This window comes from Burkholderia sp. AU45274 (genome assembly GCF_030482505.1).
In the GTDB taxonomy this organism is placed as follows: domain Bacteria; phylum Pseudomonadota; class Gammaproteobacteria; order Burkholderiales; family Burkholderiaceae; genus Burkholderia.
In genome coordinates, this window is sequence record NZ_JAUJQE010000015.1 from 56,212 (window position 1) to 113,285 (window position 57,074).

At 68.9% G+C, this 57,074-nt stretch carries 51 protein-coding genes (2 of these 51 only partly in view); 24 read left to right on the forward strand and 27 right to left on the reverse strand.

Annotation, left to right across the window (positions count from 1 at the left end; genetic code table 11):
- A protein-coding gene (locus QZM35_RS34035; protein ID WP_301777577.1) for a glycosyltransferase family 39 protein crosses the window boundary here: on the forward strand, window positions 1-1,663 show its 3' portion. It extends 230 nt beyond the left edge of the window; 1,663 of the gene's 1,893 nt are visible here — the last part of the coding sequence; the start codon falls outside the window, past its left edge; it ends in the stop codon at window positions 1,661-1,663.
- A gap of 189 nt (window positions 1,664-1,852) precedes the next feature.
- On the opposite strand, the gene QZM35_RS34040 is transcribed toward QZM35_RS34035, so the two are convergent.
- From QZM35_RS34040 to QZM35_RS34110, 15 genes are all read right to left on the reverse strand, one after another.
- Window positions 1,853-2,470 carry a DUF924 family protein gene (locus QZM35_RS34040; protein ID WP_301777578.1) on the reverse strand — a complete coding sequence of 206 codons (618 nt, stop codon included), beginning with the start codon at window positions 2,468-2,470 and terminating at the stop codon, window positions 1,853-1,855.
- Window positions 2,467-3,198 (reverse strand): alanyl-tRNA editing protein, encoded by a 732-nt coding sequence (locus QZM35_RS34045; RefSeq protein ID WP_089431501.1) that lies wholly within the window; start codon window positions 3,196-3,198, stop codon window positions 2,467-2,469. The genes QZM35_RS34040 and QZM35_RS34045 overlap by 4 nt, the downstream gene beginning before the upstream one ends.
- Window positions 3,199-3,303: 105 nt before the next feature.
- Entirely contained in the window at window positions 3,304-3,714 is a 411-nt protein-coding gene (locus tag QZM35_RS34050; protein WP_069248490.1) for a group II truncated hemoglobin, read from the reverse strand.
- A 43-nt stretch (window positions 3,715-3,757) separates the two neighbouring features.
- A complete protein-coding gene (locus QZM35_RS34055; protein WP_367620803.1) occupies window positions 3,758-6,262 on the reverse strand; it encodes an ABC transporter permease in 2,505 nt (834 codons plus the stop codon).
- A gap of 107 nt (window positions 6,263-6,369) precedes the next feature.
- Window positions 6,370-6,987, reverse strand: a complete 618-nt coding sequence (locus QZM35_RS34060) for a DUF4126 domain-containing protein (RefSeq protein ID WP_011352729.1) — start codon at window positions 6,985-6,987, stop codon at window positions 6,370-6,372.
- A 210-nt stretch (window positions 6,988-7,197) separates the two neighbouring features.
- The gene (gene sugE, locus QZM35_RS34065) at window positions 7,198-7,518 is read right to left on the reverse strand and encodes a quaternary ammonium compound efflux SMR transporter SugE (RefSeq protein ID WP_089425993.1); all 321 of its coding nucleotides are present in this window, start codon (window positions 7,516-7,518) and stop codon (window positions 7,198-7,200) included.
- 145 nt (window positions 7,519-7,663) lie between these two features.
- Window positions 7,664-7,948 (reverse strand): DUF333 domain-containing protein, encoded by a 285-nt coding sequence (locus QZM35_RS34070; protein WP_089431503.1) that lies wholly within the window; start codon window positions 7,946-7,948, stop codon window positions 7,664-7,666.
- Between the two features lie 158 nt (window positions 7,949-8,106).
- On the reverse strand, window positions 8,107-8,805 hold the full coding sequence (gene kdpE, locus QZM35_RS34075; protein ID WP_039370506.1) for a two-component system response regulator KdpE: 699 nt from the start codon (window positions 8,803-8,805) through the stop codon (window positions 8,107-8,109).
- Window positions 8,798-11,641: a DUF4118 domain-containing protein gene (locus QZM35_RS34080; RefSeq protein WP_089431505.1), complete on the reverse strand. Its 2,844-nt coding sequence runs from the start codon at window positions 11,639-11,641 to the stop codon at window positions 8,798-8,800. The genes kdpE and QZM35_RS34080 overlap by 8 nt, the downstream gene beginning before the upstream one ends.
- A 162-nt stretch (window positions 11,642-11,803) precedes the next feature.
- Window positions 11,804-12,385, reverse strand: coding sequence for a potassium-transporting ATPase subunit KdpC (gene kdpC / locus QZM35_RS34085; RefSeq protein WP_089431507.1), 582 nt, complete (start codon window positions 12,383-12,385; stop codon window positions 11,804-11,806).
- 25 nt (window positions 12,386-12,410) lie between these two features.
- The gene (gene kdpB, locus QZM35_RS34090; protein ID WP_089431508.1) at window positions 12,411-14,495 is read right to left on the reverse strand and encodes a potassium-transporting ATPase subunit KdpB; all 2,085 of its coding nucleotides are present in this window, start codon (window positions 14,493-14,495) and stop codon (window positions 12,411-12,413) included.
- 54 nt (window positions 14,496-14,549) lie between these two features.
- A complete protein-coding gene (gene kdpA, locus QZM35_RS34095; RefSeq protein ID WP_089425998.1) occupies window positions 14,550-16,355 on the reverse strand; it encodes a potassium-transporting ATPase subunit KdpA in 1,806 nt (601 codons plus the stop codon).
- Window positions 16,352-16,444 carry a K(+)-transporting ATPase subunit F gene (gene kdpF / locus QZM35_RS34100; protein ID WP_006752209.1) on the reverse strand — a complete coding sequence of 31 codons (93 nt, stop codon included), beginning with the start codon at window positions 16,442-16,444 and terminating at the stop codon, window positions 16,352-16,354. Before kdpF ends, kdpA begins: the two co-directional genes overlap by 4 nt.
- Window positions 16,441-16,563: a hypothetical protein gene (locus QZM35_RS34105; protein WP_256976802.1), complete on the reverse strand. Its 123-nt coding sequence runs from the start codon at window positions 16,561-16,563 to the stop codon at window positions 16,441-16,443. Before QZM35_RS34105 ends, kdpF begins: the two co-directional genes overlap by 4 nt.
- Window positions 16,564-16,757: 194 nt before the next feature.
- Window positions 16,758-17,732 (reverse strand): quinone oxidoreductase, encoded by a 975-nt coding sequence (locus QZM35_RS34110; protein ID WP_089426627.1) that lies wholly within the window; start codon window positions 17,730-17,732, stop codon window positions 16,758-16,760.
- Window positions 17,733-18,251: 519 nt separating this feature from the next.
- Here QZM35_RS34110 and QZM35_RS34115 point away from each other — a divergent pair.
- Both QZM35_RS34115 and QZM35_RS34120 read left to right on the forward strand, forming a co-directional pair.
- Entirely contained in the window at window positions 18,252-18,605 is a 354-nt protein-coding gene (locus QZM35_RS34115) for a Rap1a/Tai family immunity protein (RefSeq protein WP_143329842.1), read from the forward strand.
- A gap of 16 nt (window positions 18,606-18,621) precedes the next feature.
- Entirely contained in the window at window positions 18,622-18,984 is a 363-nt protein-coding gene (locus QZM35_RS34120; RefSeq protein ID WP_301777580.1) for a T6SS effector amidase Tae4 family protein, read from the forward strand.
- A gap of 228 nt (window positions 18,985-19,212) precedes the next feature.
- Here QZM35_RS34120 and QZM35_RS34125 read toward each other — a convergent pair whose 3' ends face one another.
- Together QZM35_RS34125 and QZM35_RS34130 are read right to left on the reverse strand one after the other, a co-directional pair.
- A complete protein-coding gene (locus QZM35_RS34125; protein WP_089431514.1) occupies window positions 19,213-19,605 on the reverse strand; it encodes a methylglyoxal synthase in 393 nt (130 codons plus the stop codon).
- Between the two features lie 52 nt (window positions 19,606-19,657).
- On the reverse strand, window positions 19,658-20,437 hold the full coding sequence (locus QZM35_RS34130; RefSeq protein WP_089426002.1) for an SDR family oxidoreductase: 780 nt from the start codon (window positions 20,435-20,437) through the stop codon (window positions 19,658-19,660).
- Between the two features lie 229 nt (window positions 20,438-20,666).
- Here QZM35_RS34130 and upp point away from each other — a divergent pair, with 229 nt between their 5' ends.
- The 14 genes from upp (at window position 20,667) to QZM35_RS34200 (ending at window position 33,767) form a co-directional block, all read left to right on the forward strand.
- The gene (gene upp / locus QZM35_RS34135) at window positions 20,667-21,317 is read left to right on the forward strand and encodes a uracil phosphoribosyltransferase (RefSeq protein ID WP_011352740.1); all 651 of its coding nucleotides are present in this window, start codon (window positions 20,667-20,669) and stop codon (window positions 21,315-21,317) included.
- A gap of 218 nt (window positions 21,318-21,535) precedes the next feature.
- A complete protein-coding gene (locus tag QZM35_RS34140; protein WP_011352741.1) occupies window positions 21,536-22,264 on the forward strand; it encodes a YebC/PmpR family DNA-binding transcriptional regulator in 729 nt (242 codons plus the stop codon).
- Between the two features lie 104 nt (window positions 22,265-22,368).
- Window positions 22,369-23,646, forward strand: coding sequence for a phosphoribosylamine--glycine ligase (purD, locus tag QZM35_RS34145; RefSeq protein ID WP_301777581.1), 1,278 nt, complete (start codon window positions 22,369-22,371; stop codon window positions 23,644-23,646).
- Between the two features lie 118 nt (window positions 23,647-23,764).
- Window positions 23,765-24,688: an oxygen-dependent coproporphyrinogen oxidase gene (hemF, locus tag QZM35_RS34150; RefSeq protein WP_089426004.1), complete on the forward strand. Its 924-nt coding sequence runs from the start codon at window positions 23,765-23,767 to the stop codon at window positions 24,686-24,688.
- Window positions 24,685-25,416, forward strand: a complete 732-nt coding sequence (locus tag QZM35_RS34155; RefSeq protein ID WP_089431516.1) for a nicotinate-nucleotide adenylyltransferase — start codon at window positions 24,685-24,687, stop codon at window positions 25,414-25,416. Before hemF ends, QZM35_RS34155 begins: the two co-directional genes overlap by 4 nt.
- Window positions 25,417-25,420: 4 nt before the next feature.
- Entirely contained in the window at window positions 25,421-25,867 is a 447-nt protein-coding gene (rsfS, locus tag QZM35_RS34160; RefSeq protein WP_089426006.1) for a ribosome silencing factor, read from the forward strand.
- Window positions 25,868-25,892: 25 nt separating this feature from the next.
- Window positions 25,893-26,363 (forward strand): 23S rRNA (pseudouridine(1915)-N(3))-methyltransferase RlmH, encoded by a 471-nt coding sequence (gene rlmH, locus QZM35_RS34165; RefSeq protein WP_011352746.1) that lies wholly within the window; start codon window positions 25,893-25,895, stop codon window positions 26,361-26,363.
- Window positions 26,364-26,414: 51 nt separating this feature from the next.
- Window positions 26,415-27,047: a nucleoside triphosphate pyrophosphatase gene (locus QZM35_RS34170; RefSeq protein WP_089431520.1), complete on the forward strand. Its 633-nt coding sequence runs from the start codon at window positions 26,415-26,417 to the stop codon at window positions 27,045-27,047.
- 7 nt (window positions 27,048-27,054) lie between these two features.
- A complete protein-coding gene (gene rng, locus QZM35_RS34175; RefSeq protein WP_069248507.1) occupies window positions 27,055-28,524 on the forward strand; it encodes a ribonuclease G in 1,470 nt (489 codons plus the stop codon).
- A gap of 127 nt (window positions 28,525-28,651) precedes the next feature.
- The gene (locus QZM35_RS34180; protein WP_039370464.1) at window positions 28,652-28,987 is read left to right on the forward strand and encodes a YggL family protein; all 336 of its coding nucleotides are present in this window, start codon (window positions 28,652-28,654) and stop codon (window positions 28,985-28,987) included.
- Between the two features lie 478 nt (window positions 28,988-29,465).
- Window positions 29,466-30,668, forward strand: a complete 1,203-nt coding sequence (locus QZM35_RS34185) for a collagen-like triple helix repeat-containing protein (RefSeq protein WP_301777582.1) — start codon at window positions 29,466-29,468, stop codon at window positions 30,666-30,668.
- Window positions 30,669-30,934: 266 nt separating this feature from the next.
- Window positions 30,935-31,903, forward strand: a complete 969-nt coding sequence (locus tag QZM35_RS34190; protein ID WP_089431522.1) for a PRC-barrel domain-containing protein — start codon at window positions 30,935-30,937, stop codon at window positions 31,901-31,903.
- Window positions 31,900-33,159: an MFS transporter gene (locus QZM35_RS34195; protein WP_039370460.1), complete on the forward strand. Its 1,260-nt coding sequence runs from the start codon at window positions 31,900-31,902 to the stop codon at window positions 33,157-33,159. Before QZM35_RS34190 ends, QZM35_RS34195 begins: the two co-directional genes overlap by 4 nt.
- A gap of 41 nt (window positions 33,160-33,200) precedes the next feature.
- Window positions 33,201-33,767, forward strand: a complete 567-nt coding sequence (locus tag QZM35_RS34200; protein ID WP_089426010.1) for an aromatic acid exporter family protein — start codon at window positions 33,201-33,203, stop codon at window positions 33,765-33,767.
- Window positions 33,768-33,833: 66 nt separating this feature from the next.
- Here the strand turns inward: QZM35_RS34200 and QZM35_RS34205 are convergent, their stop codons facing one another.
- Window positions 33,834-34,214, reverse strand: a complete 381-nt coding sequence (locus QZM35_RS34205) for an RcnB family protein (protein WP_089473314.1) — start codon at window positions 34,212-34,214, stop codon at window positions 33,834-33,836.
- 106 nt (window positions 34,215-34,320) lie between these two features.
- On the reverse strand, window positions 34,321-36,072 hold the full coding sequence (msbA, locus tag QZM35_RS34210) for a lipid A export permease/ATP-binding protein MsbA (RefSeq protein ID WP_069248513.1): 1,752 nt from the start codon (window positions 36,070-36,072) through the stop codon (window positions 34,321-34,323).
- A gap of 224 nt (window positions 36,073-36,296) precedes the next feature.
- On the opposite strand from msbA, the gene QZM35_RS34215 reads away from it, so the two are divergent.
- From QZM35_RS34215 to QZM35_RS34225, 3 genes are all read left to right on the forward strand, one after another.
- Entirely contained in the window at window positions 36,297-37,049 is a 753-nt protein-coding gene (locus QZM35_RS34215) for a glycosyltransferase family 2 protein (protein WP_174976202.1), read from the forward strand.
- Between the two features lie 120 nt (window positions 37,050-37,169).
- On the forward strand, window positions 37,170-38,012 hold the full coding sequence (locus QZM35_RS34220; protein ID WP_089431526.1) for a glycosyltransferase family 2 protein: 843 nt from the start codon (window positions 37,170-37,172) through the stop codon (window positions 38,010-38,012).
- Between the two features lie 135 nt (window positions 38,013-38,147).
- Window positions 38,148-39,428, forward strand: a complete 1,281-nt coding sequence (locus QZM35_RS34225; protein WP_089431527.1) for an O-antigen ligase — start codon at window positions 38,148-38,150, stop codon at window positions 39,426-39,428.
- A gap of 146 nt (window positions 39,429-39,574) precedes the next feature.
- Here the strand turns inward: QZM35_RS34225 and QZM35_RS34230 are convergent, their stop codons facing one another.
- The 3 genes from QZM35_RS34230 to dnaE form a co-directional block, all read right to left on the reverse strand.
- A complete protein-coding gene (locus QZM35_RS34230; RefSeq protein ID WP_089426016.1) occupies window positions 39,575-40,753 on the reverse strand; it encodes a glycosyltransferase family 9 protein in 1,179 nt (392 codons plus the stop codon).
- Window positions 40,754-40,928: 175 nt separating this feature from the next.
- Window positions 40,929-42,020, reverse strand: coding sequence for a glycosyltransferase family 9 protein (locus tag QZM35_RS34235; protein WP_089426017.1), 1,092 nt, complete (start codon window positions 42,018-42,020; stop codon window positions 40,929-40,931).
- A gap of 307 nt (window positions 42,021-42,327) precedes the next feature.
- Entirely contained in the window at window positions 42,328-45,858 is a 3,531-nt protein-coding gene (gene dnaE, locus QZM35_RS34240) for a DNA polymerase III subunit alpha (RefSeq protein WP_301777583.1), read from the reverse strand.
- Between the two features lie 216 nt (window positions 45,859-46,074).
- Between dnaE and QZM35_RS34245 the strand changes: the two genes are divergently transcribed.
- Window positions 46,075-46,929 (forward strand): sulfurtransferase, encoded by an 855-nt coding sequence (locus QZM35_RS34245; protein WP_089426019.1) that lies wholly within the window; start codon window positions 46,075-46,077, stop codon window positions 46,927-46,929.
- A 22-nt stretch (window positions 46,930-46,951) separates the two neighbouring features.
- Window positions 46,952-47,845 carry a tRNA glutamyl-Q(34) synthetase GluQRS gene (gluQRS, locus tag QZM35_RS34250; protein ID WP_089426020.1) on the forward strand — a complete coding sequence of 298 codons (894 nt, stop codon included), beginning with the start codon at window positions 46,952-46,954 and terminating at the stop codon, window positions 47,843-47,845.
- A 184-nt stretch (window positions 47,846-48,029) separates the two neighbouring features.
- Here gluQRS and QZM35_RS34255 read toward each other — a convergent pair whose 3' ends face one another.
- The 4 genes from QZM35_RS34255 to purT form a co-directional block, all read right to left on the reverse strand.
- Entirely contained in the window at window positions 48,030-49,586 is a 1,557-nt protein-coding gene (locus QZM35_RS34255; protein WP_301777584.1) for a DEAD/DEAH box helicase, read from the reverse strand.
- A gap of 381 nt (window positions 49,587-49,967) precedes the next feature.
- Complete coding sequence (locus QZM35_RS34260; RefSeq protein WP_011352779.1) at window positions 49,968-50,348, reverse strand: MliC family protein; 381 nt, start codon at window positions 50,346-50,348, stop codon at window positions 49,968-49,970.
- Between the two features lie 81 nt (window positions 50,349-50,429).
- Window positions 50,430-50,615, reverse strand: coding sequence for a DUF6726 family protein (locus QZM35_RS34265; RefSeq protein ID WP_069248523.1), 186 nt, complete (start codon window positions 50,613-50,615; stop codon window positions 50,430-50,432).
- 18 nt (window positions 50,616-50,633) lie between these two features.
- The gene (purT, locus tag QZM35_RS34270) at window positions 50,634-51,848 is read right to left on the reverse strand and encodes a formate-dependent phosphoribosylglycinamide formyltransferase (RefSeq protein ID WP_089426023.1); all 1,215 of its coding nucleotides are present in this window, start codon (window positions 51,846-51,848) and stop codon (window positions 50,634-50,636) included.
- Between the two features lie 213 nt (window positions 51,849-52,061).
- Here purT and QZM35_RS34275 point away from each other — a divergent pair, with 213 nt between their 5' ends.
- Window positions 52,062-52,607: an META domain-containing protein gene (locus QZM35_RS34275; RefSeq protein WP_089440712.1), complete on the forward strand. Its 546-nt coding sequence runs from the start codon at window positions 52,062-52,064 to the stop codon at window positions 52,605-52,607.
- A gap of 169 nt (window positions 52,608-52,776) precedes the next feature.
- On the opposite strand, the gene QZM35_RS34280 is transcribed toward QZM35_RS34275, so the two are convergent.
- Window positions 52,777-53,475, reverse strand: a complete 699-nt coding sequence (locus QZM35_RS34280) for a hypothetical protein (protein ID WP_301777587.1) — start codon at window positions 53,473-53,475, stop codon at window positions 52,777-52,779.
- On the opposite strand from QZM35_RS34280, the gene QZM35_RS34285 reads away from it, so the two are divergent.
- A protein-coding gene (locus QZM35_RS34285) for a DNA translocase FtsK (protein WP_301777586.1) crosses the window boundary here: on the forward strand, window positions 53,450-57,074 show its 5' portion. The gene runs 491 nt beyond the window's last position; 3,625 of the gene's 4,116 nt are visible here — the first part of the coding sequence; the start codon lies at window positions 53,450-53,452; its stop codon lies off the right edge, out of view. The genes QZM35_RS34280 and QZM35_RS34285 overlap by 26 nt on opposite strands.

Below are 57,074 nucleotides of genomic sequence, written 5' to 3' on the forward strand. Positions count from 1 at the left end.
GCTCGGCCACGATCCGTGGAAGCAGGACGAAACCTACACGTTCGGCATCATCCAGCACATGCTCGAGACCGGCGACTTCGTCGTGCCGACCAATGCCGGCCTGCCGTTCATGGAAAAGCCGCCGCTTTACGCGTGGGTCGCGACCAGCCTCGCCTGGCTGCTGCAGCGCGTCATGCCGCTGCACGACGCGGCCCGGCTCGCGAGCGCGCTGTTCGCCGCGCTGGCATTCGGCTTCATCGCGCGCGCGGCGCGCGTCGCCAGCCGCGCGGACGCCTGGCTCGACCTGCGCGTGATCGGTCCCGTCGTGCTGAGCGCCGGCACGCTCGTCGTCATCAAGCACGTGCACGACATGATGACCGACGTCGCGCTGTTCGCCGGCACGGCAATCGCGTTCTGCGGGCTGCTCGAACTCGTGATGCAGCACGTCACGCGCGCGCAGCAGATGCGGCACGGGCTGCCGGTCCGGCCGTCGGGCCGCTGGGCCGCGCCGATCTTCGGCGCGGGCGTCGGCATCGCGCTGATGACGAAGGGGCTGTTCGTGCCGCTCGTGTTTGCCGCCACGCTCGTCGGCGCGATGGTGCTCTATCCGGCCTGCCGCACCCGCGCGTTCGCGCGCTCGCTCGGCATCGCCGCACTCGTGTTCGCGCCGTTCGCGCTCGTCTGGCCGACCGCACTGTTCCTGCGCTCCGAGACGCTGTTCATGACGTGGTTCTGGGATAACAACGTCGGCCGCTTCTTCGGTTTCTCCGTCCCCCAACTGGGCGCGGAAAACGACAAGCCGTTCTTCATCCTGCGTGCGTTCCTGCTCGTCGGCTTCCCGGTCGCGCCGCTCGCGATCGTCGCGCTCGCGCGGGGCGCATGGCGCGACTGGCGCACGCCGCGCATCGCGCTGCCGGTGATGTTCACGGTCGTCGGGCTCGCCGTGCTGCAAGTGTCCGCGACGTCGCGCCAGCTCTACATCCTGCCGTTCTTCGCCCCGCTCGCACTGGTCGCCGCACAGGCCATCGACCGCCTGCCGCGCCAGCTGCATCTCGCGTGGGACTACCTGAGCCGCATCCTGTTCGGCACGGCCGCCGCGCTCGCCTGGGCCATCTGGGCGGTGATGGCCGATCCGGCCGCGTCGCGCAAGGATCTGACGCTGCTCGGCCGCTGGCTGCCGCTCGACTGGACGATGCCGATCGAACCCGCGCTCGTGATCGGTGCGCTCGCGCTGACGGTCGGCTGGCTGACGCTGCTGCCGAAGCTGCGTACGACCGGCGTCTGGCGCGGCGCGCTGTCGTGGGGCGCCGGCGCACTCGTTGCGTGGGGGCTCATTTACACGCTGCTGCTGCCGTGGCTCGATGTCGCGAAGAGCTACCGCTCGGTGTTCGACGACCTGAACGCGCACCTCGCGCTCGAATGGAACGACGGCGACTGCATGGCGAGCCTGCACGGGCTCGGCGAATCGGAAGCGCCGATGCTGTACTACTTCTCCGGCATCCAGCACACGCCGATCGCCGACGCGAAGACGACGCGCTGCACCTGGATGATCGTGCAGGGCGTGCGGGCCGTCGATCCGGCGCCCGGCGACGAATGGAAACTGTTCTGGACGGGCGCCCGCCCGGGCGACAACGAGGAACTGCTGCGCGTGTACGTGCGCACGCCTGAACAGCACGTCGAGTAATGCGGGGAGGCACGGCAGACGCGCCGCCGTGCTTGCCGTCGTAGCGGGCGTGGCATGGTGAGCACCACCGCCCGAGCAGCGAACAGCCATCGGGAAATGCGCGCCGCCGACCGGCGTGCCCTGCCGCCACCGTGCCCGCGTGACCCCGTGGGCCTCCCCTCTTCCCGCGTCACACCGCCGCCCGAATCCTCAGAACGACGAACCAGGCTCGCGAAGAAACGCCGTCTCCTCGTCGCTCGATGCCCGACCGAGAATCGCGTTCCGGTGCGGAAAGCGGCCGAAGCGCTCGACGACGGCCGCATGCAGCAACGCGAAGCGATGATAGCTCTCGCACCCTGCTTCGTCGCGAATGCCCGCGCACAGGCGCACGGCTTCGCGCTGGCTCTCGACCGACTCGTCATGCTCGAACGGCAGATACGCAAACGCGCGGTGATGGCCGCTCGGCAACTGCGCGTCCCAGCCGGCCGCGACGACGCGGCGCGCGAGCGCGAGCGCCTTCGGATCGGCGGCAAACGCGCGCGGCGTGCCGCGATGGATGTTGCGCGAGAACTGGTCGAGCACGACGATCAACGCCAGTGCCCCCGACGGCGAGCCCGCCCAGTGATCGCAAGCGCCGTCGCACGCGGCGTCGAGCAACGCGCCGTAGCGCGTGCGCAGCACGTCGTCGAATGCCGCTCCGCCGTTGAACCAGACCTTGCGGTTCTGCCCGAACTCGGCCGAGCCCGGCTCGCCGAACCAGAAATCGAGAATTTCCCGCGCTTGCGGATCGAGCGCCGCCGCGCCCGCGTGGGGGGTGTCAATCGTCATGCAAACTCCAGTACGAGGCGCCGGGTGCGCGCGCTCTTCTTTTCCAGTTTCGCGACCCGCAGCTCGCCGATTTCGGACGTATTGCGCACATGCGTGCCGCCGCACGGCTGCAGGTCGACCTGCTCGATGCGCAGCAGCCGCACACGGCCGAGGCCCATCGGCGGCTTCACGCTCATCGTGCGCACGAGGTCCGGCCGCGCGGCCATCTCGTCGTCGGTGATCCATTCGGTCGTGACCGGATGCGCGCCGCCCACCAGGCCGGCGAGGCGCCGCTCGACGTCATCGCGGTCGATCGCGTCGGACGTCGCGAAATCCAGCCGCACGTAGTCGGCCGTCACGCTGCAACCATCGACTGCGTACGGCAGCACCGCGCACATCAGGTGCGCCGCGGTATGCAGCCGCATGTGGCGATAGCGGCGCAGCCAGTCGATCTCCGCGATCACGCGCGTGCCGGGCTCGAGCGCCGCGACGCTTACCTCCTGCCCCGGTGCGGGCACGTGCACGGCGTCGTCGGGCGTCGCGCCGTCGAACTTGGCCTTGCGCGTATCGGCAATCGCGATCGTGCTGCCGTCGGGCAGCGTCAGCGTGCCGGTGTCGCCGGCCTGGCCACCGCCGAGCGGATAGAACACGGTGCGGTCGAGCCGGATGCCGTCGTCGCCGACGGCCAGCACGACCGCGTCGCATTGCGTGAGGTACGCGTCTTCGCGAAACAGCGCTTGTGTCGTCATCGGGCGAGCCTCGTATCGATTGGGGGAAGCGGCCAGTGTCGCGCCGCGCGGCGCGCGCGCCCAGACGCAGATCGTCCCGCGCGCGGGCGGCGGCGTACCGGTCGATCAACCGGGCCGGTTGCGCATCCAGTCGGCCGTGTCGTAGAACGAATGCATGAGCCGCTCGCGCAGCGGCTCGGGCAGCCCGATGTCCTCCATCGCCCACGCCATGCAGCGCAGCCACTGGTCGCGCTCGACCGACGCGATCGGGAACGGCAGGTGCCGCGCGCGCAGCCGCGGATGGCCGAACCGGCTGATGTAGTGGTCGGGGCCGCCGAGCCACCCGCACAGGAACCAGAAAAACTTGTCGCGCGAACCGTCGAGCGAATCCGGGTGCAGCGCGCGAATCTGCGCGAACTCGGGCTCGAGATCCATCAGGTCGTAAAAGCGGTCCACCATTTCGCGCACGCGGGCTTCACCGCCCACGAGCTCGAACGCCGTCGGCTGCGACGGCGCATCGTCATTCACATCGGTCATACGGATAGTCGGAAAACAGGATCTTCGGGGCCGCCGGCGACGCTCATGCGTCGCGCAGCGACTGCAGCGCGGGGCGCCGCAGCACATTATGCAGGCTCAGCCAGCCGGCCGCACCGGCGCACGCGACGCCGGCCGCGATGCCGGCCGGCACGAGCCACGGATCGACGGCGAGCTGGAAATCGAACACGCGCGACGCGAGCACCCAGCCGACCGCGATCGCGCCCGCCGACGCCAGTGCACCGGCCAGCGCGCCGACCACGACGAACTCCGCGCGCTGCACCGCGTTGACCTGCGCGCGCGACGCGCCGAGCGCGCGCAGCAGCGCGGCCTCGCGCACCCGCTCGTCGCGCGTGCCGGCGAGCGCCGTGTACAGCACGAGCACGCCGGCCGCGAGCGTGAACATGAACAGGAACTGCACCGCGCCGACCACCTGCAGCATCATCCGCTGCAACTGCGCGAGGATCGGCGCGACGTCGATTGCGGTCAGGTTCGGATAGCGCGCGATCAGCGGATCGAGCAGCGCGGCATTCGATGCCGGCAAATGGAAGCTCGTCAGGTACACGGCCGGGAAATCCTTCAGCACCGGCGGCGGCATCAGCACGAAGAAATTGACACGGAACGAACCCCAGTCGAGCTTGCGCACGCTCGTGATCGGCGCGTCGACCGTCAGCCCCGTCACGTCGAAGCGCAGCACGTCGCCCGGCTTCACGTTCAGCGTCTTCGCGAGGCCCGCCTCGATCGAGATCTGCGGCGTCGCCGCGGTGCCGAACCAGTCGCCTTCGACGATCCGGTTGTCGGACGGCAACCGGGTCGTATAGGACAGGTTGAACTCGCGGTCGACGAGCCGGCGCGCCTCCTCGGACGGGTAGGCCTCCGGATTCACCGGCTTGCCGTTGATCGCGACGAGGCGGCCGCGCACCATCGGCTCGGGCACCGCGTCGCGCACGCCGTGCGCGGCCAGATAGGCCGCGACGTCGGCGCGCTGGTCGGGCTGGATGTCGATCAGGAACTGGTTCGGCGCATCGGGCGGCGTCGACTGCTGCCAGCCCGCGACGAGGTCGTTGCGCGTGATCGCGATCAGCAGCAGGCACATCAGGCCGAGCGCGAGCGCGGTGATCTGCAGCGCGCTCGCCGTGCCGCGCCGGTGCAGCGACGCCAGCGCGTAACGCCAGCCGACGCCCGCGGCCACGCGCGCGTTGCGCACCGCACGCGCGGCGGCGAACAGCACGAGCCGCGCGATCAGCGCGAAACCGACCAGCGCGCCGGCGAAACCGCCCGCGACGATCAGCCCGAGTTTCAGGTTGCCGGCGGCCGCGATCAGCAGCCCCGCGAACAGCACGACGCCGACCGCATACGCGACCCACGCCGTGCGCGACGCGTCGCCCCACTCGCGCCGCAGCACGCGTACCGGCGGCACGCGCGTGAGCGGCACGAGCGGCGGCAGCGCGAAACCGAGCAGCAACACGAGCGCGGCGCCCATGCCGATCAGCGCCGGCCACAGCGTGGGGGGCGGCAGCACCACGTCGATCAGGCTGCCGAGCGCGGCCAGCAATGCCCAGTGGCCGCCATAGCCGAGCACCGCGCCTGCAGCGCCGGACACGATCCCGATGCCAGCGAATTCGAGTGCGAACAGCGCGCCGAGCGTGCGGCGGCTCACGCCGAGGCAGCGCATCGTCGCGCAGCCGTCGAGATGGCGCCGCATGTAGCGCTGCGCGGCCATCGCGATCGCGACCGCCGCGAGCAGCGCGGTGAGCAGCGCGACAAGCGTCAGGAAGTGGCGTGCGCGATCCAGCGTCTGCCGCACCTGCGGCTGGCCTTCCTGCAACGACTCGAGACCGACGCCGCGCAGCTTCCCGCCGTCGACACGTGCGTGCGCATACGCCTCGAAGCGTGCGACGGCCTGCTGGTCACCGGCAACCAGCAGCCGGTACGTGACACGGCTGCCATAGCCCGTGAGCCCCGTCGCGGCCAGCTCGTCCGCGCGCATCATCAGCCGCGGCGAGAAATTGACGAAGGAAAACCCGCGATCGAGCTCGCGGGAGATCGACGCGGCGACCTTGAACGTGCGCAGCCCGACGCGCACCGTATCGCCGGCCTTCAGGTGCAGCGCATCGAGCAGCGCCGGATCGGCCCAAACGGTGCCGGGCGCGGGAATCGCGGCCGCCTTCTGCGCGGTGGCCGCGCCGGCCGGCAGGATCTCGACCGCGCCGCGTAACGGATAGCCGGGCGACACGGCCTTCACGGCCGCGAGGCGCGACGGCGCCGCGTCGGTCGCCTGCCCGCCCGTGGCGGACGCGATCATGCTCGGGAAGATGGCGGTCGTCGCAGTACGCAGGCCGAGCGCGCGGGCCTGCTGATCGAACGACGGATCGACGGGACGATCGGCCCGCACGACGAAATCGGCGCCGAGCATCTGGCGCGCGTCGCGCTCGAGCCCCTGGCGCAGGCGGTCGGCGAGGAAGCCGACGCTCGTCAGCGCCGCGACCGCGAGCACCAGTGCAAGGACGAGCAGCGTCAACTCGCCCGCGCGCCAGTCGCGCGCGGTCATGCGGGCGGCCTGGCGGATCAGGTCGCGCAGGCCGAAGCGGCCGGCATGCGCGTTCACCTCATGGCCGGGGTGCCCGGCCGGCGGCTGCGCCGCGGGTTGCCGCCCCTTCAATCGCGCTTCCCCCCGATCGAGTTGAGCCGCGACACCATGTGGTTCGCCATGCCGCGAAAGCCGCCCGAGACACCGCGCCACAGGCGCGGGAGCGCCCACGCGGACGCCGCGATGAAGGCGGCAAGCAGCACGAGGAACGCGAGCGGAACGAAGAACGCGAGCACGAGCCCGCCGACCACGAGGCCGTCCTCGGTCGACGACGCGATCCAGTTCGAAATCGGTTCGGGCGACAGGTTGATCATCGCGCGCGTGCCGGCCTTCGCCACGTGCGCGGCACCGGCGAGCGAGCCGCCGGCGAGCCCTGCGACCGCGAGCACGGTCGGATCGGCATGGCCGAGCGCGCCGGCTGCGAGCACGGCGCCGGCCGGAATGCGGATGAAGGTGTGCACGGCATCCCACAGCGAGTCGAACGCGGGGATCTTGTCGGCAAGGAATTCGGTGACGGTGAGCACGGCCGCGGCGCCGATGACCCACGGCGACATCAGGACGGCCAGCGTGTCGGGCAGGTGGAGCCAGCCGAACCGCGCCAGCACGCCGGCGATCAGCACGGTCAGGTACAGGCGCAGGCCGCTCGCCCACGCGAGCCCCGCGCCGAGCGAAATGGCTTCGATCATGGCCCTCTCCTTGCACTTTCCGTGCGATTTGCCGATTGATCGGATCGGGTCGGACAGACCGGCCGCGCGGCGCGTGGCGACCGGCACCGCGTGCCGCGAGAAGCACGACGGTATTCAGGCCCGAATGCGTTCCATTATAGACAGGCTAGATGGGCGGCCGGCGCAAATCCGCAGTGCGGCACCGGGCGCGCACGCGCCCGGGTGCCGTCGTCACGCAGCCGACGACAGCTTCAGGCCGATCAGCCCCGCGACGATCAGCACGGCGCTCGCGACGCGCGCGACGGTCAGCGCCTCGCCCATCATCACGATGCCGAACACGAACGCACCGACCGCGCCGATGCCCGTCCACACCGCGTACGCGGTGCCGAGCGGCAGCTGGCGCATCGCGACCGCGAGCAGCCCGAAGCTGGCCAGCGCCGTCACGATCGTAAACACCGACGGACCGAGCTTCGTGAAGCCGTCCGACGATTTCATGCCGGCCGCCCAGGCCACTTCCAGCAAACCGGCAATGAACAACAATACCCACGCCATCTCGACGTACTCCGTATCGGATGGGGCCGTCCCCGTTGAAACGAATGACCCGGGGTCGTCCCCAGGCGGCGCCGAGTATAACAAGATGCTTACGGACGCGGCGCGCGGCCGGCGGCCGATCGGGGGCACGATCGGCCAGGCCCGGTCAGTTCGACACGCGCTTCGGCGTGACGCCGGCGACGCAGCGGTCGTCGCGGTACAGCGCCCACTCCTCGCACACGCGGCCATCCTTGAACACGCACATGCCGACCTGCCCGCTCGACAGGTTGCGGGTCGTGTGGCGGCCGCCGAGCTTGGCGCAATTGACCGACGCGGGATTGGCCATCGCCTGCTGCTGCGACGACGGTTGCTGCCCGGGCGGCAGCGGTTGGGCGAACGCGCCAGACGCGGCAAGCGCCAGCGCACAGATGACGACCAGACGGACGGACATTGCACGCTCCTCGTTTTCGCTCGCGGAACGGTCAGGATAACGGGGAATGAGCGCCGGGTGTGCAACGCGCGCGCCGGCCGCGAGACTGTCGCGCCGGCGCAACCCTGCCGGCATGCGACGTCACGCGCACGGGTGCAGCTGCGACCCGGCGACGCCCGTCATGCGGCGCCGACCAGCCGGTAACCGACGCCCGTCTCGGTCACGATGTACTCGGGCTGCGCCGGGTCGCGCTCGAGCTTCTGGCGCAGGTGCGCCATGTAGATGCGCAGATAGTGGTGGCTTTCGACGTGCGACGGCCCCCACACGTCGCGCAGCAGCTGGCGGTGCGTGAGCACGCGCCCCGCGTGCCGCACGAGCGTCGCGAGCAGCCGGTATTCGAGCGGCGTCAGGTGCACGATTTCGTTGTCGCGCCACACCTGGCGCAGCGCGAGATCGACGGTCACGGTGCCGAAGGTCACCTTTGGCGACTCGTTCGCGCCGCCCTGGTTACGCCGGCGCAGTTGCGCGCGGATCCGCGCGCGCAGTTCGGACACGCCGAACGGCTTGGTCAGGTAGTCGTCGGCGCCCGCATCGAGCGCCGCGACCTTCTCTTCTTCCTGCGTGCGCGCGGACAGCACGATCACCGGCACCTCGGACCAGCCGCGCAATTCCCGGATCACGTCGAGGCCGTCGGTATCGGGCAGGCCGAGGTCGACGATCACGAGATCGGGCTTGCGCGTCGCCGCGTCGATCAGCCCCTGCTTGCCCGTCTCGGCCTCGAACACCGCGATGTCCTCCTCCTCGAGCGCGGCGCGCACGAAACGGCGGATCTGCTTTTCGTCCTCGATCAGGACGACGGTCAGGCTGGGTTCACTCATGATCTGGCAATGATTCGGATGGGGACGACGCACCCGGCACTTCGGGTTCGTCGTCGGGTACGGCAGGCGCGGCCGGCGGCGTCTCGACCGGCAGCGTGAACCAGAAACGCGCGCCCGTCACGTGGCCGTCGGGTGCCGTCCGGTTGAACGCGCCGATTTTACCGCCGTGCGCTTCGACGATCGCGCGGCAGATCGCGAGGCCGAGGCCAATGCCCGGCGTCGCCGATTCCTTCTCGCCGCGCGTGAACTTGTCGAAGATCCGCGTTTCCATCCCGGCCGGCAGGCCGGGACCGTAATCGTCGACGAGCACGCGCACGAACGGCAGCCCGTCGTCGGTCACGCGCTCGGCGCCGATGTCGAGCGGCGTATCGGCCGGCGTGTACTTCGCCGCGTTCTCGAACAGGTTGGTGAACAGGCGCTCCATCAGCACCGCGTCCATCTGCAGGAGCGGCAGATCGGCCGGCAACACGACGCGCGCGGGATGGTGCGCAAGCACGCGCTTGCAGGCGGCGAGCGCGGCGCCGACGGTTTCCTCGAGCAGCGACCACTGGCGCTTCAACTGCAGGCTGCCGGCCTGCAGCCGCGCCATGTCGAGCAGGTTCGTGACGATGCCCGTCATCCGCAGCGCCTCGTCGTGGATCGCATCGACGAGTTCGCCCTCGCGCTGCGCGAAGCGTTCGGCCGCCGCGGCGTCGCCGCCCTGCGCGGCTGCGCGCCCGTTCGCGAGCATCGACGAGAAGCCGACGATCGTCGTGAGCGGCGTGCGCAGGTCGTGCGAGATCGCCGATAGCAGCGAGTTGCGCAGCCGCTCGGACTCCATGTTGACGAGCGCGTCGCGCGCGATCTCCACGTAGTGCACGCGCTCGAGCGCGAGCGCGATCTGCGCGGCGAACGCGTCGAGCATCCGCTGCTGCTCCGGCACCTCGAGTTCGCGCGGCTCGCGCGATGCGACCGCGAGCACGCCGCGCGTGCGCATCGGCGCCTTCAGCGGCAGGTACAGCGCGGCCGTCGCGGGCAACGTATCGGTGCCGCGGCCGGCCGGCTTCTGCTGGTCGTACACCCACTGGCCGACGTCGCTGTCGAGGTCGGTGCCCGTCAGCGTGACGGCCGCATCGGGCTCCTCGATCTTCTGGCGCACCTTGTCCGCACTGTCGGGCAGCAGGAACGCGACGCGCGCGCGGAACACCTCGCCCACGTGACGGCTGCCGATCTCGACGATCTGCTCGGTCGTCAGCGCCGCGCCCAGCTCGCGCGCCATCGCGTAGATCGCGCCGGTGCGGCGCTCGCGGCGCTGCGCGACGCTCGCCTGGCGCGTCAGCGTCGACGTCAGGTGGCTGATCACGAGCGACGTCAGCAGCATCCCGAAGAAGGTCAGCAGGTATTGCGTGTCGCTGACCGAGAACGACATGCGCGGCGGCACGAAGAAGTAATCGAACGCGGCCACCGACAGGAACGACTGCAGCACGCCCGGGCCGCGCCCGAGCCGCACGGCCGAGAACACGACGCCGAGCAGGTACAGCATCACGAGGTTCGTGAGGTCGAGCCGCTCGGACACGAGGCTCGCGACCACCGTGATCGCCGCGCAGATCGCGGCCGCATATACGTAATGCCGCGGCGGCGAACGGTGCGTGCCGAACTGCGCGAATGCATCGCGCCAGTCGCGCGCACGTGCGTCGAGGGGGGCTGCGCGCGCCTCGTCGCTCGCGGACGCCCGGATCAGCATCAGGTCGACGTCGCCCGCGCGTTCGGCCAGCTTCTCGCCGAACGGCCGCACGAAGCGGCGCACGAGCCCGACCTTCGGCGAGCCGCCCGCGACGATCTTCGACACGTTGCGCACCTTCGCATAGCCGATCAGCGCGGCAACCGCGTCGGCGCCGGCGAGCGTGGCCGTCTCCGCGCCGAGCTCGGCCGCGAGCTTCAGCGCATCGAGCGTGCGCTGCCGTCGCGCATCGGGCAGCCGCTGCAGGCGCGGCGTCTCCACATAGACGGCGATCCAGTCGGCCTTCAGGCTCGCGGCGAGCCGCGCGGCCGCGCGCACGAGCGTCGGCGCTTCAGGGCCGGGCCCGACGCACACGAGCAGCCGCTCGCGTGCCTGCCAGATGCGCTGGATCGAGCGGTCGGCGCGATACTCGCGCATCTGCGCGTCGACGCGATCGGCCGTGCGCCGCAGCGCCAGTTCGCGCAGCGCGATCAGGTTGCCCTTGCGGAAGAAGTTGCGCACCGCGCGCTCGGCCTGCTGCGCGAGATAGACCTTGCCGTCGCGCATCCGCTCGAGCAGCTCCTCGGCCGGCAGGTCGACGAGCGTGACTTCGTCGGCCGCATCGAACACACGGTCGGGCACCGTCTCCCACACGCGGATGCCGGTGATCGCGCCGACCACGTCGTTCAGGCTTTCGAGGTGCTGGACGTTGACGGTCGTGTAGACGTCGATGCCCGCGTCGAGCAGTTCGTACACATCCTGCCAGCGCTTCAGGTGCCGCGCGCCCTGCACGTTCGAATGCGCGAGTTCGTCGACGAGGATCAGTTGCGGCTCACGCGCGAGCGCGCCGTCGAGATCGAATTCGGCGAGCGTGCGGCCGCGATAGTCGATGCGCGCAAGCGGCAGCACGTCGAGGCCGTCGAGCAGCGCGGCGGTTTCGCTGCGCCCGTGGGTCTCGACGATGCCGACGACGACGTCGACGCCTTCCTGCAGGCGCTGGCGCGCGGCCTGCAGCATCGCGTAGGTCTTGCCGACACCGGCCGATGCGCCGAAGAAGATCTTGAGCTGGCCGCGCCGCTGCTTTTCTTCGTCACGCTGCAGCTTGTCGAGGAGTTGGTCTGGATCGGGACGATTCATGCGTCAGAAAGGCGGAGCGCCCGGATGCGCGCGAGTACGAGCATTGTTGTTCCAAATCGCCGCAAAAGGCAAAGACGGCGCATGCGCCGTCGGGAAAAGGCGCGCCCGGCGCGGATCGTGCCGCGCCGGACGCCGGTTGCCGTCGGAAGCCCGGACGCGCGCTCAGTGCGCGGCCTGCGCCGCATCGAGCGCGAGGTTCAGCTTCAGCACGTTCACGCGCGGTTCGCCGAGCACGCCGAACTGGCGGCCCGTCGTATTCGCGGCGACGAGCTGCGCGACCGCGTCGGGCGCCAGGTTGCGCGCCTTCGCGACGCGCTCGACCTGGTACGCGGCGGCGGCCGGCGTGATCTCCGGATCGAGGCCGCTGGCCGACGCCGTCACGAGGTCGACCGGCACGGGTTTCGACATGTCGGTGCCCGCGTCGCGCAGCGCTGCGATGCGCCCCTTCACCTGGTCGGCGAGCGACGGGTTCAACGGGCCCAGGTTCGAGCCGCCGGAGCCGGTCGCGTTGTACGGCATCGGCGAGGTCGCCGACAACCGGCCCCAGAAGTACTTCGGCGCATCGAACGGCTGGCCGATCAGGGCGGAGCCCACCGCCTTGCCGTCCTTGTCGATCAGGCTGCCGTTCGCCTGCGACGGGAACACGGCCTGGCCGAACACGGTCATCACGGCCGGATAGGCGAGCCCCGTCACGGCAGTCAGGACGACAAAGAGCACGACGAGCGGACGAATCAACGTTTTCATGATGTTTCCTTCAAATACGGCCGGCTCAGGCCCAGCCGAGTGCAGCGAGCGTCATGTCGATCAGCTTGATGAACGGGAACGGCAGCAGCACGCCGCCGAGGCCGTACACCAGCAGGTTGCGGCGCAGGAGCGACGCGGCGCCGAGCGGCCGGTACGTGACGCCCTTCAGCGCCAGCGGAATCAGCGCGACGATGATCAGCGCGTTGAAGATCACCGCCGACAGGATCGCCGACGCCGGCGACGTCAGGTGCATGATGTCGAGCACGCGCAGCTGCGGATACGTCGTCACGAATGCGGCCGGGATGATCGCGAAATACTTCGCGATGTCGTTCGCGATCGAGAACGTCGTCAGCGATCCGCGCGTCATCAGCATCTGCTTGCCGATCTCGACGATCTCGATCAGCTTCGTCGGGTTCGAGTCGAGGTCGACCATGTTGCCGGCTTCCTTCGCCGCCTGCGTGCCGGTGTTCATCGCCACGGCGACGTCGGCCTGCGCGAGCGCCGGTGCGTCGTTGGTGCCGTCACCGGTCATCGCGACGAGGCGCCCTGCGGCCTGGTGTTCGCGGATCGTCGCGAGCTTGGTTTCCGGCGTCGCTTCGGCAAGGAAATCGTCGACACCCGCTTCCGCCGCGATCGCCGCGGCCGTCAGCCGGTTGTCGCCCGTCACCATCACGGTCTTGATGCCCATCTTGCGCAGTTCCGCGAAGCGCTCCTTGATGCCGCCCTTCACGATGTCCTTCAGCTCGATCACGCCGAGTACGCGCGCCGCGCCTTCATGCAGGTCGGCCACGACGAGCGGCGTGCTGCCGCGGCGCGCGACTTCGTCGACCGCGCGGCGCACTTCTTCCGGGAAGCGGCTGCCGTGCGTCTCGACGTAGTGGCGGATCGCGTCGGCCGCGCCCTTGCGGATTTCACGGCCCGGCAGGTCGACGCCGCTCATCCGCGTCTGCGCGGAGAAGCCGATGAACGTCGCGTGCAGCTGCCCCATGTCGCGCTGGCGAATGTTGAAGCGCTCCTTCGCGAGCACGACGATGCTGCGGCCTTCCGGCGTTTCGTCGGCGAGCGACGACAGTTGCGCGGCATCGGCCAGCGCTTCCTCGGTCACGCCCGGCGCCGGCACGAACGTCGATGCCTGGCGGTTGCCGAGCGTGATCGTGCCGGTCTTGTCGAGGAGCAGCACGTCCACGTCGCCGGCGGCTTCCACCGCACGGCCCGACGTCGCGATCACGTTGGCCTGCATCATCCGGCTCATCCCGGCCACGCCGATCGCGGACAACAGGCCGCCGATCGTCGTCGGGATCAGGCACACGAGCAGCGCGACGAGCGCGGTGATCGTCACCACGTGGCCGGCCTTCATCGCTTCGACCGAGAACATCGAGAACGGCAGCAGCGTGGCGGTGGCGAGCAGCATCACGATCGTCAGCGCGACGAGCAGGATCGTCAGCGCGATCTCGTTCGGCGTCTTCTTGCGCTTCGCGCCTTCGACCATCGCGATCATCCGGTCGAGGAACGCCTCGCCCGGGTTCGCGGTGACCTTGACGACGATCCAGTCCGACAGCACGCGGGTGCCGCCCGTCACCGACGAGAAGTCGCCGCCCGATTCGCGGATCACCGGCGCGGATTCGCCGGTGATCGCCGATTCGTCGACCGACGCAACGCCATCGATCACCTCGCCGTCGGCCGGGATCACGTCGCCGGCCTCGACCAGCACGACGTCGCCACGGCGCAGCTCGGTCGCGGTCGTGATGCGGATCGGCGACTTCGGATGCGGCTCGTTGAGCTTCTTCGCCATCACGTCTTTCTTCGCGCTGCGCAGCGACGCGGCCTGCGCCTTTGAGCGCCCTTCGGCGAGCGCTTCGGCGAAGTTCGCGAACAGCACGGTGAACCACAGCCACAGCGCGATCGCGAGGATGAAGCCCGCGGGCGCCTCGGCCTGGCCGGCGAGCGCCGCGATCCACAGGATCGTGGTCAGGATGCTGCCGACGTACACGCAGAACATCACCGGATTGCGGAACTGCGTGCGCGGCGTGAGTTTCTTGAACGAGTCCACGATCGCCGGGCGCAGCAGCGCCGGATCGAACATGGACCGTGTTGCGGAATGTTGAGTCATTGCGATCTCTTCAATCTCTTCAGTCTTTTCAAGGTGTCGCCATGCGGGCGCGCATCACGCGCCCAGCCACATCATCAGGTGCTCGACGCCCGGGCCGAGCGCGAGCGCCGGCACGTAGGTCAGCGCGCCCACCAGCAGCACGGTGCCGAGCAGCAGCACGACGAACAGCGGACCGTGCGTCGGCAGCGTGCCGCTCGTCACCGCGATGCGCTTCTTCGCGGCGAGCGAGCCGGCGATTGCCAGCACCGGCACGATCGTGCCGAAGCGGCCGAACCACATCGCGATCGCGGTCATCCAGTTGTAGAACGGCGTGCCGACCGTCAGGCCCGCGAACGCGCTGCCGTTGTTGTTGGCGGCCGAGCTGAACGCGTACAGGATTTCCGAGAAGCCGTGCGGCCCCGGGTTCGCGATGCCGGCCTTGCCCGCATCGGCGAGCACGGCGATCGACGTGCCCACCAGCACCAGCAGCGGCGTGAGCAGCACGACGATCGACACCATCTTCATCTCGTACGCTTCGATCTTCTTGCCGACGTATTCCGGCGTGCGGCCGATCATCAGGCCGGCGACGAACACCGCGAGCAGCGCGAACACGAGCATCCCGTAGAGACCCGAGCCGACCCCGCCGTAGATCACTTCGCCCAGCTGCATCAGCAGCATCGGCACGAGGCCGCCGAGCGGCGTCAGCGAATCGTGCATCGTGTCGACGGCGCCGCACGACGCGGCCGTGGTCGCGACCGTGAAGATGCCGGTCTGCGCGATGCCGAAGCGCGTTTCCTTGCCTTCCATGTTGCCGCCCGGCTGCAGCGCGCTCGCCGACTGGTCGACGTGCAGCGCGGCGAGCGTCGGGTTGCCGGCCTGCTCGGCGCTCACCTCGAAGCCGATCGCGATCACGAACGCGACCGTCATCGCCGCGAGCACGGCGATGCCCTGCCGGCGGTCGCCGATCATGCGGCCGAACACGAGACACAGCGCGGCCGGGATGATCAGGATCGCGAAGATCTGCAGGACGTTCGCGAACGGCGTCGGGTTCTCGTACGGGTGCGCGGAGTTCGCGTTGAAGAAGCCGCCACCGTTGGTGCCGAGCATCTTGATCGCTTCCTGCGATGCAACCGGGCCCATCGCGAGCGTCTGCTTCGTGAGCGGGGTCGGCACCGTGACCGCGTTGCCCTTGTCGTCCTTCACCGGATTGCCCTGCGCGTCGAGCTTCGGCGCGGCGTAGGTGCTCGCCTGCAGCACCGGCACGTCCTGGTACGACTTCATGTTCTGGATCACGCCCTGGCTCATCAGCAGCGCGGCGATGACCATCGACATCGGCACGAGCACGTACATCGTCACGCGCGTGAGGTCGACCCAGAAGTTGCCGATCGTCTGCGCGGTATGACGCGCGAAGCCGCGGATCAGCGCGATCACGACGACGATCCCGGTTGCCGCCGACAGGAAGTTCTGCACGGTCAGGCCGAGCATCTGCGTCAGGTAGCTGACGGTCTGCTCGGGCGTGTAGTCCTGCCAGTTCGTGTTGGTGACGAAGCTGACGGCCGTGTTGAACGCGCCGTCGACCGTCATCGCACCGAACTGCTGCGGGTTGCCGGGCAGGAAGCCCTGCAGGCGCAGCAGGCCGTAGAGGAACAGCGCGCCGAGCGCGTTGAACGCGATCGTCGCGATCGCGTACTGCTTCCAGTTCATCTCGCTGCCGGCGTCGACGCCGGCGACGCGGTACAGCGCGCGCTCGAGCGGCCCGAACACGCGCACGACGCGCGAGCTGCCGTCCATCACCGCGGACAGATAGCGCGCGACCGGCACGGCCGCCGCCAGCAGCACGACGATGAAGAGCAGCGTCTGAAAGAGATTGTTCGCGTTCATTCAATGTCCTCCGCGCGCAGCAGCGCAAAGACGAGATACGCGAACAGCAGGGCCGTCGACGCGCCCGCCAGCCAAAGCATCCAGGTCATGCTCGCCCCCCGCGACCGTATTGCACGAGCTTGTCGCAACCGGCGACCAAACCGAGGATCAGCGCGGTGAAGAGCACCAGTGCGCCGATGAAAACCCCATCCATTTTTCTGTTCTCCATCGTCGAAATCAGACGACTAGAACCTTATGGGAACGCACGTAAAGGACGGGTCAAAGGTATCGGGGCGCGTATAAAAAACACGTAAACGTGGCATTCGGGGAGGACGACGGCGGGGACCGGGAGGCGGGACGGACGGCGCCGTGGCGCCGCCCGGACAAGCGCGTGCCGACGTGGCGCCGGCACGGGGAGGCAGGTCAGGGAACGAGGATCGTCGAGCCGGTGGTCTTGCGCGCTTCGAGATCTTCATGCGCGCGGCCGACTTCCGCGAGCGGATAGCGCTGGTTGATGCTGGTCTTCACCTTGCCCGACAGCAGCACGTCGAACAGCTCGGCGGCCGCGGCTTCGAGATCGGCGCGCTTCGCGATGTACGAGAACAGCGTGGGGCGCGTAAAGAACAGCGAGCCGCGCGACGAGAATTCCTTCGAGTCGATCGGCGGCAGCGGGCCCGACGCGTTGCCGAAGCTGACAAACAGCCCGAGCGGCGCGAGGCTGTCGAGCGAGCCGATGTAGGTGTCCTTGCCGATCGAGTCGTAGACGACCGGCACGCCGGCGCCGTTCGTGATCTCCTTCACGCGCTGCGTGAAGTTCTCACGCGTGTAGACGATCGGATGGTCGCAACCGTGCGACTTCGCGAGCGCGGCCTTCTCGTCGGAGCCGACCGTCCCGATCACGGTCGCGCCGAGCGCCTTCGCCCACTGGCACACGAGCAGGCCGACACCGCCGGCCGCCGCGTGGATCAGGATCGTGTCGCCGGCCTTCACCGGATACGTGCGGCGCAGCAGGTAGTGCGCGGTCAGGCCCTGCAGCATCACCGACGCCGCGTCGTCGTAGCTGATGCCGTCCGGCAGCTTCACGAGCCGGTCGACCGGCATCACGCGCTCCTGCGCGTATGCGCCCGGCGGTTGCCCGACGTACGCGACGCGGTCCCCCGCCTTGAGCGTGGTCACGCCTTCGCCGACGGCCGTCACCTCGCCCGCCGCCTCCATCCCGAGACCGCCGGGCAGCGCTTGCGGGTACAGACCGGTGCGGAAATAGACGTCGATGTAGTTGAGGCCGACCGCGTGCTGCCGGATGCGGACTTCACCCGCCTTCGGTTCGCCGACCTCGACATCGACCCACTTCATCACGTCCGGGCCGCCCGGCTGGTCGTATCGGATTGCTTTCGGCATCGTTTCGCTCCTCGTTTGTCTGGGAATCGTGTTCGGCGAATGCGTCGACATCGCCCCTGCGGTGATGCGTGCGAACACCGGTCATAAAATTTGATTCTCGCGCGTCCTGTGCCGTCATGCACCGCGCCATCGCAATCCCTTCACGTCTTTAGGGTTTTCGCCGGAAACGAATTGCAAGGGCCATGCATGCCGGAGGACGGCACGGCTTTGAACGAGTCGCAGCAGTGTGTTCGTCGCGCTTTCGAATCGATGACGGTCGTCACACTTCGACACCTTCAAATCATCGCTTTTGGGTCGAATGAATCTCCATTCCGTCCGCGATGGCCATGCCCGACCGCCCCTGCGCATCTTCGGCTTGCCGTTGGTACGCGACGAATCTGCCGCGCCTCGTCGTCGTACTCACCCCGGAATCGGCGACCTTGATACAGGTCGGCCTGGTTGCTCAACTTCTTGCCTCGCACATTTACGAGATGACGGTCGTGCTATTTTGCCGTTTGCCAAATTCGCCAAGCCTACGCCATGAAACTCTTGCTTATCCGGAATGTGGTCATTCTCGCGTCGTTGTCGGCAAGTATCGGCACCGCCACGGCGGCCGCAGTATCGCGCGTCGACGGCGTCCGGCTGCTCGACGACATGAACCGCTCCGACAACAGTCCGTACGCCGACGCCCAGCGCCACGCGATGGCCGGGTATCTGGCTGGCGTCGCCGATGCCACCGAGGGCAAGGAATGGTGCGACCACGGTCGCGTCAAACCGGGAGAAATCGATTCGGAAGTGATTGGCGATCTCCGGAAGCTACCAAGAGACGCGCTGAAGGCAAGCGCAGCAAGATTGGTTACCCATGTCTTGCAACAAAAATATCCTTGCCGTTAATCGAGGGAAAACCTGTTTGAAACCGCCGTTCTCTTTACTGAGCAGCCACTATCCAGGCAACAAGACTGTTTCGAGGGAAGCGCTTTACCAAGAACTGGGCTGGCAAGATCTGATTCAGAATCCGTCGTATGCAAATACCTGCGCCATTCGGATCAGTGTGGCTCTTGTCAAATGCGGAATAACGTTGCGTGGTGGACTGGTCATTCAGAAAGGGCCGCATCGTGGACGCCGTGTCGAGGCAGGCCAAGCCAGGCTAGCCAGGATGCTGGCGGAGCCGGCGTATTTCGGCAAAGCCGAAGCGTTTCGACGAGACGACGCGGTGCTCGGCATTGCCGCCAGAAAGGGCGTGGTCGCTTTCTGGAACATACCGGGTACATGAACGGTCGTGGCGGACATATCGACCTGATCGACGGTGCCCGAGCCCTCTGTGGCTCCGATTGCTAATGGGCGGCATCGGAAGTGTGGTTTTGGCCATTGCGATAATCGGCAGTACCCCGGCCCGGCGCAACCCATGCCGATATCGCCATCCTCGACGCACAGCGCCGCCATGCGGCAGAGAGACAGACATGGCGACGCCGGACAAGGATATTCGTGCCGCAGCCTGCGCCTAGCAGCGGTCCTGCATGTTGCGCGCCAGATCGTCGAGCAGCATCCGCGCGGTCGCGACATTGGTCGCGACCGGCACGTCGTGCACGTCGCACGCGCGCACCAGCGCGGTGATGTCCGGATCGTGCGGCTGCGCGGTCATCGGGTCGCGCAGGAACACGACGATGTCGACACGGCCGTCGACCAGTTCCGCGCCGATCTGCAGGTCGCCGCCGCACGGCCCCGACAGCTTGCGCTCGACGTCGAGCCCGTGCACGGCGGCGATACGGCCGCCCGTCGTGCCGGTCGCGACCAGCCGACATTGCGCGAGCGTCTCGCGGTACTGGCCCGCGAGCGCGACGATATCGTCCTTCTTCGCGTCGTGCGCAATCAGTGCGATGCGGGGTTTGCTCATCTCCGTTTCCTTCGTGGTTCGATTAGTGTCGTCGTGAAAGGCGGTGCGTGCGTCAGAACGTGCCCGGATACGCGCCGCCGTCGAGCAGCCAGTTCTGCCCGGTGATGTAGCCGGCATGCACGCTGCACAGGAATGCGCACGCCGCGCCGAACTCTTCGCGCGTGCCGAGGCGGCCGGCCGGGATGTCCTTCGTGCGCCGCGCGCGCAGCTCGTCGACCGTCACGCCCTGCGCCTTCGCCGACGCGGCGAGCGTGGTCGCGATCCGGTCGGTGTCGAACAGGCCCGGCAGCAGGTTGTTGATCGTCACGCCCTGCCCCGCGACCTTGCGCGACAGCCCCGCGACGAAGCCGGTCAGCCCCGAGCGCGCGCCGTTCGACAGCGCGAGCACGTCGATCGGCGCCTTCACGGCCGAGCTCGTGATGTTGACGATCCGGCCGAAGCCGCGCGCGATCATCCCGTCGACGGTCGCGCGGATCAGCTCGATCGGCGTCAGCATGTTCGATTCGAGCGCGCGGATCCAGTCGTCGTGCGAGAAGTCGCGGAAGTCGCCGGGCGGCGGGCCGCCGGCATTCGTCACGAGAATGTCCGGCTGCGGGCACGCGGCGAGCGCGGCCGCGCGCCCGTCCGGCGTCGTGATGTCGCAGGCGACCGCGGTCACCGACACGTTCGCGCCGGCGCGGATCTCCTCCGCGGTTTCCTCCAGCGTGTCGCGCGTGCGCGCGACGATCACGAGGTTCACGCCCTCGGCGGCCAGCGCTTCCGCGCAGCCGCGACCGAGCCCCTTGCTGGCCGCGCACACCAGCGCGGTCTTTCCTTCGATGCCGAGATCCATCGTCGATTCCTTGGTGGCGACACGCGCCGGCTCGGCCCGATCACGCCGGCGCACGAACCCCGGACGGGTCAGGCGGGCAATCGGGCGGGCGCGGGCGCGCGGATTGTCGTGAGACGTCGATATTATCCGGATCATGCGGCGCGCCTTGGTAAAATTGCGGGCATAAGCGCGCGGCCGGCTTGCGCCCGCCACCGCCCCCGATCCTCTTTTGCCGCCAAGGCGCCCCGTCATGAAACAGGACAGCCGTTTCCCGAATCTCTTCATCACCGATCACCCGCTGATCCAGCACAAGCTCACGCACATGCGCGACAAGGACACGTCCACGCGCACGTTCCGCGAGCTGCTGCGCGAAATCACGCTGCTGATGGGCTATGAGATCACCCGCAACCTGCCGATCACGACCAAGCGGGTCGAAACCCCGCTCGTCGAGGTCGACGCGCCGGTGATCGCGGGCAAGAAGCTGGCGATCGTGCCGGTGCTGCGCGCGGGCATCGGGATGTCGGACGGCCTGCTCGACCTGGTTCCGTCCGCCCGCGTCGGCCACATCGGCGTGTACCGCGCCGACGACCACCGCCCGGTCGAATACCTGGTGCGCCTGCCGGATCTGGAAGACCGCATCTTCATCCTGTGCGACCCGATGGTCGCGACCGGCTACTCGGCCGTGCACGCGGTCGACGTGCTGAAGCGCCGCAACGTGCCGGCCGCGAACATCATGTTCGTCGCGCTGGTCGCGGCGCCCGAAGGCGTGCAGGTGTTCCAGGACGCGCACCCGGACGTGAAGCTGTTCGTCGCGTCGCTCGATTCGCACCTGAACGAGCACGCGTACATCGTGCCGGGCCTCGGCGACGCGGGCGACCGCCTGTTCGGCACCAAGAACTGACGCACCGGCACGGCCGCGCGACGCGCGGCCCGGCCCGCGACGGCCTGCCCGGCCGTCCGGCCATGCGCGGCGGCCCCGATCCGGCGGTCGCCGCGTGATAAAATCTCGATCCACTCGACACGCGCGGCCCCGCGGCTTCATGCCCGCCGAAACGGCCGCCGATTCAACGACACATTGAAACAATCGCCCGCGCTGTGCGCCCGGGCACGGAGAAAGGTATGGCTGGTCATTCGAAATGGGCCAACATCAAGCATAAGAAGGCAGCGGCCGACGCGAAGCGCGGCAAGATCTGGACCCGCCTGATCAAGGAAATCCAGGTCGCGGCGCGCCTCGGCGGCGGCGACGTCAACTCGAACCCGCGCCTGCGTCTCGCGGTCGACAAGGCGGCCGACGCGAACATGCCGAAGGACAACGTCAAGCGCGCGATCGATCGCGGCGTCGGCGGCGCGGATGGCGCGAACTACGAGGAAATCCGTTACGAAGGCTACGGCATCAGCGGCGCGGCGATCATCGTCGACACGCTGACCGACAACCGCACCCGCACGGTCGCGGAAGTCCGCCACGCGTTCTCGAAGTTCGGCGGCAACATGGGCACCGACGGCTCGGTCGCGTTCATGTTCGATCACGTCGGCCAGTTCCTGTTCGCACCGGGCACGTCGGAAGACGCGCTGATGGAAGCCGCGCTCGAAGCCGGCGCGAACGACGTGAACACGAACGACGACGGCTCGATCGAAGTGCTGTGCGACTGGCAGGCATTCTCGGCGGTGAAGGACGCGCTCGAAGCCGGCGGCTTCAAGGCCGAGCTCGCCGAAGTGACGATGAAGCCGCAGAACGAAGTCGAATTCACCGGCGACGACGCGGCGAAGATGCAGAAGCTCCTCGACGCGCTCGAGAACCTCGACGACGTGCAGGACGTGTATACGAACGCCGTCATCGTCGAGGAATGAGGTGCCGGCCGCCGTGTTCCTGTCGCGGCGGCGGCCCGACCGAATCCGCGGCCGGCGCGCCTGAGCGTGCCGGCCGCCCTGTTTTCTAGTCTGCGGGGAATCCCATGAAACTACTCGTCGTCGGTTCCGGCGGCCGCGAACATGCGCTGGCGTGGAAGCTCGCGCAGTCGCCGCGCGTCCAGATGGTCTACGTCGCGCCCGGCAATGGCGGCACGGCGCAGGACGAGCGTCTGAAGAACGTCGACATCACGGCGCTCGACGAACTCGCCGATTTCGCGGAACGCGAAGGCGTCGCGTTCACGCTCGTCGGGCCGGAAGCGCCGCTCGCGGCCGGCATCGTCAACCTGTTCCGCGCACGCGGCCTGAAGGTCTTCGGCCCGACCCGCGAAGCCGCGCAGCTCGAGAGCTCGAAGGATTTCGCGAAGGCGTTCATGAAGCGCCACGGCATCCCGACCGCCGAGTACGAAACGTTCTCCGACGTGGCCGCCGCGCACGCGTACATCGACGCGAAGGGTGCGCCGATCGTCGTGAAGGCCGACGGCCTCGCGGCCGGCAAGGGCGTCGTCGTCGCGATGACGCTCGAAGAAGCGCACGAAGCCGTCGACATGATGCTGTCGGGCAACAAGCTCGGCGACGCCGGCGCGCGTGTCGTGATCGAGGAATTCCTCGATGGCGAGGAAGCGAGCTTCATCGTGATGGTCGACGGCAAGCACGCGCTGGCGCTGGCGTCCAGCCAGGACCACAAGCGCCTGCTCGACGAGGATCGCGGCCCGAACACCGGCGGCATGGGGGCGTATTCGCCCGCGCCGATCGTCACGCCGCAGATGCACGCACGCGTGATGCGCGAGATCATCATGCCGACCGTGCGCGGGATGGAGAAGGACGGCATCCGCTTCACGGGCTTCCTGTATGCGGGCCTGATGATCGACAAGGAAGGCAATCCGCGCACGCTCGAGTTCAACTGCCGGATGGGCGACCCGGAAACGCAGCCGATCTTGGCGCGCCTGAAGAGCGATTTCTCGAAGGTCGTCGAGCAGGCGATCGCAGGCACGCTCGACACGGTCGAGCTCGACTGGGACCGCCGCACCGCGCTGGGCGTCGTGCTGGCCGCGCACGGTTATCCGGACGCGCCGCGCAAGGGCGACCGCATCAACGGGATCCCGGCCGAGACCGAACAGGCCGTCACGTTCCACGCAGGCACGTCGCTCGACGGCGACAAGCTGACGACGTCCGGCGGCCGCGTGCTGTGCGTGGTCGGCCTCGCCGATTCGGTGCGCGAAGCGCAGCAGCATGCGTACGACACGATCAACCAGATCAATTTCGAAGGCATGCAGTACCGCCGCGACATCGGCTTTCGCGCGCTCAACCGCAAGAGCGCCTGACGCTGCAATTGCCGCCCCGCCCGCGCGCGGCGGCGGCTCGTCTGCCGGGGTTCGATAGAATGCCCGGCAGAAGCCTTTTTTACGGCCTCCGCTTCGGGCGGGGGCACCCAGTCCAGACATGACCGATTCGACCTACGACGTGGCGCGCGTGCGCACGTACCTCCAGGGCCTGCAGACACGCATCGCCGACGCGCTCGGCGCGCTCGACGGTACGCCGCTCGCGACCGACGCATGGCAACGCGGGCCGGCCGAACGCCTGCGCGGCGGCGGCTGCACGCGGATTCTCGAAGGCGGCCGCGTGTTCGAACGCGCGGGGATCGGCTTTTCCGACGTCGCGGGCGATGCGCTGCCGCCGTCGGCGAGCGCGGCGCGCCCGCAGCTTGCCGGCCGAGGCTTCGAGGCGCTCGGTGTGTCGCTGGTGCTGCACCCGCGCAATCCTTACTGCCCGACCGTCCACATGAACGTGCGGATGCTGATCGCGACGAAACCGGGCGAGGAGCCCGTGTTCTGGTTCGGCGGCGGCATGGATCTGACACCGGTGTACGGTTTCGAGGACGACGCCCGGCATTTCCACCAGACCTGCAAGGATGCGCTCGATCCGTTCGGCGTCGAGCTCTACCCGCGCTTCAAGAAGTGGTGCGACGAGTATTTCTTCCTGAAGCACCGCAACGAGATGCGCGGCATCGGCGGGATCTTCTTCGACGATTTCTCGGAGCCCGGTTTCGAACGCTCGTTTGACCTGATGCAAAGCGTCGGCGACGCGTTCCTGCAGGCCTACCTGCCGATCGTCGAGCGGCGCGCCGAGCTGCCGTACGGCGAGCGCGAGCGCGACTTCCAGGCGTACCGCCGCGGCCGCTACGTCGAATTCAACCTCGTGTTCGACCGCGGCACGCTGTTCGGCCTGCAAAGCGGCGGCCGGACCGAGTCGATCCTGATGTCGATGCCGCCGGTCGCGAACTGGCGCTACAACTGGCAGCCCGAGCCGGGTTCGCCGGAAGCGCGCCTGTACAGCGACTTCATCGTGCCGCGCGACTGGGTCTGACCCTGCCTCAAGCAAAGGACGCGTTTCTGGACACCACCGCCCGCCCCGCCCCGCTGCCGCGTCGTATCGGCTTGCTGGGCGGCACTTTCGACCCGATCCACGACGGCCATCTCGCGCTCGCGCGCCGGTTCGCCGAACTGCTCGGCCTGACCGAACTCGTGCTGCTGCCCGCCGGGCAGCCGTACCAGAAGCGCGACGTGTCGGCCGCCGAGCATCGGCTCGCGATGACGCGCGCGGCCGCCGGCTCGCTGTCCGTGCCGGGCGTGACCGTGACCGTCGCCACCGACGAGATCGAGCACGCCGGCCCGACCTATACGGTCGAGACGCTCGCGCGCTGGCGCGAGCGGATCGGCCCGGACGCGTCGCTGTCGCTGCTGATCGGCGCCGACCAGCTCGTGCGCCTCGACACGTGGCGCGACTGGCGCAAGCTGTTCGACTACGCGCACATCTGCGTGTCGACGCGCCCGGGGTTCGACCTCGGCGCGGCGCCACCGGACGTCGCGCAGCAAATCACCGCGCGGCAAGCCGGCGCCGGCGTGCTCAAGGCCACGCCGGCAGGCCACCTGCTGATCGATACGACCCTTTCGTTCGACATAGCCGCGACCGACATCCGCGCCCACCTGCGCGAATGCATCGCGCGCCATGCGCAAATGCCCGACGCATCGGCCGAGCATGTGCCGGCCGCCGTATGGGCCTATATTCTTCAACATCGCCTCTACCATTCCTGAATCCATGGATATTCGCAAACTGCAGCGCGTGATCGTCGACGCCCTCGAAGACGTCAAGGCGCAAGACATCAAGGTGTTCAACACCAGCCACCTGACCGAACTGTTCGACCGCGTGGTCGTCGCTTCGGGCACCTCCAACCGCCAGACCAAGGCGCTCGCGTCGAGCGTGCGTGACAAGGTCAAGGAAGCCGGCGGCGACATCGTCAGCTCCGAAGGCGAAGACACCGGCGAATGGGTGCTCGTCGACTGCGGCGACGCAATCGTGCACATCCTGCAACCGGCCCTGCGCCAGTACTACAACCTCGAGGAAATCTGGGGCGACAAGCCCGTGCGGATGAAGCTCGGCGGCGGCAAGGGCAACGGCTTCGCCCAGGCCAGCGAAGGCGACGACGAAGAAGAGGAAGCCGCGCCCGCCCGCCCGGCGCGCAAGACGGCCGCTCGCCGCCGTTGAGCCCCGATTCGTCAAGCGTCTTCCGATGAAGCTTTTCATCCTTGCGGTCGGCCACAAGATGCCGGGCTGGATCGCATCCGGCTTCGACGAATACACGAAGCGGATGCCGCCCGAGCTGCGCATCGAGTTGCGCGAGATCAAGCCCGAACTGCGTTCGGGCGGCCGCAGCGCCGAAAGCGTGATGGCGGCCGAGCGGCAGAAGATCGAGGCCGCGCTGCCGAAGGGCGCGCGCCTCGTCGCGCTCGACGAGCGCGGCCGCGACTGGACCACGATGCAGCTCGCCCAGGCGCTGCCCGGCTGGCAGCAGGACGGCCGCGACGTCGCGTTCGTGATCGGCGGCGCCGACGGGCTCGATCCCGAACTGAAAGCGCGTGCCGACACGCTGCTGCGCATCTCGAGCATGACGCTGCCGCACGGGATGGTGCGCGTGCTGCTCGCCGAACAGCTTTACCGGGCGTGGAGCATCACGCAGAATCACCCCTACCACCGCGCATGACGTGTCGTCCTCGAGACGCGCGCCACGCGCGCACACCGAGATAACGACACCATGCCGTCCAGCACGCCCCCCGCGCTTTTCCCGACCCTTTACCTCGCTTCGCAAAGCCCGCGCCGCCAGGAGCTCCTGCAACAGATCGGCGTACGCTTCGAGCTGCTGCTGCCGCGCCCCGACGAGGACGCCGAGGCGCTCGAGGCCGAACTGCCCGGCGAAGCCGCCGATGCCTACGTGCGGCGCGTGACCATCGCCAAGGCCGAGGCTGCGCGTGCACGCCTCGTCGCGAGCGGCAAGCCGGCGTCGCCGGTGCTGGTCGCCGATACGACCGTCACGATCGACGGCGCGATCCTCGGCAAGCCGGCCGACGCCGACGACGCGCTCGCGATGCTGACGCGCCTCGCCGGCCGCGAACACGCGGTGCTGACCGCCGTCGCCGTGATCGATGCCGACGGCGAACTGCTGCCGCCCGCGCTGTCGCGCTCGACGGTGCGCTTCGCGGCCGCGTCGCGCGACGCGTACGCGCGCTACGTCGAATCGGGCGAGCCGTTCGGCAAGGCCGGCGCGTACGCGATCCAGGGGCGCGCCGCCGAGTTCATCGAGCGAATCGACGGTTCCCATTCAGGTATCATGGGTCTGCCCCTTTTTGAGACTGCCGCGCTGCTGCGTGTCGCGCGCGTCGCCTTCTGAACCCACCATGAACGAAGAAATCCTGATCAACCTCACGCCGCAGGAAACGCGGGTCGCACTCGTCCAGCAAGGCGCGGTGCAGGAGCTTCACGTCGAGCGCACGCTGTCGCGCGGGCGGGTCGGCAACATCTATCTCGGCAAGGTCGTGCGCGTGCTGCCCGGCATGCAGTCGGCGTTCATCGACATCGGCCTCGAACGCGCGGCGTTCCTGCACGTCGCCGACATCTGGCATCCGCGCCTCGCGGGCGAGCCGCAGTCGGGCACGCCGCACCAGCCGATCGAGAAGATCGTGTTCGAAGGCCAGACGCTGATGGTCCAGGTGATCAAGGATCCGATCGGCACGAAGGGCGCGCGGCTGTCGACGCAGGTCAGCATCGCGGGCCGCACGCTCGTCTACCTGCCGCAGGAGCCGCATATCGGCATCTCGCAGAAGATCGAGAGCGAGGCCGAACGCGAGGCCGTGCGCGCGCGCCTGACGGCCGTGATCCCGCCGGACGAGAAAGGCGGCTACATCGTGCGCACGATCGCCGAGGATGCCACCTCCGACGAGCTCGCCGGCGACGTCACGTACCTGCGCAAGACGTGGGCGACGATCGTCGCCCAGGCACAGCGGCTGCCGGCGACGAGCCTGCTGTACCAGGATCTCGATCTCGCGCAGCGCGTGCTGCGCGATTTCGCGAACGACGACACGACGCGTATCCAGGTCGATTCGCGCGAGACGTACCAGCGCCTGTCGGAATTCGCGGGCGAATTCACGCCGGCCGTGAGCCCGAAGCTGCACCACTACACGGGCGAGCGTCCGCTGTTCGACCTGTACAACATCGAGACGGAGATCCAGCGCGCGCTGTCGCGCCGCGTCGACCTGAAGTCGGGCGGTTACCTGATGATCGACCAGACCGAGGCGATGACGACGATCGACGTGAACACGGGCGGCTACGTCGGCGCACGCAACTTCGACGACACGATCTTCAAGACCAACCTCGAGGCCGCGCATACGATCGCGCGGCAGCTGCGGCTGCGCAACCTCGGCGGGATCATCATCATCGACTTCATCGACATGGAAAACGCCGAGCATCGCGACGCGGTGCTGTCCGAGTTGAAGAAGGCGCTGTCGCGCGACCGCACGCGCGTGACGGTCAACGGCTTCTCGCAGCTCGGGCTCGTCGAGATGACGCGCAAGCGCACGCGCGAATCGCTCGCGCACGTGCTGTGCGAGCCGTGCCCGACCTGCCAGGGCAAGGGCCAGGTGAAGACGTCGCGCACCGTGTGCTACGACATCCTGCGCGAGATCCTGCGCGAGTCGCGGCAGTTCAACCCGCGCGAATTCCGCGTGATCGCCGCGCAGCAGGTGATCGACCTGTTCCTCGACGAGGAGTCGCAGCATCTCGCGATGCTGATCGACTTCATCGGCAAGCCGGTGTCGCTGCAGGTCGAATCGAACCTGAGCCAGGAGCAGTACGATATCGTGCTGATGTAACGTTCCGTCCATCCGCCGCCGGCATCGCCGCGCGGCGCTTCGATGCGGCGCCCGGGCCGCCCGCGCATGTCGCGCCGGCACCCGCCGCCGCCCTTTCACCCTACCCTTTTCGCATTCACCACACACCATGAGCCAAGGCCACAACCGCCGCCAGCGCAAGAAACTCCACATCGGCGAATTCCAGGAACTCGCGTTCAACGCCACCGCGCATTACCGCAACGAAATGACCGACCTCGAGCGCGGCGAACTGATCGACGCGTTCATCGACTTCGTCGAAGCGAACGGGCTGCTGACCGTCGCGTCGGCGGACGAAGGCATCGGCGCTTACGTGATTTCCGGCGCGCCGCGCGGCACGACGACCGACGCCGACCGCGAGCTCGTGCGCGGCTGGCTGGCCGCACGGCCGGAACTGTCCGACGTCAAGGTCAGCGAATTCACCGACGCGTGGTACCCGGAAGCCTGAGTTTCCGGCTTCACGCCCGTCGCGCAGCGCCCGCGCCTGCCCGCCGCCACGGCGGGTGAGGCCGGCGCCGCCCCGCTCCCTCCGCCTCGCCTCCCCATCCTCTCCCGCCATCGCGCGACATCCGCGCCACCGGCACCGACTCACACGATTTCCGCCGCGTCGACGGTGATTACCCCGATTTCGGCAGTGAATCGGACGCTTACTTCAATTTAACGTTGCTTAAAAGACGGCTCGCGCCGGCAGACCTACTCTGATCGCCAGGAATCCGATGTTTTCCGGTGCGATCGGCAAGCAAGACGAAAGAATGCAAACCGCTCGCCCGACCGATGTTCCGGATTCCGGTACGGGCGAAAACGCGACACGGCGACAGGCCAATCAGGGAGACAACCAACAATGCGCCAGCCGCTTCCCATCGCAGCGACACATTGACGCACGCGAAGGCCGCCTGACACCACTCTCCAACGAATACGAGGACGACATGGATACGCCTACCACCCATCAAGCAGGACTCCGAATGATCATGATCGCGGCTGGCGTCGCAGCGCTGGTGTCGCTGTCCGCGTGCGGCGGCTCCGGCTCGCTGAGCCAGGGCACCGGTGGCGCAGGATCGGGTTCGGGCGATACGACGGCCACGACCGGCGGCACGAGCAACGGCTCGGGCAGCGGCTCGACCGTCGGCAGCACGGGCAGCGGCAGCGGCTCGGCGGGCAGCGGCGCATCCGCCAATGCCCTCGGCCAGACGATCGACTCGTCGAGCAACATCGTGACGGCCGCGGGCGGCGCGGTATCGAGCGTCGGCACGACGATCGCCGGCCAGTCGCTGCCCGGCACCCATGCGTCGACCACGCAAGGTCTCGGCACGGTCGTCCAGGATGCCGGCGCGGCCGTCACGACGCTCGGCACCGGCCTCGGCTCGGGGCTCGGCCAGCTCGGCGCATCGTCGAACCCGGTCGGCACGACGGTCGCGAGCACCGGCGGCGTGGTCACGAACCTCGGCGACGCGGTCGCCGCGACCGGCGGCGTCGTGTCGAGTCTCGGCGCCAGCGGTTCGGCGCTGGCGCCGCTCGCGCCCGTCACATCGCCGGTCGGCGGCGCGGTCACGATGCTCGGCAATACGATCGCAGGCGGCGGCGCGACGCTCGGCACGCAGTTGTCGACCGGCCCCGTCGCGCAGGTCACGGGCGCCGCCAGCTCGGCGATCACGCCGATCACGGCGCAGGTCGGGTCGGTCACGCAGACCGTCGCGTCGAGCACGCCGCTCGGCGCACCGCTCACGAACCTCGTGACGACGGTCGGCAACGGCGTCGCGAACGCCGGCACGACGATCGCGAAAACCGGCGGGAATCCGGTGACGACCGGCGTCGGCAACGTCGTCACCGCGACCGGCAACACGGTGGCCACCGCCGGCACGGCGCTGCTGGGCGGTGGCGGCGCCGCGACGAGCCCGCTCGCACCGGTCACGGGGCTCTTGTCGACCGGCGCACTCGGCGGCGCGACGGGCGGCAGCAACCCGGCCGGTGCGCTCACGTCGGCGGTCGGCACCGTGACGGGAGCGGTGTCGGGCGCAGCCGGCGGCTCGCCCGTCGCGGGGCTGACGGGCGGCAGCGGCACCGGTGCGCTCTCGAAAACGGGCGGCGTGCTCGCCCCCGTGACGACGACGCTCGGCGCGCTGGTCAAGTAAGCGGCAGGCCGGCACGGCGCCCGCATCGTCGCAGACGATCGGGCGCCTTCGACTTGGCCTGAGCCTTAGCCTTCGCCTTCATTCACCCCCTTCCCCACCCCGCGATCCCTTCCTTTTCCCGACAGTCCGCCTCCAGCCAGCCATCGAAATCGGACCTGAAAGCAAGACACGTTAAAATCTCACCTCGCGTGGTGCGCCGCCCGCACCCGCCATCCATCGCCAGCCGCGTGCCTCCGGGCCGCCCCCGACCCATGGAGTGAGTGTCAATGAGCGGCGGACCTCCGTTTCCCGCATCCCGCAGCAAGTCGTTGCCGTCCTCGACGGTTTTCCTGATCCTCGCCGCCGCCGCGCTGCTGTCCGGCTGCGGGCTGCTGCCGGTGCAGAATCCGCCCGCGCCGATCAGCGAGGCGCTCGTCGAGCCCGTCGAGGAAACCGCCGGCGAACCGCTGACGATGCCGCCCGTGCCCGCGCCGACGCACCCGGAGGAACCGGAAGCGCCGAAGAAGCCGCACCGCGAAGCCACGCGGCCGAAGCCCGTGCAGCGCCCCGAATCGCCGACACCGCCGCCGCCGCCTCCGCCGCCGATCGTCGCGACGCGCCCGCTCGACCGCACCCAGATCCATGCGCTGCTCGACAGCGAAGTCGCGCGCCGCAACGGCAAGGTGATCGGCCGCGCGGTCGACATGGTGACCGACGCGAGCGGCAAGCCGCGCGAGATGATCGTGAACCTGCAGGGCTTCATGGGCGTGGGCGACCGCAAGGTCATCTTCCCGTGGAACGTGTTCCGCTTCACGCCCGGTGGCAAACAGGAGCCGATCGTGCTCGACGTGCCGTCGGGCGACCTCCCGCCGGCCGCGCGGCCCAAGGCCGTGCCGCTGTCCGGTTCGGCCGCCGCCTCGCCTGCGACGCGGCTGCCGATGCTCGACAGCGACGTCGAGCGCCCGAACGGCACGAAGATCGGCCGCATCGTCGACGTGCTGATCGACCGCGCATCGCAGCCGCAGGCGGTCGTGCTCGACCTCGGCGGCCTCGTCAATACCGACCGCCGTTCGATCGCCGCGAGCTGGGGCGCGCTGCGCTTCGTCACGCGCGACAAGGCGCTGCATCCGCAGCTCGACCTGAACGACGCACAGATCAAGGCGTCGCCGCCCTACGCGGCCGACAAGCCGATCGTCGCGGTTTTCCCCCCGCCCGTTGCCCCGGCACCGGCTTCGTCTGCGAGCGCGACCCGATGACGATCAAGCATTCCGTCAGCGCACGCAGTCTCCGGTCCCTCGACTGGCTCAACTTCTTCGTTGCAAACGTTCAAACAGGGTTCGGTCCGTTCATCGCGTCCTACCTCGCGTCGCACAAGTGGACGCAGGGCGAGATCGGCATGGTGCTGTCGATCGGCACGATCAGCGCGATGGTCAGCCAGGTGCCCGGCGGCGCGGCCGTCGATGCGCTGAAGAACAAGAAAGGCGCGGCCGCGTGGGCGATCGCGGCCATCATCCTGTCCGCGGTGCTGCTCGCGTCGAGCCCGACGATCGTGCCGGTGATCGCCGCCGAGGTGTTCCACGGCTTCGCGAGCTGCATGCTCGTGCCGGCCATGGCCGCGATCTCGTTCTCGCTCGTCGGCCGCGCCGACCTCGGCGACCGGCTCGGCCGCAACGCGCGCTGGGCGTCGATCGGCAGCGCGGTCGCGGCGGGCCTGATGGGGCTCACCGGCGAATATTTCTCCGCCCGCGCGGTGTTCTGGCTGACCGCCGTGCTCGCGCTGCCCGCGCTGTTCGCGCTCGCGATGATCCAGCCGACCCACGAGGTGATCCCGCAGTCGTCGAAGCCCGACGATCGCGACGAAGCCGGCGAACGCGAAACGCTGCTCGAGCTGCTGCGCGACCGCCGGATGCTGATCTTCGCGGCGTGCGTCGTGCTGTTCCACCTGTCGAACGCGGCGATGCTGAACCTCGCGGCCGGTGAAGTCACGGCCGGGATGGGCGAGAACGTGCAGCTCGTGATCGCCGCGTGCATCATCGTGCCGCAGGCCATTGTCGCGATGCTGTCGCCGTGGGTCGGCCGCTCCGCGCAACGCTGGGGGCGCCGGCCGATCCTGTTGCTCGGCTTCTCGGCGCTGCCGGTGCGCGCGCTGCTGTTCGCCGGCGTGAGCAGCCCGTACCTGCTGGTACCGGTGCAGATGCTCGACGGCATCAGCGCGGCCGTGTTCGGCGTGATGCTGCCGCTGATCGCGGCCGACGTCGCGGGCGGCAAGGGCCGCTACAACCTGTGCATCGGGCTCTTCGGGCTCGCGGCCGGGATCGGCGCGACACTCAGCACGGCCGCGGCCGGCTACGTCGCCGATCACTTCGGCAACGCCGTGAGCTTCTTCGGGCTCGCGGGCGCCGGTGCGCTCGCGGTGCTGCTGGTCTGGCTCGTGATGCCCGAAACGCGCGTCGCGAACGGTGACGCGGCCGCCGACGAACCGGCCGCCGCATCGCCCGAACAGGCGCGCTGACCCCGGCGCGCCGCCGTTACCCGCTTCTTGGCCAACGCATGATGGATACGATCAGGACACTCAACGAAGCCCGCCAGCAGATCCAGCAGTCGATCTTCGACCTGTTCAAGGGGCTGTCATTCAGCGAGCGGCTCGCCCAGGGCGGGCTGATGGCGCTCCAGGCCGTGTGCGGCGCCTGCCTCGCGTACGTGATCGGCCGCGCGCTGCACACCGAGCAGGCCGTGTGGGCGGCGATCACCGCGATCGCCGTGACGCAGCACAACTACTCGGACACGATGTCGCTGTCGCGCGACCAGTTCGTCGGCGCGATGGTCGGCGGCGTGCTCGGCTTCGCCGGCGCGGCGCTCGGCGGCGACCGCCTCGTCGCGTATGCGATGACCGTCGCGGTCGTGATCGTCTGCTGCTGGTGCCTGAACGTCGGCAGCGCGGCACGGCTCGGCGGCGTGACCGCGACGATCGTGCTGCTGTTTCCGGGCAACGGCCCGCTGTGGGACATTCCGCTGATGCGGCTCGGCGAGGTGACGCTCGGCACCGTGTGTGCGCTGGGCGTGTGCTGGGTGATGTCGAAAATCGAGCGCCGCTGGTTCCGCCACGCGGCGGCAAAGTGACGCGTTGATCCGGTTGCCCGGCGCGCATCGCGGCATCGCGCGATCCGTGCCGGGCCGTCGGCCAGGTCAGTTGCCGATCCGCAGCACGATGCCGGAACCGATCTGCACCAGCAGGTGATCCCCGCCGACGCCGACCCATTGATAGCCGCGCGGCGGCGGGCTCAGGCGATAGCCGCGCCAGTCGTCGATCACGTACTGGCGATCGCGGAACTCGGGCGGAAGCCGGTCGCCCTTGTGCCATTCGCGGCGCGGCTGGTCGGCCCAGCGCGGCGGCACGTCGTCCTCATGGCGCATCTGGCCGGGCGGCATGTGTTTCGGGCCGTGGCCGCGCTGCATGCCGTGGCCACCCTGGTCGTCGTGGTGGTCGTGATCCTGCGCCATCGCGGCCGGCGCGGCGAAACCCGCCGCAATCAGCGCAGCCAGCATCATTCCGTGCATCTTCTTCATCGTGCCTTCCCTCCGTGTTGTCACGTCGAACGAAACCACTCGGACTGCCCGATGAAGACTAGCACACGGTATCGCGGGGCCACATGATCGCGCATATGACCGCGCGTTACGCCGCCTGCTGCTGGTACTGGATCCGGTGCAGGTGCGCGTAGAGGCCGCCGTGGCGCAGCAATTCGTCGTGGCTGCCCTCCTCGACGATCTTGCCGGCCTCGAGCACGAGAATGCGGTCCGCGCGCTCGATCGTCGACAGCCGGTGCGCGATCACCAGCGTCGTGCGGCCTTCCATCAGCCGCTCGAGCGCGGCCTGCACGTGGCGCTCCGATTCCGAGTCGAGCGCCGACGTCGCTTCGTCGAGGATCAGGATCGGCGCGTCCTTGTAGATCGCGCGCGCGATCGCGAGCCGCTGGCGCTGGCCGCCGGACAGCCGCATCCCGTTGCCGCCGACGAGCGTGTCGAGCCCGTCGGGCATCGCGGCGACCGCATCGGCGAGGTTCGCGGCCTCGAGCGCGGCCTGCACGCGCGCGCGGTCGGGCGTCTGCCCGTACGCGACGTTCGCGGCGATCGTGTCGTTGAACAGCACGACGTCCTGGCTGACCATCGCCATCTGGCCGCGCAACGCGTGGAGGTCGTAGTCGGCCACCGGCACGCCGTCGACCAGGATCGCCCCGTCGGTCGGATCGAAGAAGCGCGGCAGCAGGTTCACGAGCGTCGTCTTGCCGCTGCCCGACGGGCCCGCGAGCGCGATCATTTCACCGGGCGCGACCTTGAACGAGATGCGGTCGAGCGTCGGCCGCTCGGCCGCGCCGTAGTCGAACGTCACGTTGCGGAACTCGATGTCTCCGCGCGCCTGGGCGAGCGGCCGGCCGCCGCCCTGCGGCTCGGCCGGTTCGTCGATCAGCCCGAAGATCAGTTCGGCGGCCGTCATCCCGCGCTGCAGCGGCTGGTTGACGTCGATCAGGTGCTTGAGCGGCGAGATCACCAGCAGCATCGACGTGACGAACGCGACGAAGCCGCCGACCGTCGTCTGGTCGTTCGACGACTGCACGACCGCGATCGTGATCACGACCGCGAGCGCGATCGACGCGAGGAATTGCGTGAGCGGCTGCGCGAGGCCGCCGGAGATCGTCATGCGCATCGCGTAGCCGCGCAGGCGCTTGCTCATCTGCGTGAAGCGGTCCATCTCGTACGCTTCGCCGTTGTGCACCTTGACGACCTTGTAGCCGCCGACCGTCTCCTCGACGATGTACGACAGCTCGTTGGTCAGCGTCTGGTGCTCGCGGTTCAGGCGGCGCAGGCGGCGGTTGATCTTGCTGACGAGCCAGCCGATGCCCGGCAGGATCACCGCGACGATCAGCGTGAGCCGCCAGTTCAGGTAGAACAGGTAGCCGAGCAGGAAGATCACCGTCAGCGAATCGCGCACGAGCGTGACCATCACGCCGGTCAGCACCGACAGGATCTGGTTGACCTCGAACACGATCGCGTTGATCACCGTGCTCGCCGTCTCGCGCTGGAAGAACGACGCGCCCGTATGCAGCATCCGCTGGAACATCTCGAGCCGCAGTTGCAGCAGAATGCGGTTCGACACGTAGTTGAGCAGGTAATTCGACGCGTACTGCGACACGCCGCGCACGAGCGCGAGCCCGATCACGGCCATCGGCACGTACCATTTCGCGCGGTCGCTGCCGTGCGAGCCGAAGCCGTGGTCGAGCAGCGGCTTGAGCAGCGCCGGAATCCCGGCCTCGGTGGCCGCGACGACGCCCATCGTCATCACGGCGAGCACCACGATGCCGATCAGCGGCCGGATGTACGGCCACAGGCGCTTGAGGACCGTCACGGGCGAGGTGCCCGTGCCGTCCATCGGTTTGCGAAGAGTGTTCTGGGTTTCCAAGGCAATCCTTCTTGAGCCGCGATGCGGCGCCCGGACGTGGCCGCCCGGGAATTCGCCCTGTCGGGCGGGTGCCGAAAAGGGCTCAACATTATAGCCGCACCGCCCCCGCCGGCACGGTCCTGGCCGATGCGGGCGGCGCCCGGGCCGCGGGTATACTGCCGCTCACCGTTTTCTCCGCCTTTTCCGACGATTTCATGGCTGAACCCTCCCTCGGCGTCGCCCTCATCGCCCTCAACGCGTCCGCGCGGCTTGCCCAGTGCCTGGCCGCGCTGTCGTTCGCCGACGACGTCGTCGTCATCGACGGCGGCAGCACCGACGATACCGTCGCGATCGCGCAGGCGCACGGCGCGCGCGTGATCGTCGAGCGCGACTGGCCGGGCTTCGGACCGCAGAAGAACCGCGCGCTCGACGCGCTCGACACCGACTGGATCCTGTCCCTCGATACCGACGAAGTCGTCACCCCGGAACTCGCGCAATCGATCCGCGACACGCTCCGCGCGCCGGCCGCGCAGGTCTATGCGGTCGACCGCCTGTCGAGCTTCTGCGGCCAGTGGATCCATCACAGCGGCTGGTATCCGGACTGGATCCCGCGCCTGTTCCGGCGCGGCGCCGCGCGCTTCTCGGACGATCTCGTGCACGAGCGCCTCGTGTTCGACGGCGCCGCGCAGCGGCTGTCCGGCAAGCTGATGCACTACTCGTACGAGGATTTCGAAACCGTCGTGCGCAAGCTCGACGCCTATTCGACGGCCGGCGCGCGCCAGCGCCGCGCGGCCGGCCAGCGCGGCGGCTTCGGCAAGGCGCTCGCGCGCGGCGCCTGGGCGTTCGTGCGCACCTACGTGCTGCGCCGCGGCTTCCTCGATGGCCGCGCCGGCTTCATGATCGCCGTGTTCAACGCGGAAACCGTGTACTACCGTTTCCTGAAGCTCGGCCACGAACAGGCCCGCTGAGCACCCGCCCGGCAGGGAGCCGGCCCGGCGTTACAATGCCGGGCTGCCCGCGCCGCGCGTGCCCGCCCGACCGGCGGCGCCACGCGCCGCCCGCCACGACGACTACCGAATCCGACCGCCATGTTCTCCATCATCATTCCGACCTGGAACAACCTGCCGTACCTCAAGCTCGTCGTCGACAGCCTGCGCCGCCACTCCGCGTACGACCACCAGATCATCGTGCACGTGAACGACGGCTCGGACGGCACGCTCGACTGGGTGCGCAGCGAAGGGATCGAGCACACCGCGTCGCCGACCAACATCGGCATCTGCCATGCGGTGAACTGGGCCGCCGCGCGCGCCACGCGCGACTACGTCGTCTACATGAACGACGACATGTTCTGCTGCCCCGGCTGGGACACGGCGCTCGTGCGCCGCATCGAACAGATGCCGACCGACCTCTTCATGCTGTCGGGCACGATGGTCGAGCCGGTCGACACGCGCAACCCGTGCGTCGTGGTCAGCAATTTCGGCCGCGACGCCGAACATTTCGACGCGGCGGGCCTCGTCGCGGCGGCTCCGAAGCTCGTGCGCGCCGACTGGCTGGGCTCGACCTGGCCGCCGACGCTCGTGCACCGCGACTGGTGGAACCGGATCGGCGGCTACAGCAGCGAGCTGTCGCCCGGCATGAGCAGCGACAACGACTTCTCGATGAAATTCTGGGATGCCGGCTGCCGGATCTTCATCGGCGTCGGCGACAGCCTCGTCTACCACTTCCAGCAGAAGAGCACGGGCAAGATCGTCAAGAACGATGGTCGCCGCCAGTTTCTGAACAAATGGGGCATGACCCAGGCGACGTTCGACCGCCACTACCTGCATCGCGGCGAGCCGGCGGGCACGCGCATCGCGCTCGACACGCCGGCCGTGGAAGGCAGCCTGAAGCGCGCGCTGCTGCGCTCGCGGATCAAGCGCGCGTTCAGCTGATCGCGCCCCGAAAACGACACGGAAACGCGCGCTGCTTCGCGTATACTCTGCGCCGTTCGTCCCGGATCTCCCGCCGGGGCGCGCGGCGCGCAGCACGACGTACGCAAGCCGCATTCGTCCATTCGACAGGTTCCGATGCTTTCGTTTTCCGCTCCCGCCTCGCGGCGCCTGACCGCCGCCCGCGCATTCGCCGTCGCCGCGCTCTGCATGGTGCCCGTCTCGACCGCGCTGACCAACGTGTTCTGCGGGCTGTTCGCCGCCGCGCTCGTGATTTCCCCCGAATTCTGGCGTGACCTGCGCTCGTTCGTCACCGACCCGGCCTCGCTCGCGGCGCTGCTGATCCTGGCCGCGCTGGCCGCCAGCGTCACCTATACGGTCGCGCCGCACAACAAGGCGTGGAGCTGGGTCGCCAAGTACGACAAGCTGCTGCTGCTGCCGTTCGCCGTGCTCGCCTTCCGCCATTCGAACTGGGCGCCGATCGTGCGGCGTTGCTGGTTCGGCACGCTGTGCGTGATCCTGCTGCTGTCGACCACCAACTATCTCGGCCTGACCGCGATCGGGCCCGCGCACGCGACCGAGCTGCCGCTGTCACGCGCCTGGGTGTTCAAGAACCACATCGCCGCCGGCATGTTCGGCGCGCTGCTGTTCTACCAGGCGGCCGATCTCGCGCTGGCGGCCCGCACGGCGCTGTCGCGCGCTGCATATGCGGGCGTTGCCGCGTGGTCGCTCGTCAACGTGTTCGTGATGCTGCAGGGTCGCACCGGGCAGGTCATCGCGCTGCTGCTGATCCTCGTCGTCGCCGTGCGTTTCGTGCTGTTGCTGCGCCGGCAATCGGCGCTGCGCGCGGGGCTCGCCGCCGGCGCGTTCGTGCTGGCCGGCATCGCGCTCGTGGTCGCCGCGTGCACGGTTCACAACGGCCGGCTGACGAAGGTCGTGACTGAAGTGCAGCAATACCGGCAGAGCGACGCGGTCACGTCGACCGGGCTGCGCCTCGAGTGGTACAAGAAGGGGCTCGAGTTGTATCGCCAGCGCCCGGTGATCGGCTATGGCGCGGGCGGCCTCGAATCCGAATTCGAGCGGCTCACGGCCGGCAAGACAGCAGCCGCAGGCCAGCTCACGTCGAATCCGCACAACGAATACCTGCTGATGGCCGTGCAGCTCGGCACGCTCGGGCTGGTGCTGTTCATCAACCTGATCGTGCAGATCGCGCGCGGCAGCCGTACGCTCGATCCGCGCTCGCGGCATCTGCTGCTCGGCTGGCTCGCGATCTTCGCGATCGGCAGTCTCGCGAATTCGCTGCTGCTCGATTTCGCCGAAGGGCACCTGATCGTGCTGCTGGCCGGCATCCTGCTCGGCTGCGGCGAGCGCGCCGAGGCGCTGCCGCGCGAAACGTCGGCGATCCGGCGCAGCGCGTAACGCGCAGCGGCCTGCGCTCCGCTGGGGGCCGACTCCGGCCACAGCGGCGTTCTTCACGATCGAGCTTCGACGGAAACGGGCCGGGCCGCTGGCGCGTCGCAAAACAAGCCGCCTGAAACCGGCGGAAAACGCGCGTCGCCCGCGCGTCAGTCGGATCCGGCGCGGTGCAGTCGCGACGTATCGACGACGGCTTCGGCTGGGCCAGGCGGATTCAGCCCGAGCATCTCGGCCGCCGCCGCTTTCACGCGCTGCGCACCGAGATTGACGAGGCAGTCGCTGCGGCTGTCGACCTTGCGCTCGCAGCCCTCGTGCCGGCACGGCACGCAATCCCCCTCCCCCTGCAGCAGCCACACGTTGCCGTGCCGCCCCGAGCCGCGCAGCGGCCACGGATTCTCAGTCGCCGGCCAGTGCTGCGGCCACGGCCCCCAGCGCACGGGGTCGGACGGGCCGAACAGCGCGATCGTGTCGGTGCCGGTCGCGGCCGCGACGTGCGTCGCGCCGGTGTCGGGCCCGATGAAAAGCCGTGCGCGCCGCACGAGTTCGGCGCTTTCGCCGAACGTCAGGCGACCGACCAGGTTCAGTACATCGCCGCCCGCTTCGGCCGCGACCTGCTCCGCATACTCGCGCTCGCTGTCCGCCGGGCCGCCCGACAACGCGACCGCGAAGCCGTGTTCGCGCAGCCAGCCGATCATCTCGACCCAGCCGTCGAGCCGCCATTGCTTGTAACGGAACATCGGATACGGATGCAGGACGACCAGCGGCTTGCCGGCGCGGATCGCCGGCGATTCGGCCAGCCACGCGTCGAAGCGCGCGCGCCGCGCCGGATCGTCGCCGATGCCGGGCGCGACGACCTCGGACACCGGCTCGATGCCGATCACGGGGGCGAGCGCCAGCGTGCTGACGACCGTATGCGCGGATTCGTGGTGATTGATCGCGATCCCGTTCAGCATCATCCGCGTGAGCCACGTCACGCGGTTCGGATCGACGAGGCCGACTCGCTTGCGGCCCGCGAACCAGCTGTAGAAGCGCGGCCGGTCGGAGCTCAGCGCCGCGCACGCGAGATCGTAGCGGCGCCACATCGATAGTGCGTCGCGCAGCCGCTCGCGGAACCCCGCGCGTTGCGCGACGACGATCACGCGCCGCACGTCCGGATTGTGCTCGAGCACGCCTTCGGTGCCGCGAAACACCAGCATGTCGATCTGCGCTTCAGGCCAGCGGGCCTTCAGCGAACGGACGAGCGGCGTCGTCAGCAGCACGTCGCCGATACGGCGCGGCGCGGCAACGAGGATGGTTCTGGGCGGGCGGGCGGAAGAAAACAGGGCCACGGCGGGTGTGTCTGGCTGGCTGAACAAGGCTGGCAATGTACAGGATTTTGCAGCAGCCGGCGCGACATGGCGAATCGGCCGTCCGGTCAGCCTGATGCGGCCCCGCTCACGAGTTGCTGCGCGGCAGGCGCACCGCGCGCCGGTGGCGTACGCGGGGCCTGCGATACCCGTGGCGCTACGAAGCGATGGTCATGATCACCGGCGTCGCAGCGGCAGCCGCGGGCTGAGTGTGTGCTGCGTCGGCCAACCGTTCGTCGCGATGGGTGGCCTGCGGCAGCAGGTGATTCACCGCACGCTCGACCGCGTCGACGCCGATCGCATCGACGGTCGCGCCGGCGCGCACGATCACGTGCGGCACACCGAGCGGATGCCAGCGCAGGTATTTCTCGGGACGGTCCTCGAACAGCGCGGCGACGGGCACGCCGAGCGCCGACGCGAGGTGCACGGGGGCGCTGTCGGCGGAGACGATCACATCGAGCAGGCTCGCCGCGGCCACCAGCTCGGCGACCGACGACGGCGCAACATGGCGCGCGCACACGTCGCGCCACGAGTCGCCCTCGGGGGCATGGCCGATGGCCGGGTCGCGGAACACGATCACGTCGGCATGCGGCGCGAGACGCCCGGCGAGGTCGCGCCAACGATCGGCCGGCCAGCGGCGCTCGACCGCCTTGTTCGTGACGAACAACCCGACGCGCGGCTTCGTGCGTGCGCCGAGCAGCCGGTACCACGCGTCCTGCAGCGCGCGGTCGGGATGAACCGACAACGCGAGGCGGTCGACGTCGGCGCGGCCGAGTTCGGGTACGAGCCGGAAACCCGACAACGCCTCGTGGCACATCGGCCGCTCGGCGACATGCTCGGGCTTGCGATCGTCGAATTCCGTCTCGGCATCGTGCCAGCGACAATCCTTCGCGCCGATCTGGCGCGCGAACTGCACGCTGCTGCGATGCATGCCGCCGTTCGGCACGACCACGAGGTCGAACCGCAAGCGACGCAGGCGACGCACCAGCCGCAGCCGGTCGAAGAACGCGCGCATCCGCCCGGGACGGTCGTTGCGCTCGCATTGACGGCTATAGACGTAGGTGTGGATCGTGTCGACGTCCGGGTTTCCGTCCAGCGCGGCCGCGTTGTAACGGTTCGCGACCACATGGAGTTCCGCGCCGGGCCAGCGCTCCTTCAGCGCGCGGAGAAACGCCGTCGTGCACAGCATGTCGCCCAGAAAATCGATCCGGATCACGAGGATCCGCTGCGTCGGGTTCACATTGGCCATGGTCATGTGGGGACTGTCAGTTTTTGTCGTCGCGACGAGCCATTTCATAGCATCCGGTTCCGGGACGGCCGGGTCGCCTATCGCGGCTCGCCGCACGGATCCGCCCCCGCTTATGTGCGCGATCCCGGCGCAATCTGCCGGACAAGCGGCGGTCAGCGCCGCGTTCGTGCAGCTAGCGCCGGATTGTATAGCGTCCGGATGGCCAGCCCAAGACCCGCTTGCGTGAACCTGCAAAAACGGCCCGCCGCACCGCACGATGGCGATGCGACGGGCCGCATGGCGCGACGGCCGTTCGGCGTAGGCGCGATCAGTACGTGATTTCGACGACGCTGCCGTCGAACGTCGCACGCAGCTCCGCGAGCAGCACGTCGCTCGGCTTCACGCGCCATGCGTCGCCGAGGCGCATTTCACCCTGCGCCCGCGCGTTGCTGTAGTGGACCTGCACCGCAAGCCCGTTCGGCAGCGGCGCCTGCGGGCGACGACCACCATCGCGCCCGCCGCCGCGCGGCGCCGGTGCGTCGACCACGTTCGCCGCCGGATCGTCCTTCGACACGTGCGGCTCGAGCACGCGGCGCAATGCGGCTGCGTCGGCGTTGCCGTTCATCGTCAGCCGGACGGCCTGCGCATAGCGGCTGCGCGCGCGCTCGAGATCCATCACGGTATCGGCCGTGAAGCGGATGCCGCCCGTGAACGCGTCGTTGCGCGCCTGCCCCTGCACGATCAGCAGCTCGTCTTCCTTGAACAGCGCCTTGTTCGCCTCGAACTGCTCGTTGAAGATCGTGATCTCGCACTGGCCCGAGCCATCGTCGAGCAGCGCGATCAGCATCTTGCCGCGCTGGGTCATCTGCGTGCGCAGCGACGCGATGATGCCGGCCACGAGCTTGTCGCGCCCTTCCTTCAGGTCGCCGACCTTCTGCCGCACGAAGCGGCGCACCTCGTCGCGATACGCGTCGAACAGATGGCCGGACAGGTAGAAGCCGAGCGCGCCCTTCTCTTCCTGCAGGCGGCGCTTGTCGTCCCACGCGGGCTCGTCGACGAGCGCATGCGCGTGCGGCGACTCGGCACCCATGTCGAACAGGCCGGCCTGCATCGCGTTCGCCTCGGCCTGGTCGGCCGCTTCCATCGCCAGCGGCACCGACGCGATCAGCTGCGCACGGTTCGTGTTCAGCGAATCGAACGCGCCGGCACGGATCAGCGCCTCGACCGTGCGGCGGTTGACGACGCGCCGGTCGATCCGCTCGCAGAAGTCGAACAGGTCGGTGAACGCCTTTTCCTCGCGGGCGCGCAGGATTTCCTCGATCGCGTTCTGGCCGCTGCCCTTCACCGCGCCGAGGCCGTAGCGGATCGTGCGCGAGCGCTTGCCGTCGGCTTCGGCGACCGGCTCGAAGCGGTAATGCGAAGCGTTGATGTCTGGCGGCAGCACGGCGAGGTTGTTCACGACGCAGTCGTCGAACAGGATCTTCACCTTGTCGGTGTCGTCCATCGCGAGCGTCATGTTGGCCGCCATGAATTCGGCCGGATGGTGCGCCTTCAGCCACGCGGTGTAGTACGCGAGCAGCGCATAGGCGGCCGCGTGCGACTTGTTGAAGCCGTAGCCCGCGAACTTCTCCATCAAGTCGAAGATCTCGTCGGACTTCTCGCGCGTGAGGCCGTTCTTCGCCGCACCCTCGGCGAAGATCTCGCGGTGCTTGGCCATCTCCTCGGGCTTCTTCTTGCCCATCGCGCGACGCAGCAAGTCCGCGCCGCCGAGCGAGTAGCCGCCGATGATCTGCGCCATCTGCATCACCTGCTCCTGATAGACCATGATGCCGTAGGTCTCTTTCAGGACGGGTTCGACGCGCGGATCCGGATACTCGACCTTCTCGCGGCCGTGCTTCCGTGCGCAGAAGCTCGGGATCAGGTCCATCGGGCCCGGACGGTACAACGACACGAGCGCGATGATGTCCTCGAAGCGATCGGGCTGCGCATCCTTCAGCATGCCCTGCATCCCGCGGCTTTCCAGCTGGAACACCGCGACCGTGTTGGCCTTCTTCAGGATCTGGAACGAGGCGGGATCGTCGAGCGGCACCTGCGCGAGCGACCAGTCGGCCTTCGACGGATCGAGGCGGCGGATGTAGCGCTCGGCCCAGTCGAGGATCGTCAGCGTCGTGAGGCCCAGAAAGTCGAACTTCACGAGGCCGACGGCTTCGACGTCGTCCTTGTCGTACTGGCTGACCACGCCGCCGTCGTCGCCCTGCGTGTACAGCGGGCAGAAATCGGTCAGCTTGCCGGGCGCGATCAGCACGCCGCCCGCGTGCATCCCGACGTTACGCGTGAGGCCCTCGACGCGCTGCGCGAGATCGAGCAGCTGGTGCACCTCGTCCTCGTGGTCGTAGCGCTCCTGCAGCTGCGGCTCTTCCTTCATCGCGTCGGCGATCGTCACGTGCTTGCCCGGCTTGAACGGGATCAGCTTCGCGATGCCATCGGTGAACATGTAGCCGAGGTCGAGCACGCGGCCGATGTCGCGCACGGCCGCCTTCGCGGCCATCGTGCCGAACGTGGCGATCTGCGACACGGCGTCCGCGCCGTACTTCTCCTTCACGTACTGGATCACGCGGTCGCGGCCGTGCTGGCAGAAGTCGATGTCGAAGTCGGGCATCGACACGCGTTCCGGGTTCAGGAAGCGCTCGAACAGCAGGTTGTAGCGCAGCGGGTCGAGGTCGGTAATGCCGAGTGCGTACGCGACCAGCGAACCGGCGCCCGAGCCGCGGCCCGGGCCGACCGGCACGCCGTTGTTCTTCGCCCAGTTGATGAAGTCCGCGACGATCAGGAAGTAGCCCGGGAAGCCCATCTTCGTGATGGTCCCGCACTCGAATTCGAGACGCTTGTAATACGTGTCGCGCTGCGCGTCGCGCTCGGCCTCGACCGGATACAGCTGCGCGAGACGGGTCTCGAGCCCTTCCTTCGACAGCTGGACCAGGTAGTCGTCGAGCGACATGCCGTCCGGCGTCGGGAACAGCGGCAGTTTCGGCTTGCCGAGCTCGAGCTTCAGGTTGCAGCGCTTCGCGATTTCGACCGTGTTCGCGATCGCCGACGGCAGGTCGGCGAACAGCGCGACCATGTCGTCCTGCGTGCGGAAATACTGGTCGGTCGTGAAACGCTTCTGGCGCCGCGGGTTCGCAAGGATGTCGCCTTCCGAGATACACACGCGCGCCTCGTGCGCGGTGAAATCGTCGTCGGTCATGAACTGCGTCGGGTGCGTCGCGACGACCGGCAGCTTCAGCGCCGCGGCGAGCGTTGCGGCCTGCTGGATGTACGCCTCGGCGCCCGGCTGGCCGTAACGCTGCAGCTCGATGTAGAAGCCGCCCGGGAACACCTTCGCCCAGCGCTCGGCGTGACGGCGCGCGGCTTCTTCGTTGCCCGCGGCAAGCGCGAGCCCGATATCGCCCTGTTGCGCGCCCGACAGCGCGAGCAGCCCTTTCGAGCGCTCGCCGTCGAGCCAGCTCGCGTCCAGCTCCGCACGGCCGCGGTACTGGTTCGTGAGCCACGCCTTCGACAGCAGCTCGCACAGATTCAGGTAGCCGACCTTGTCCTTGACGAGCAGCAGCAGCCGCGACGGCTTGTCGCGGTCGTCCGGATTGGCGATCCAGACGTCGCAGCCGGCGATCGGCTTGATGCCCTTGCCGCGGGCTTCCTGGTAGAAACGGACGAGGCCGAATGCGTTGCCGAGATCGGTGAGCGCGAGCGCGCCCTGACCGTCCGCGGCCGCCGCCTTGACGATGTCGTCAATGCGCACGATGCCGTCGGCAATCGAGAATTCGGAGTGAACGCGAAGATGGACGAAGCGGGGATCTGACATGGGCGCTATTGTAGCCGCCCCGCCGCGCAGGCTGCCCAAAAAATCCCCGCGCTGGCCGTTCGGCCGATGCGCGCGACCGCACGTCGCGCGGCTGGCCAAACGGCAGGGTGCCGGCCCGGACGCGGTTTGCGGGATAATACGGTTTTTCGAATCCACGCCCCGGCTTCGCACCCTTTTTTGCGGGCCGCCGTGCGGCCGTTTTCCCGTCGGACCATCATGACCATCGTCAACCTCGCCGCCTACCACTTCGTGTCGCTCGACGCGAACGAGCAATGGCGCCCGCTCGTCACCGCCCGCTGCAACGAACTCGGCCTGCGCGGCACGATCCTGCTCGCGCCGGAAGGCATCAACCTGTTCATCGCCGGCACGCGCGAAGCCGCCGACGCGTTCATCGCGTACATCCGCCACGATCCGCTGTTCGAGGGCAAGTTCGCGTCGCTGCAGTTCAAGGAGAGCCTGTCCGACTCGCAGCCGTTCCGCCGCATGCTCGTGCGCCTGAAGCGCGAAATCATCACGATGAAGAAGCCGGCGATCAAGCCGGAACTCGGCCGCGCGCCGTTCGTCGACGCGCGTACGCTGAAGACGTGGCTCGATCGCGGCCACGACGACACGGGCCGCCCGGTCGTGATGCTCGACACGCGCAACGCGTTCGAAGTCGACGTCGGCACGTTCGACGACGCGCTCGACTACCGGATCGACAAGTTCAGCGAATTCCCCGAAGTGATCGACGCGAACCGTGCCGACCTCGAAGGCAAGACGGTCGTGTCGTTCTGCACGGGCGGCATCCGCTGCGAGAAGGCCGCGATCCACATGAAGGAAATCGGCATCGAGAACGTGTACCAGCTCGAAGGCGGGATCCTGAAGTACTTCGAGGAAGTCGGCGGCGCGCACTATCACGGCGACTGCTTCGTGTTCGACTACCGCACCGCGCTGAATCCGCAGCTCCAGCCCACCGAGAACGTCACGTGCTTCGCGTGCCGCGCGGTCGTCACGCCGGAAGCGCAACAGTCGCCGAGCTACGTGCCCGGCAAGTCGTGCCCGGCCTGCGCACCGGCGGCCAGCGCTGCGTAAGCGCGCACTGCCCCGCGCCCCGATGACCGGCTATCGCGGCCGCTTCGCGCCGTCGCCCACCGGCCCGCTGCATTTCGGCTCGCTGGTCGGTGCACTCGCGAGCTGGCTCGACGCACGCGCGCACGGCGGCGCATGGCTCGTACGCATCGAGGATCTCGACGGCCCGCGCACGGTGCCGGGCGCCGCCGACGACATCCTCGCGACGCTCGCGCATTTCGGCATGACGCCCGACGAGCCGCCCGTCTGGCAAAGCACGCGCGATGCCGCGTATACGGCCGCGCTCGAACGGCTCGTCGCGGCCGGGCTCGTCTATCCGTGCGGCTGCACGCGCAAGGAAATCGCCGATTCGCTGCGCGCCGCGCACGAGCGCCATACGACGCTCGCGTACCCGGGCACCTGCCGCACCGGCCTGCACGGCAAGCCCGCGCGCGCGTGGCGGCTGCGCGTGCCGGACGGCGACGACGCGATCGTCACGTTCGACGATCGCTGGCAGCACACGCAATCGCAGAACCTCGCGACCGAAGTCGGCGATTTCGTGCTGAAGCGCGCGGACGGCCAATGGGCCTACCAGCTCGCGGTCGTCGTCGACGATGCCGATGCGCACATCACGCACGTCGTGCGCGGCGCCGACCTGCTCGACTCGACCGCACGCCAGATCCACCTGCAGCACTGCCTCGGCGTGCCGACACCGCGATACCTGCACGTGCCCGTCGTCGTCGATGCGAACGGCGAGAAGCTCAGCAAGCAGACGGGCGCGACCGCGCTCGAACGCGACGATCCGCTGCCGGCGCTGCGGGCCGCGGCCGCGCACCTGGGCCTCGCGCCCGACGGCACGCTCGCTGGCACGACGCTCGATACGTTCTACGCCGCCGCCACGGCCGCATGGGCGAGGCGCTTCGGGCCGCAGGCCGGCTGACGCACACGGCGCACCGGTTTCGCGGCGACCGGGCCTCAGCCGGATGCCGACCGCCCCCCTCGCCGACGCCACACGCCCGCCTCCCCCATCAAACCGCAGCCCCAATGAAAAGCGGGCACATGCTCATCGCATGCACCCGCTTCTGCAGCAGCGCTCGCGCGCTGCGCCGCCACGCCCGCCCGGCTTACGCCGACGGCTTGCGCGGCATCCCGAGCCCGCCGAGCAGTGCGGCGACCTGACGCTTCGGCCCCTTCTTCTCGGGCTGCTGCGCAGGCTGCGCGTCGTCCTGCTGCTTCGCCGGCGCCGACGGCTCATACGGCTTCAGGAAGAAATCGTCGACCGGCGCTTCGTGGCGACGGTGATGACCGCGCTCGGAACCGCCCGGACGGCGCCCCGATGCACCGCGATGCTCGTCGCGATCGCGACGGCCGCCTCGTTCACCGCCCCGCTCGCTGTTGCGATCGCCGCCGCGGTCGTTGCCGCGCTCGTCGTGACGATGGCGCGCCGGCTTGTCGAGCGCGAGCGTCTGCACTTCGAGCGGACGCTTGATCAGCTTCTCGATATCGGCGAGCTGCTTGCGCTCGTTCGGGCTGCACAGCGACAGCGCGTCGCCCGTCGCACCCGCACGGCCGGTACGGCCGATCCGGTGCACGTAGTCTTCCGCGCTGAACGGCAGGTCGAAGTTGATCACGGCCGGCAGTTCGGCGATGTCGAGGCCGCGCGCGGCCACGTCGGTCGCGACCAGCGCCTCTATCTCGCCGCGCTTGAACGCGTCGAGCGCCTGCATCCGCTCGATCTGCGTCTTGTCGCCGTGGATCGCCGACGCGACCACGCCGTCGCGCTCGAGATTGCGCGCAAGCCGGCTTGCTCCGATCTTGCTGTTGCAGAACACGATCACCTGCTTGAGGCCGCGATCGCGCAACAGCTGCACGACGGCCGCCTGCTTGTCGCCTTCGGCGACGTCGTAGACGATCTGCGTGACGTTCGCGTTCGTCGAGTTGCTGCGCGCGACTTCGATCGTCTGCGGGTTGCGCAGGTAGGTCGACGCGAGCTTCTTGATTTCGCCCGAGAACGTGGCCGAGAACAGCAGCGTCTGGCGTTCCTTCGGCAGCAGGTTCAGGATGCGCTGCAGGTCGGGCAGGAAGCCCATGTCGAGCATCCGGTCGGCTTCGTCGAGCACGAGGATCTGCACCTGGCCGAGATTCGCCGTCTTCTGCTGCACGTGGTCGAGCAGGCGGCCCGGCGTCGCGATCAGGATCTCGACACCGCGGCGCAACTCTGCCGACTGCGGGTTCATGTCGACCCCGCCGAACACGACCGCGCTGCGCAGCGGCGTGTGCTTCGCATACGCGTGCACGTTCGCGGCGACCTGGTCGGCGAGTTCGCGGGTCGGCGTGAGGATCAGCGCACGCACCGGGTGGCGCGCCGGAGACGCGCTCGTGTTGGCCTGCGGCAGCAGGCGCTGGATGATCGGCAGCGAGAAACTCGCGGTCTTGCCGGTGCCCGTTTGCGCGGCGCCCATGACGTCGCGGCCGGCGAGCACGACCGGAATGGCCTGCGCCTGGATCGGCGTCGGCGTCGTATAGCCCTGCTCCGCAATGGCTTTCAGGATATCGGCGGCAAGGCCGAATTGATCGAAGGTTGCGTCGACGGGCTTGGCGACAGAATCGGACATGGTGGCGTTTCGCTCAAAAGGCGCGGCGGGGACATCGTGCGTCAGGCCAGCCGGGCCTGCGCTCATCACAATTCGGAAATAGACGGAGCCGCGGCGCGCCGCGCGGCGCCGCTCTGGCGCTTGGGACCGGTTCAATGTGAACGCTGGACGCCAGGCCGTGCGGACTCCGTTCGGCGCGAATGCCGGCGGAAAGGGGCGTATTGTAGCACTGCGCGGCCATCTGTCCGTGACAACGCGGCGAACGGCCACAACGGCGGTTCGCGCGGCAGGCCCGGGCAGGCCCGCGCGGTAGACGAATGACCCGATCGGACTAGCCCGATGGGCCGGCGGATGATTTCAGGGGTCCGATCCCCGATCGCCTGCGGCCACGCCGCGTATCCGGCCGTCAGGCCCGGGAGCCGGCCGCCGGCCGGCACCGGTTGCGCGATCCACGTTCCCGCCCGGCGCTCAGCCCTTCTTCTTTTTCTTCTCGACCTGCACGCAGTCGCCCAGCAGCGGCGGCGAGCTCTGGTCGGCGATCTCGTCACGCAGCGTCGCTTCCTTGCCCTTCGTCCACCACGTATAGCGGCCGGCCTGGTAGCGCGCGCCCGACGCCGACACGGTGTCGACGAACAGCATCTGCTTCCCGTTGACCGGCACGAGCGCGAAGCTCTGGCCGTTGCCCGCGAGCCAGTACGACACGCGCACCGGCTGCTTCTGGTTCGCGCACTGGTAGACGGTGAACTGACGCGAATCGGCGTCGATCTCTTCGACGGTCAGCTGCGCGGCATGCGCGACGGAAACGGCCGTGCCGGCGAGCGCGAGCGCGGCGAGAGTTTGGCGGATCATGCAGGTCCTCTCACGAGACGGGTAGAAACGCGCCCTCGCGGGGCGCGTGATTATTGTTGGCGATCGGGTCGGGTAGCGTGCTCAGGGATCGATGACGTCGGCACACGCGTCGGTCGGTGCGGCCGCGACATGACCGACGAGCGGCACGATCTTGAGCCCGGCCGAGGCCACCCGGCACGGTGCGGCCGCGAGCCCGCAACCCGCGAGATTCACTGCAAGCGCCAGCGCGGCGGCCAGCTTTCCGATACGCAGCCACTTCGGCGTCATCGTCCTCTCCTGATTACGTCAGCGGGCCGACACGGGCCGGACGGCCGCGGCGGCACGCTTCGCGCGTTCGCGGGCTTCGTCGACGGTCGCGCCGGTCGCCAGCGCGACGCCCATGCGCCGCTTCGCGAAACTTTCCGGCTTGCCGAACAGGCGCAAGTCGGCGCCCGGCACGGCAAGCGCGTCGCGCACGCCCTCGAACGCGATCCCGCGCTCGTCGAGCCCGCCGTAGATCACGGCCGACGCGGCCGGCGTACCGAGCGCCGGATCGACCGGCAGCCCCAGAATCGCACGCGCGTGCAGCTCGAATTCCGACTGACGCTGCGACGCGAGCGTGACGAGGCCCGTATCGTGCGGCCGCGGGCTCACCTCGGAGAACCACACGTCGTCGCCGCGCACGAACAGCTCGACGCCGAACATCCCGCGCCCGCCGAGCGCCTCGGTGACCTTGTGCGCGATCTCGCGCGACTTCTCGAGCGCCACCGCGCTCATCGGCTGCGGCTGCCACGATTCGACGTAGTCGCCCGCGACCTGCACGTGACCGACCGGCTCGCAGAAATAGGTGCGGGTGGCGTTCGTCGCCGGATCGATCGCGCGCACGGTGAGCTGCGTGATCTCGTAGTCGAAATCGACGAAGCCCTCGACGATCACGCGGCCGTGGTTCACACGCCCGCCCGCCATCGCGTAGTCCCACGCCGGCTTCACGTCGGCCTCGGTCTTCACGACCGACTGCCCCTTGCCCGACGACGACATCACGGGCTTGACGACGCACGGCATGCCGATCTTCGCGATCGCCGCGCTGAACGCCTCGAACGAATCCGCGAACGCATACGGCGAGGTCGGCAGGCCGAGCTCCTCGGCCGCGAGCCGGCGGATCCCTTCGCGATTCATCGTGAGCTGCGTCGCCCGCGCGGTCGGGATCACTTCGGCGAGGCCGGCCGCCTCGATCGCCGCGAGCGCGTCGGTCGCGATCGCCTCGATCTCCGGCACGATCAGGTGCGGGCGTTCGGCTTCGACGAGCGCGCGCAGCGCGGCGGCGTCCGTCATGTCGATCACGTGCGCGCGATGCGCGACCTGGTGGCCCGGTGCGTCCGGATAGCGGTCGACCGCGACGACTTCGACGCCGAGCCGCTGCAACGCGATGATGACTTCCTTGCCGAGTTCGCCGGCGCCGAGCAGCATGACGCGCGTGGCCGAGGGTGAGAGCGGCGTACCGAGCCGCTGACCGATCTGCATGTGATTACCCGCTTCTGGTGGAGGACGAAAACGGCTCCGATGTTAACACGCGCCACGGCGCCGGTTTTGCGCGTTTCGCCGTGCCGGCGCCCGGCCGCGGGCCGCTCGCGAGCAGGCTGCGAACGTTTTCACGCGTGAAGTGTCGGCTCGCCTGCCGCGGGGCGGGTGCGTTACTCTTACGCCTTGATCAGAATCCGATGAGGAACGAGGCTCATGTCCCACCTGTCCGCCGCCGCACGCGCACGCACCGGCCTGCTTCGTCCGTTGCGCGCGCCGCTCTGCGCGTTGACGCTTGCCACGCTTCTCGCCGCCTGCGCGATGCCGACCCACCCCGATTCCGCCGCCCCCGCACCCGACCCGTACAACCCGGCCGCCGTCCAGCTGCTCGACGACACGAGCTGGGAACTCACCAGCTGGCTGAATGCCGACGGCACGCAGCGCGCGATCCCGCACGGCGACAACGGCGAGCCGATCAAGCTCGCGCTGTCGACCGACTCGGGCATCCGGCGCGCCAGCGGGTTTTCGGGCTGCAACCGCTACATGGGCACCTACGCGATCAAGAACGGCCTGTTGAGCTTCGGGCCGCTCGCCGGCACGCGAATGGCCTGCCCGAATACGCTCGGCGGCCAGCTCGAAACCGCGTACCTCGACGCACTCGCCCACGTCGACAAGACCGGTGTGCAGATGCGCGAGCCGCAGCAATTGCAGATCGTGACCACGTCCGGCGCAACGTTGACCTTCACGCACCGGAGCCCCTGATGCACGGCGCGCGCGAAGGCCGACCGACCGCCTTCGCGTGGCTGGCACACGCGTGTGCCAGCCACACGCGTCGAGCGGCGTGAATCGGATGCACGCCGCGTTAGAGTCTTGTTCGCCGGCCGGTTAAACTCGGCGGGTCGCGCCACGCGCGCCCCTCCCCACTCCTGTTTCAAAGCATGCACACGGTTGTCTTCGGCTGGTTCGGCATCTCCGCCGTCTGGTTCCTCCTTCTCTTCTGGCGTCTCGTGCAGGCGATGCTGCCTGGCGGTGTCGGGCTTGCCGGCCGCGGCTCGATCCGTCTGTGGCTCGGCTTCGCCGCGGTGTTCGTGGCGAGCTGCACGCTGACGAGCCCGCTGTCGGGCCCCGACACGAACGCGCTCGGCCATGCGTTCTCGGCAGGCTTCGCCCACGTGCTCGGCCCGATCGGCACGCCGGTCGCGATGGTCGTGCTGTTCTTCGCCGGGCTGCCCTGGCTGACCGGCATCGGCTGGCGGCAGTTCGCCGCGTGGGTCGATACGTCGTTCGGCGTCAAGCTGGCGCGCGACGGCGGTGACGACGAAGCGCGCGGCATCGCCGACCTGCCGCGCAGCGCATTGCATCGCGACGACGACATCGTCCAGCCGACCACCGCGCATACCGTCAATTCGATGGCGCCCCGCCAGAACGGCCGGTATTCGCGCCCGACGCTGTGGAAACCCGACCCGCAGGCGCGGCCGAAGCCGCGCAGCAGCACGCCTGCGCGCCCGCACGTGGAACCTGTTGCGCCGTCGGGCTGGTTGAAGCCGGCCGCGCCCCAGCGCAGCATGCCGACACCGCCCGCCCCGATCACGCCGGCCAGCGCGATGCCCCCGCCGACGACCGGCAGCACCGCCAGCCTCGCGCGCGCAGCAGCGAACTCGCAAGTCCCGCGCCCCGATCCAGCCCCGCTTCCTGCCGGATTCCAACCTGTCCGCCCGCGGCCGATTGGCGCGCGACCAGCCACTGCCGCGTTGAAGCCGACACCGCCGCGTACCACGGTCACGCCGCGGCCGGCCACCGCACAGCCGCAGCGCCCGCCGGTACGCCCCGCCGCCGCAGCAGCAGCCGGTTCGGCCGGCCTGCCGCCGGATGCGGCACGACGTCGCCCGGCGCAGCCAACGCCGGCGCGAGCGCCCCTCTATGCCTGGACGGAAAAGCCCGCCGCGCCGATCACGCCGGCGCCGAGCGTGCACGACACGCTGCGCTCGATCGAAGCCAGCACCGCGCAGTGGGCGACGCTGGGCGGTGCGCAGGACGATGCCGGGCACGCGGCGGCGGCAGCGGCAACCGTGGCCGGTGTGGCCGCGACGGCGGCCGGCGTGGCAGCGCCAGCAGCAGCGGCCGTGCCGACCTGGATCACCTCCGCGGCCCACGGCCTCGCGGCGCATGACGCCAGTGCGCCGCTCGCCTACGATCCGGCGCCGACATACGACGACAACGCGCCGATCGTGCTCGACGCGTTCAATCCGGCAGCGCCTGCTGTCCATGCACCGGTTGCCGATGCGGGCGCCGTGGCAGTCGACGCCACCGCACCGCACGCGTTGTCGAATTCCGGCATCGCTGATGCCGCGTTCCCGCATCACGCCAATGACGAGATCCGGCACGCAGACGATGTCGCTGCCGCTATCGCACCGGCATCGGGAATCTCGCCCGCGCCGACGTTCGACGCGCCCATCGACCTCGCGCCGTGGGAGGACCTCGCCAGCCAACCGGTGTCCGCGTTCGACGCATCCGCCTGGAACCCGGTCGCCGAGTCATCGACCGATGTGACGGAATCGGAACCAGCCCATGCCGGTTCCGCGCAGCTCGGAAACGAGGCGGTTCACGACCTCGCCGCGAGCAACCCGGCATCCATCGATACCGACGACAAGTACACGGCACATCCGGCGCCTGCAATCGATCGCACCGTATCGGCCAGCGTGCCGCCGGGCATCGCCAATGCACACGCCGACGTGCAACCCGCCGGGAACAGCACGCCGTTCACGGCCCTCCCCTCTTCGCCGATCGCCGAAACGACGCCACGCGCAAGTGTCGAAACCAGGCCGTTTGCGGCGGCGGAGGTACCGGCCGCATCGGGAGCCGCCAAGCCAGACACGATTGAACCCGCGGCACCGGCGACAGCATGGACGTGGACGCCTGCGACGGCGCAACCGGCCCCGACGAATACGCCTGTCACCGCGGAATTGCCGAAATCGCCGGTTGCCGCTCAACCGTTTGCCGCCACGCAAAAGGCTTCGGCAAGCACTGCGTCGCCGCTCGTCGGCACCGCGTACGGTTCGACCGCGCAAGCGCCTGCATCCGCCTCAGGCATTGCGCCTGTCGCCGTTACTGCCTCGTCGGATGGTGTGACCGACACGGCATCCGGTTCGCTGGCTCAACCGGCTGCGTCGACCGTTGCAGCCGTTCCGTCGGCATCTGCGATCGGCGTAACCGGCACTGCGTCGACCTCGCTTTCGCAGCCCGCCCCTTCGACATCGAACACCTCATCCGTCGCGCCGGCATCCCCGATCAGCGTGACCGGAGCCACGTCGGCTTCGCTTTCGCAGCCGACCGCTTCGGCATCGAACACTGCACCCGTCGCGTCGGCATCTCCGATCGACGTGACCGGCACTGCGTCGACCTCGCTTTCGCAACCAGCCGCGTCGGCATCGACCGTTGCGGACACGACTTACGGTTCGTTCCCCCGCGCATCAACACCCGCGTCGCCCGCATCGCCCGTTGCGCCCGCCGCGACGCCGTCGACGGCCAGCTCGACGGCCTCGGCATCCGGTTCGAGCGCGCCGGCGATCGCTACCACGACGCCCGTGAATGTCGTGTCCGGCTCGGTCGCGGCTCCATCCGCCGCGCCTGCCCCGACACATCCGGCCACCCCATCAGCCTCGTCGACCGGTACGACATTCGGCACCTTTGCCCCCTCAGGCGCAATCGCATCGCAGTCGGTCGCAGGCCTGCCCATGCCGCCGGCCCCTGCCGCCACGACGGCAACGTCCTCCGGCGCAGTCGCACCGATTACCACCGCCGCGGCGCCCCCCGCGCAACCGATCGCCAGCTCGCCCGTCGCGCCAGCCGGCTCGCTGACGTCCTTCGGCGCAACCACTGCGGCGCTGGCTCCGTCGATCGCTTCCGCGCCTGCAGCCGTCGAAGCCACGACGTTCGCCCCCCCGGCCGCCGCGACCTCGTCGCCGGCAAGCTGGTCCGTGTCGAATGTCTCCGCGGCACCGTTAGCTACATCGCCCGTGGCACCGCCGCAACCCGCAGCAACGATCCCCGGCGCGAGCCTGTCCGCACCGACGGCAGTCACGACCGCACAGGCGCCCCCCACTGCCCCGCCGGCCGCAGCAACCACCCAGGCAACCGAACCGGCCGCACCTGCCGCAGCCGGCTCGCCCGCCCCCGACACCCCCGCGCGCCAGCCGCGCCCGAACGCATTCGAATTCCACGCACCCGCGTCGTTCAGCGTCGAACTGCCGACGCTCGACCTGCTCGAGCCTGCGTCCGCGTCCGGCGACATCGAAACGATCACCGAAGAACACCTCGCGCAAACCGCGCAGGTGATCGAACAGCGGCTGCAGGAATTCAAGGTGCCGGTGACGGTGGTCGGCGCGTCCGCCGGCCCCGTGATCACGCGCTTCGAGATCGAACCCGCGCTCGGCGTGCGCGGCAGCCAGATCGTCGGGCTGATGAAGGACCTGTCGCGCGGCCTCGGCCTCACGTCGATCCGCGTCGTCGAGACGATTCCCGGCAAGACCTGCATGGGCCTCGAACTGCCGAACGCGAAGCGGCAGATGATCCGCCTGTCGGAGATTCTCGAGTCGCGCCCGTACCAGCACTCGGCGTCGCAGTTGACGATCGCGATGGGCAAGGACATCACCGGCCACCCGGTCGTCACCGATCTCGCGAAAGCGCCGCACATGCTCGTCGCGGGCACGACCGGCTCGGGCAAGTCGGTCGCGATCAACGCGATGATCCTGTCGCTGCTGTACAAGGCGACACCCGAGGACGTGCGACTGATCATGATCGACCCGAAGATGCTGGAGCTGTCGGTCTACGAAGGGATCCCGCACCTGCTCGCGCCGGTCGTCACCGACATGAAGCTCGCGGCGAACGCACTGAACTGGTGCGTCGGCGAGATGGAAAAGCGCTACCGGCTGATGTCGGCCGTCGGCGTGCGCAACCTCGCGGGCTTCAACCAGAAGATCCGCGACGCGGAAGCGAAGGAAAAGAAGATCGGCAACCCGTTCTCGCTGACGCCCGAGGATCCGGAGCCGCTGTCGACGCTGCCGCTGATCGTCGTCGTGATCGACGAGCTGGCCGACCTGATGATGGTCGCCGGCAAGAAGATCGAGGAACTGATCGCCCGCCTCGCGCAGAAGGCGCGTGCGGCCGGCATCCACCTGATCCTCGCGACGCAGCGTCCGTCCGTCGACGTGATCACGGGGCTGATCAAGG

Bases quoted from the DNA above. Each gene is read 5' to 3' on its own strand.
- QZM35_RS34040 (WP_301777578.1), bottom strand. From the start codon at position 2,470: ATGACGATTGACACCCCCCACGCGGGCGCGGCGGCGCTCGATCCGCAA.
- QZM35_RS34045 (WP_089431501.1), bottom strand. From the start codon at position 3,198: ATGACGACACAAGCGCTGTTTCGCGAAGACGCGTACCTCACGCAATGC.
- QZM35_RS34050 (WP_069248490.1), bottom strand. From the start codon at position 3,714: ATGACCGATGTGAATGACGATGCGCCGTCGCAGCCGACGGCGTTCGAG.
- QZM35_RS34055 (WP_367620803.1), bottom strand. From the start codon at position 6,262: ATGACCGCGCGCGACTGGCGCGCGGGCGAGTTGACGCTGCTCGTCCTT.
- QZM35_RS34060 (WP_011352729.1), bottom strand. From the start codon at position 6,987: ATGATCGAAGCCATTTCGCTCGGCGCGGGGCTCGCGTGGGCGAGCGGC.
- sugE (WP_089425993.1), bottom strand. From the start codon at position 7,518: ATGGCGTGGGTATTGTTGTTCATTGCCGGTTTGCTGGAAGTGGCCTGG.
- QZM35_RS34070 (WP_089431503.1), bottom strand. From the start codon at position 7,948: ATGTCCGTCCGTCTGGTCGTCATCTGTGCGCTGGCGCTTGCCGCGTCT.
- kdpE (WP_039370506.1), bottom strand. From the start codon at position 8,805: ATGAGTGAACCCAGCCTGACCGTCGTCCTGATCGAGGACGAAAAGCAG.
- QZM35_RS34080 (WP_089431505.1), bottom strand. From the start codon at position 11,641: ATGAATCGTCCCGATCCAGACCAACTCCTCGACAAGCTGCAGCGTGAC.
- kdpC (WP_089431507.1), bottom strand. From the start codon at position 12,385: ATGAAAACGTTGATTCGTCCGCTCGTCGTGCTCTTTGTCGTCCTGACT.
- kdpB (WP_089431508.1), bottom strand. From the start codon at position 14,495: ATGACTCAACATTCCGCAACACGGTCCATGTTCGATCCGGCGCTGCTG.
- kdpA (WP_089425998.1), bottom strand. From the start codon at position 16,355: ATGAACGCGAACAATCTCTTTCAGACGCTGCTCTTCATCGTCGTGCTG.
- kdpF (WP_006752209.1), bottom strand. From the start codon at position 16,444: ATGACCTGGATGCTTTGGCTGGCGGGCGCGTCGACGGCCCTGCTGTTC.
- QZM35_RS34105 (WP_256976802.1), bottom strand. From the start codon at position 16,563: ATGGAGAACAGAAAAATGGATGGGGTTTTCATCGGCGCACTGGTGCTC.
- QZM35_RS34110 (WP_089426627.1), bottom strand. From the start codon at position 17,732: ATGCCGAAAGCAATCCGATACGACCAGCCGGGCGGCCCGGACGTGATG.
- QZM35_RS34115 (WP_143329842.1), top strand. From the start codon at position 18,252: ATGAAACTCTTGCTTATCCGGAATGTGGTCATTCTCGCGTCGTTGTCG.
- QZM35_RS34125 (WP_089431514.1), bottom strand. From the start codon at position 19,605: ATGAGCAAACCCCGCATCGCACTGATTGCGCACGACGCGAAGAAGGAC.
- QZM35_RS34130 (WP_089426002.1), bottom strand. From the start codon at position 20,437: ATGGATCTCGGCATCGAAGGAAAGACCGCGCTGGTGTGCGCGGCCAGC.
- upp (WP_011352740.1), top strand. From the start codon at position 20,667: ATGAAACAGGACAGCCGTTTCCCGAATCTCTTCATCACCGATCACCCG.
- QZM35_RS34140 (WP_011352741.1), top strand. From the start codon at position 21,536: ATGGCTGGTCATTCGAAATGGGCCAACATCAAGCATAAGAAGGCAGCG.
- purD (WP_301777581.1), top strand. From the start codon at position 22,369: ATGAAACTACTCGTCGTCGGTTCCGGCGGCCGCGAACATGCGCTGGCG.
- hemF (WP_089426004.1), top strand. From the start codon at position 23,765: ATGACCGATTCGACCTACGACGTGGCGCGCGTGCGCACGTACCTCCAG.
- rsfS (WP_089426006.1), top strand. From the start codon at position 25,421: ATGGATATTCGCAAACTGCAGCGCGTGATCGTCGACGCCCTCGAAGAC.
- rlmH (WP_011352746.1), top strand. From the start codon at position 25,893: ATGAAGCTTTTCATCCTTGCGGTCGGCCACAAGATGCCGGGCTGGATC.
- QZM35_RS34170 (WP_089431520.1), top strand. From the start codon at position 26,415: ATGCCGTCCAGCACGCCCCCCGCGCTTTTCCCGACCCTTTACCTCGCT.
- rng (WP_069248507.1), top strand. From the start codon at position 27,055: ATGAACGAAGAAATCCTGATCAACCTCACGCCGCAGGAAACGCGGGTC.
- QZM35_RS34180 (WP_039370464.1), top strand. From the start codon at position 28,652: ATGAGCCAAGGCCACAACCGCCGCCAGCGCAAGAAACTCCACATCGGC.
- QZM35_RS34185 (WP_301777582.1), top strand. From the start codon at position 29,466: ATGGATACGCCTACCACCCATCAAGCAGGACTCCGAATGATCATGATC.
- QZM35_RS34190 (WP_089431522.1), top strand. From the start codon at position 30,935: ATGAGCGGCGGACCTCCGTTTCCCGCATCCCGCAGCAAGTCGTTGCCG.
- QZM35_RS34195 (WP_039370460.1), top strand. From the start codon at position 31,900: ATGACGATCAAGCATTCCGTCAGCGCACGCAGTCTCCGGTCCCTCGAC.
- QZM35_RS34200 (WP_089426010.1), top strand. From the start codon at position 33,201: ATGGATACGATCAGGACACTCAACGAAGCCCGCCAGCAGATCCAGCAG.
- QZM35_RS34205 (WP_089473314.1), bottom strand. From the start codon at position 34,214: ATGAAGAAGATGCACGGAATGATGCTGGCTGCGCTGATTGCGGCGGGT.
- msbA (WP_069248513.1), bottom strand. From the start codon at position 36,072: ATGGACGGCACGGGCACCTCGCCCGTGACGGTCCTCAAGCGCCTGTGG.
- QZM35_RS34215 (WP_174976202.1), top strand. From the start codon at position 36,297: ATGGCTGAACCCTCCCTCGGCGTCGCCCTCATCGCCCTCAACGCGTCC.
- QZM35_RS34220 (WP_089431526.1), top strand. From the start codon at position 37,170: ATGTTCTCCATCATCATTCCGACCTGGAACAACCTGCCGTACCTCAAG.
- QZM35_RS34225 (WP_089431527.1), top strand. From the start codon at position 38,148: ATGCTTTCGTTTTCCGCTCCCGCCTCGCGGCGCCTGACCGCCGCCCGC.
- QZM35_RS34235 (WP_089426017.1), bottom strand. From the start codon at position 42,020: ATGGCCAATGTGAACCCGACGCAGCGGATCCTCGTGATCCGGATCGAT.
- dnaE (WP_301777583.1), bottom strand. From the start codon at position 45,858: ATGTCAGATCCCCGCTTCGTCCATCTTCGCGTTCACTCCGAATTCTCG.
- QZM35_RS34245 (WP_089426019.1), top strand. From the start codon at position 46,075: ATGACCATCGTCAACCTCGCCGCCTACCACTTCGTGTCGCTCGACGCG.
- gluQRS (WP_089426020.1), top strand. From the start codon at position 46,952: ATGACCGGCTATCGCGGCCGCTTCGCGCCGTCGCCCACCGGCCCGCTG.
- QZM35_RS34255 (WP_301777584.1), bottom strand. From the start codon at position 49,586: ATGAGCGCAGGCCCGGCTGGCCTGACGCACGATGTCCCCGCCGCGCCT.
- QZM35_RS34260 (WP_011352779.1), bottom strand. From the start codon at position 50,348: ATGATCCGCCAAACTCTCGCCGCGCTCGCGCTCGCCGGCACGGCCGTT.
- QZM35_RS34265 (WP_069248523.1), bottom strand. From the start codon at position 50,615: ATGACGCCGAAGTGGCTGCGTATCGGAAAGCTGGCCGCCGCGCTGGCG.
- purT (WP_089426023.1), bottom strand. From the start codon at position 51,848: ATGCAGATCGGTCAGCGGCTCGGTACGCCGCTCTCACCCTCGGCCACG.
- QZM35_RS34275 (WP_089440712.1), top strand. From the start codon at position 52,062: ATGTCCCACCTGTCCGCCGCCGCACGCGCACGCACCGGCCTGCTTCGT.